The 53,207-nt window shown below is 67.9% G+C and carries 61 protein-coding genes and 1 riboswitch (2 of these 62 only partly in view); of the genes, 36 read left to right on the forward strand and 25 right to left on the reverse strand.

Features of this window, described 5'->3' with window-relative positions:
* Positions 1 to 275, reverse strand: partial view of a glutathione S-transferase family protein gene (locus tag Q7J39_RS15190; protein WP_304826816.1) — the 5' end (the start) only. The gene continues 346 nt to the left of window position 1, outside the view; the window shows 275 of its 621 coding nt (coding positions 1–275); it begins with the start codon at positions 273 to 275; its stop codon lies off the left edge, out of view.
* Between the two features lie 101 nt (positions 276 to 376).
* Here Q7J39_RS15190 and Q7J39_RS15195 point away from each other — a divergent pair, with 101 nt between their 5' ends.
* From Q7J39_RS15195 to trxC, 6 genes are all read left to right on the forward strand, one after another.
* Positions 377 to 1,750 carry an MFS transporter gene (locus Q7J39_RS15195; protein ID WP_304826819.1) on the forward strand — a complete coding sequence of 458 codons (1,374 nt, stop codon included), beginning with the start codon at positions 377 to 379 and terminating at the stop codon, positions 1,748 to 1,750.
* Positions 1,751 to 1,833: 83 nt separating this feature from the next.
* The gene (locus tag Q7J39_RS15200; RefSeq protein ID WP_304826822.1) at positions 1,834 to 2,607 is read left to right on the forward strand and encodes a RimK family alpha-L-glutamate ligase; all 774 of its coding nucleotides are present in this window, start codon (positions 1,834 to 1,836) and stop codon (positions 2,605 to 2,607) included.
* A gap of 25 nt (positions 2,608 to 2,632) precedes the next feature.
* Entirely contained in the window at positions 2,633 to 2,989 is a 357-nt protein-coding gene (locus Q7J39_RS15205) for a hypothetical protein (RefSeq protein WP_304826825.1), read from the forward strand.
* Positions 2,989 to 3,615 (forward strand): SOS response-associated peptidase family protein, encoded by a 627-nt coding sequence (locus Q7J39_RS15210; RefSeq protein WP_304826827.1) that lies wholly within the window; start codon positions 2,989 to 2,991, stop codon positions 3,613 to 3,615. Before Q7J39_RS15205 ends, Q7J39_RS15210 begins: the two co-directional genes overlap by 1 nt.
* 49 nt (positions 3,616 to 3,664) lie before the next feature.
* Positions 3,665 to 3,931 carry a DUF1778 domain-containing protein gene (locus tag Q7J39_RS15215; RefSeq protein ID WP_304826829.1) on the forward strand — a complete coding sequence of 89 codons (267 nt, stop codon included), beginning with the start codon at positions 3,665 to 3,667 and terminating at the stop codon, positions 3,929 to 3,931.
* 131 nt (positions 3,932 to 4,062) lie between these two features.
* Positions 4,063 to 4,506, forward strand: coding sequence for a thioredoxin TrxC (trxC, locus tag Q7J39_RS15220; RefSeq protein WP_304826832.1), 444 nt, complete (start codon positions 4,063 to 4,065; stop codon positions 4,504 to 4,506).
* 118 nt (positions 4,507 to 4,624) lie between these two features.
* Here trxC and Q7J39_RS15225 read toward each other — a convergent pair whose 3' ends face one another.
* The 3 genes from Q7J39_RS15225 to Q7J39_RS15235 all read right to left on the reverse strand — a co-directional run bounded on the left by Q7J39_RS15225 (position 4,625) and on the right by Q7J39_RS15235 (position 6,047).
* Entirely contained in the window at positions 4,625 to 5,074 is a 450-nt protein-coding gene (locus tag Q7J39_RS15225; protein ID WP_304826835.1) for an Hpt domain-containing protein, read from the reverse strand.
* A gap of 69 nt (positions 5,075 to 5,143) precedes the next feature.
* Positions 5,144 to 5,503, reverse strand: coding sequence for a cytochrome c (locus Q7J39_RS15230; protein WP_304826838.1), 360 nt, complete (start codon positions 5,501 to 5,503; stop codon positions 5,144 to 5,146).
* Between the two features lie 22 nt (positions 5,504 to 5,525).
* Positions 5,526 to 6,047 (reverse strand): DUF983 domain-containing protein, encoded by a 522-nt coding sequence (locus tag Q7J39_RS15235; protein ID WP_370690077.1) that lies wholly within the window; start codon positions 6,045 to 6,047, stop codon positions 5,526 to 5,528.
* A 27-nt stretch (positions 6,048 to 6,074) separates the two neighbouring features.
* Here Q7J39_RS15235 and Q7J39_RS15240 point away from each other — a divergent pair, with 27 nt between their 5' ends.
* A complete protein-coding gene (locus tag Q7J39_RS15240) occupies positions 6,075 to 7,448 on the forward strand; it encodes a PLP-dependent aminotransferase family protein (RefSeq protein ID WP_304826844.1) in 1,374 nt (457 codons plus the stop codon).
* Here Q7J39_RS15240 and Q7J39_RS15245 read toward each other — a convergent pair.
* Entirely contained in the window at positions 7,445 to 8,356 is a 912-nt protein-coding gene (locus tag Q7J39_RS15245) for a hypothetical protein (protein ID WP_304826847.1), read from the reverse strand. The two genes, Q7J39_RS15240 and Q7J39_RS15245, sit on opposite strands and share 4 nt — an antisense overlap.
* Positions 8,357 to 8,458: 102 nt before the next feature.
* Here Q7J39_RS15245 and Q7J39_RS15250 point away from each other — a divergent pair, with 102 nt between their 5' ends.
* The gene (locus tag Q7J39_RS15250) at positions 8,459 to 8,707 is read left to right on the forward strand and encodes a GlsB/YeaQ/YmgE family stress response membrane protein (protein ID WP_304826850.1); all 249 of its coding nucleotides are present in this window, start codon (positions 8,459 to 8,461) and stop codon (positions 8,705 to 8,707) included.
* A 44-nt stretch (positions 8,708 to 8,751) separates the two neighbouring features.
* Here Q7J39_RS15250 and Q7J39_RS15255 read toward each other — a convergent pair whose 3' ends face one another.
* Both Q7J39_RS15255 and Q7J39_RS15260 read right to left on the reverse strand, forming a co-directional pair.
* On the reverse strand, positions 8,752 to 9,036 hold the full coding sequence (locus Q7J39_RS15255; RefSeq protein WP_304826852.1) for a hypothetical protein: 285 nt from the start codon (positions 9,034 to 9,036) through the stop codon (positions 8,752 to 8,754).
* Between the two features lie 156 nt (positions 9,037 to 9,192).
* Entirely contained in the window at positions 9,193 to 9,804 is a 612-nt protein-coding gene (locus tag Q7J39_RS15260; protein ID WP_304826855.1) for a hypothetical protein, read from the reverse strand.
* A gap of 157 nt (positions 9,805 to 9,961) precedes the next feature.
* Here Q7J39_RS15260 and Q7J39_RS15265 point away from each other — a divergent pair, with 157 nt between their 5' ends.
* The 9 genes from Q7J39_RS15265 (at position 9,962) to Q7J39_RS15305 (ending at position 18,914) form a co-directional block, all read left to right on the forward strand.
* On the forward strand, positions 9,962 to 11,308 hold the full coding sequence (locus Q7J39_RS15265) for an MFS transporter (RefSeq protein WP_304826858.1): 1,347 nt from the start codon (positions 9,962 to 9,964) through the stop codon (positions 11,306 to 11,308).
* A 128-nt stretch (positions 11,309 to 11,436) separates the two neighbouring features.
* Positions 11,437 to 13,860, forward strand: coding sequence for a hypothetical protein (locus tag Q7J39_RS15270; protein WP_304826860.1), 2,424 nt, complete (start codon positions 11,437 to 11,439; stop codon positions 13,858 to 13,860).
* A gap of 82 nt (positions 13,861 to 13,942) precedes the next feature.
* Entirely contained in the window at positions 13,943 to 14,578 is a 636-nt protein-coding gene (locus Q7J39_RS15275; protein ID WP_304826863.1) for a TetR/AcrR family transcriptional regulator, read from the forward strand.
* Entirely contained in the window at positions 14,562 to 15,089 is a 528-nt protein-coding gene (gene fabA / locus Q7J39_RS15280) for a bifunctional 3-hydroxydecanoyl-ACP dehydratase/trans-2-decenoyl-ACP isomerase (protein ID WP_304826866.1), read from the forward strand. Before Q7J39_RS15275 ends, fabA begins: the two co-directional genes overlap by 17 nt.
* Before the next feature lie 108 nt (positions 15,090 to 15,197).
* Positions 15,198 to 15,935, forward strand: coding sequence for an SDR family NAD(P)-dependent oxidoreductase (locus Q7J39_RS15285; RefSeq protein ID WP_304826869.1), 738 nt, complete (start codon positions 15,198 to 15,200; stop codon positions 15,933 to 15,935).
* An 11-nt stretch (positions 15,936 to 15,946) separates the two neighbouring features.
* Positions 15,947 to 16,714 (forward strand): SDR family NAD(P)-dependent oxidoreductase, encoded by a 768-nt coding sequence (locus Q7J39_RS15290; protein ID WP_304826872.1) that lies wholly within the window; start codon positions 15,947 to 15,949, stop codon positions 16,712 to 16,714.
* Positions 16,715 to 16,813: 99 nt separating this feature from the next.
* Entirely contained in the window at positions 16,814 to 17,107 is a 294-nt protein-coding gene (locus tag Q7J39_RS15295; protein WP_304826875.1) for a hypothetical protein, read from the forward strand.
* A 148-nt stretch (positions 17,108 to 17,255) separates the two neighbouring features.
* Positions 17,256 to 17,801, forward strand: coding sequence for a hemerythrin domain-containing protein (locus Q7J39_RS15300; protein ID WP_304826878.1), 546 nt, complete (start codon positions 17,256 to 17,258; stop codon positions 17,799 to 17,801).
* 459 nt (positions 17,802 to 18,260) lie between these two features.
* Entirely contained in the window at positions 18,261 to 18,914 is a 654-nt protein-coding gene (locus Q7J39_RS15305; protein WP_304826881.1) for a Crp/Fnr family transcriptional regulator, read from the forward strand.
* A 9-nt stretch (positions 18,915 to 18,923) separates the two neighbouring features.
* Here the strand turns inward: Q7J39_RS15305 and Q7J39_RS15310 are convergent, their stop codons facing one another.
* The gene (locus Q7J39_RS15310) at positions 18,924 to 19,133 is read right to left on the reverse strand and encodes a hypothetical protein (protein WP_304826884.1); all 210 of its coding nucleotides are present in this window, start codon (positions 19,131 to 19,133) and stop codon (positions 18,924 to 18,926) included.
* Positions 19,134 to 19,300: 167 nt separating this feature from the next.
* On the opposite strand from Q7J39_RS15310, the gene Q7J39_RS15315 reads away from it, so the two are divergent.
* Positions 19,301 to 20,809, forward strand: coding sequence for an MFS transporter (locus tag Q7J39_RS15315; protein ID WP_304826887.1), 1,509 nt, complete (start codon positions 19,301 to 19,303; stop codon positions 20,807 to 20,809).
* 66 nt (positions 20,810 to 20,875) lie between these two features.
* Positions 20,876 to 22,198 (forward strand): adenylosuccinate lyase, encoded by a 1,323-nt coding sequence (purB, locus tag Q7J39_RS15320; protein WP_304826890.1) that lies wholly within the window; start codon positions 20,876 to 20,878, stop codon positions 22,196 to 22,198.
* A 1-nt stretch (position 22,199) separates the two neighbouring features.
* Here the strand turns inward: purB and Q7J39_RS15325 are convergent, their stop codons facing one another.
* The 6 genes from Q7J39_RS15325 to Q7J39_RS15350 form a co-directional block, all read right to left on the reverse strand.
* A complete protein-coding gene (locus tag Q7J39_RS15325) occupies positions 22,200 to 22,940 on the reverse strand; it encodes an ABC transporter ATP-binding protein (RefSeq protein ID WP_304826893.1) in 741 nt (246 codons plus the stop codon).
* Positions 22,937 to 23,728 (reverse strand): ABC transporter permease, encoded by a 792-nt coding sequence (locus Q7J39_RS15330; protein ID WP_304826896.1) that lies wholly within the window; start codon positions 23,726 to 23,728, stop codon positions 22,937 to 22,939. The genes Q7J39_RS15325 and Q7J39_RS15330 overlap by 4 nt, the downstream gene beginning before the upstream one ends.
* Position 23,729: 1 nt before the next feature.
* Complete coding sequence (gene mlaD, locus Q7J39_RS15335) at positions 23,730 to 24,191, reverse strand: outer membrane lipid asymmetry maintenance protein MlaD (RefSeq protein ID WP_304826899.1); 462 nt, start codon at positions 24,189 to 24,191, stop codon at positions 23,730 to 23,732.
* An 8-nt stretch (positions 24,192 to 24,199) separates the two neighbouring features.
* Positions 24,200 to 24,838: a phospholipid-binding protein MlaC gene (locus Q7J39_RS15340; protein ID WP_304826902.1), complete on the reverse strand. Its 639-nt coding sequence runs from the start codon at positions 24,836 to 24,838 to the stop codon at positions 24,200 to 24,202.
* A gap of 35 nt (positions 24,839 to 24,873) precedes the next feature.
* Entirely contained in the window at positions 24,874 to 25,821 is a 948-nt protein-coding gene (locus Q7J39_RS15345) for a VacJ family lipoprotein (RefSeq protein ID WP_304826905.1), read from the reverse strand.
* 134 nt (positions 25,822 to 25,955) lie between these two features.
* The gene (locus Q7J39_RS15350; RefSeq protein WP_304826908.1) at positions 25,956 to 26,732 is read right to left on the reverse strand and encodes a hypothetical protein; all 777 of its coding nucleotides are present in this window, start codon (positions 26,730 to 26,732) and stop codon (positions 25,956 to 25,958) included.
* Positions 26,733 to 26,917: 185 nt separating this feature from the next.
* Here Q7J39_RS15350 and Q7J39_RS15355 point away from each other — a divergent pair, with 185 nt between their 5' ends.
* A complete protein-coding gene (locus Q7J39_RS15355; protein WP_304826911.1) occupies positions 26,918 to 27,859 on the forward strand; it encodes an IS1595 family transposase in 942 nt (313 codons plus the stop codon).
* 488 nt (positions 27,860 to 28,347) lie between these two features.
* Here Q7J39_RS15355 and Q7J39_RS15360 read toward each other — a convergent pair whose 3' ends face one another.
* On the reverse strand, positions 28,348 to 28,491 hold the full coding sequence (locus Q7J39_RS15360; protein ID WP_304826914.1) for a hypothetical protein: 144 nt from the start codon (positions 28,489 to 28,491) through the stop codon (positions 28,348 to 28,350).
* Between the two features lie 43 nt (positions 28,492 to 28,534).
* Positions 28,535 to 28,735, reverse strand: a complete 201-nt coding sequence (locus Q7J39_RS15365; RefSeq protein ID WP_304826918.1) for a hypothetical protein — start codon at positions 28,733 to 28,735, stop codon at positions 28,535 to 28,537.
* Between the two features lie 753 nt (positions 28,736 to 29,488).
* Between Q7J39_RS15365 and Q7J39_RS15370 the strand changes: the two genes are divergently transcribed.
* From Q7J39_RS15370 to Q7J39_RS15395, 6 genes are all read left to right on the forward strand, one after another.
* On the forward strand, positions 29,489 to 29,845 hold the full coding sequence (locus Q7J39_RS15370; RefSeq protein ID WP_304826921.1) for a type IIL restriction-modification enzyme MmeI: 357 nt from the start codon (positions 29,489 to 29,491) through the stop codon (positions 29,843 to 29,845).
* Between the two features lie 217 nt (positions 29,846 to 30,062).
* Positions 30,063 to 31,175 (forward strand): DNA cytosine methyltransferase, encoded by a 1,113-nt coding sequence (locus Q7J39_RS15375; protein ID WP_304826925.1) that lies wholly within the window; start codon positions 30,063 to 30,065, stop codon positions 31,173 to 31,175.
* Complete coding sequence (locus Q7J39_RS15380; RefSeq protein ID WP_304826929.1) at positions 31,172 to 32,245, forward strand: DNA cytosine methyltransferase; 1,074 nt, start codon at positions 31,172 to 31,174, stop codon at positions 32,243 to 32,245. The genes Q7J39_RS15375 and Q7J39_RS15380 overlap by 4 nt, the downstream gene beginning before the upstream one ends.
* Positions 32,242 to 33,624 (forward strand): restriction endonuclease, encoded by a 1,383-nt coding sequence (locus Q7J39_RS15385; RefSeq protein ID WP_304826932.1) that lies wholly within the window; start codon positions 32,242 to 32,244, stop codon positions 33,622 to 33,624. Before Q7J39_RS15380 ends, Q7J39_RS15385 begins: the two co-directional genes overlap by 4 nt.
* A gap of 118 nt (positions 33,625 to 33,742) precedes the next feature.
* Positions 33,743 to 33,982: a hypothetical protein gene (locus tag Q7J39_RS15390; RefSeq protein WP_304826935.1), complete on the forward strand. Its 240-nt coding sequence runs from the start codon at positions 33,743 to 33,745 to the stop codon at positions 33,980 to 33,982.
* A gap of 280 nt (positions 33,983 to 34,262) precedes the next feature.
* Entirely contained in the window at positions 34,263 to 34,754 is a 492-nt protein-coding gene (locus Q7J39_RS15395; protein WP_304826939.1) for a hypothetical protein, read from the forward strand.
* On the opposite strand, the gene Q7J39_RS15400 is transcribed toward Q7J39_RS15395, so the two are convergent.
* The gene (locus Q7J39_RS15400; RefSeq protein ID WP_304826942.1) at positions 34,751 to 35,191 is read right to left on the reverse strand and encodes a cupin domain-containing protein; all 441 of its coding nucleotides are present in this window, start codon (positions 35,189 to 35,191) and stop codon (positions 34,751 to 34,753) included. The genes Q7J39_RS15395 and Q7J39_RS15400 overlap by 4 nt on opposite strands.
* 74 nt (positions 35,192 to 35,265) lie before the next feature.
* Positions 35,266 to 35,589 carry a DUF1476 domain-containing protein gene (locus Q7J39_RS15405; RefSeq protein ID WP_304826945.1) on the reverse strand — a complete coding sequence of 108 codons (324 nt, stop codon included), beginning with the start codon at positions 35,587 to 35,589 and terminating at the stop codon, positions 35,266 to 35,268.
* Positions 35,590 to 35,826: 237 nt separating this feature from the next.
* Between Q7J39_RS15405 and purC the strand changes: the two genes are divergently transcribed.
* The 4 genes from purC to purQ are packed head-to-tail and all read left to right on the forward strand — an operon-like array spanning position 35,827 to position 37,895.
* Positions 35,827 to 36,585 carry a phosphoribosylaminoimidazolesuccinocarboxamide synthase gene (purC, locus tag Q7J39_RS15410; protein ID WP_304782251.1) on the forward strand — a complete coding sequence of 253 codons (759 nt, stop codon included), beginning with the start codon at positions 35,827 to 35,829 and terminating at the stop codon, positions 36,583 to 36,585.
* Positions 36,585 to 36,824, forward strand: a complete 240-nt coding sequence (purS, locus tag Q7J39_RS15415; RefSeq protein ID WP_215339286.1) for a phosphoribosylformylglycinamidine synthase subunit PurS — start codon at positions 36,585 to 36,587, stop codon at positions 36,822 to 36,824. Before purC ends, purS begins: the two co-directional genes overlap by 1 nt.
* Complete coding sequence (locus tag Q7J39_RS15420; protein ID WP_304826948.1) at positions 36,821 to 37,183, forward strand: hypothetical protein; 363 nt, start codon at positions 36,821 to 36,823, stop codon at positions 37,181 to 37,183. The genes purS and Q7J39_RS15420 overlap by 4 nt, the downstream gene beginning before the upstream one ends.
* Positions 37,184 to 37,232: 49 nt before the next feature.
* Positions 37,233 to 37,895 (forward strand): phosphoribosylformylglycinamidine synthase subunit PurQ, encoded by a 663-nt coding sequence (gene purQ, locus Q7J39_RS15425; RefSeq protein WP_304826950.1) that lies wholly within the window; start codon positions 37,233 to 37,235, stop codon positions 37,893 to 37,895.
* On the opposite strand, the gene Q7J39_RS15430 is transcribed toward purQ, so the two are convergent.
* On the reverse strand, positions 37,892 to 38,437 hold the full coding sequence (locus Q7J39_RS15430) for a methylated-DNA--[protein]-cysteine S-methyltransferase (protein WP_304826953.1): 546 nt from the start codon (positions 38,435 to 38,437) through the stop codon (positions 37,892 to 37,894). The genes purQ and Q7J39_RS15430 overlap by 4 nt on opposite strands.
* A gap of 104 nt (positions 38,438 to 38,541) precedes the next feature.
* Here Q7J39_RS15430 and Q7J39_RS15435 point away from each other — a divergent pair, with 104 nt between their 5' ends.
* Both Q7J39_RS15435 and Q7J39_RS15440 read left to right on the forward strand, forming a co-directional pair.
* Complete coding sequence (locus Q7J39_RS15435; protein ID WP_304826956.1) at positions 38,542 to 38,910, forward strand: BlaI/MecI/CopY family transcriptional regulator; 369 nt, start codon at positions 38,542 to 38,544, stop codon at positions 38,908 to 38,910.
* Complete coding sequence (locus Q7J39_RS15440; protein ID WP_304826959.1) at positions 38,903 to 39,853, forward strand: M56 family metallopeptidase; 951 nt, start codon at positions 38,903 to 38,905, stop codon at positions 39,851 to 39,853. Before Q7J39_RS15435 ends, Q7J39_RS15440 begins: the two co-directional genes overlap by 8 nt.
* Positions 39,854 to 39,856: 3 nt before the next feature.
* On the opposite strand, the gene Q7J39_RS15445 is transcribed toward Q7J39_RS15440, so the two are convergent.
* Entirely contained in the window at positions 39,857 to 42,175 is a 2,319-nt protein-coding gene (locus Q7J39_RS15445; protein ID WP_304826962.1) for an acylase, read from the reverse strand.
* 101 nt (positions 42,176 to 42,276) lie between these two features.
* On the reverse strand, positions 42,277 to 43,779 hold the full coding sequence (locus Q7J39_RS15450) for a globin-coupled sensor protein (protein ID WP_304826966.1): 1,503 nt from the start codon (positions 43,777 to 43,779) through the stop codon (positions 42,277 to 42,279).
* A gap of 192 nt (positions 43,780 to 43,971) precedes the next feature.
* On the opposite strand from Q7J39_RS15450, the gene purL reads away from it, so the two are divergent.
* On the forward strand, positions 43,972 to 46,170 hold the full coding sequence (gene purL, locus Q7J39_RS15455) for a phosphoribosylformylglycinamidine synthase subunit PurL (RefSeq protein ID WP_304826968.1): 2,199 nt from the start codon (positions 43,972 to 43,974) through the stop codon (positions 46,168 to 46,170).
* A 65-nt stretch (positions 46,171 to 46,235) separates the two neighbouring features.
* On the opposite strand, the gene Q7J39_RS15460 is transcribed toward purL, so the two are convergent.
* The 3 genes from Q7J39_RS15460 to metE all read right to left on the reverse strand — a co-directional run bounded on the left by Q7J39_RS15460 (position 46,236) and on the right by metE (position 50,022).
* Positions 46,236 to 46,973 (reverse strand): GSU2403 family nucleotidyltransferase fold protein, encoded by a 738-nt coding sequence (locus tag Q7J39_RS15460; RefSeq protein WP_304826971.1) that lies wholly within the window; start codon positions 46,971 to 46,973, stop codon positions 46,236 to 46,238.
* A 181-nt stretch (positions 46,974 to 47,154) separates the two neighbouring features.
* Positions 47,155 to 47,637, reverse strand: coding sequence for a CinA family protein (locus tag Q7J39_RS15465; protein ID WP_304826974.1), 483 nt, complete (start codon positions 47,635 to 47,637; stop codon positions 47,155 to 47,157).
* Positions 47,638 to 47,703: 66 nt separating this feature from the next.
* Positions 47,704 to 50,022, reverse strand: a complete 2,319-nt coding sequence (gene metE / locus Q7J39_RS15470) for a 5-methyltetrahydropteroyltriglutamate--homocysteine S-methyltransferase (RefSeq protein ID WP_304826977.1) — start codon at positions 50,020 to 50,022, stop codon at positions 47,704 to 47,706.
* A gap of 107 nt (positions 50,023 to 50,129) precedes the next feature.
* Positions 50,130 to 50,347: riboswitch (cobalamin riboswitch) on the reverse strand.
* A gap of 150 nt (positions 50,348 to 50,497) precedes the next feature.
* On the opposite strand from metE, the gene Q7J39_RS15475 reads away from it, so the two are divergent.
* A complete protein-coding gene (locus tag Q7J39_RS15475) occupies positions 50,498 to 51,730 on the forward strand; it encodes a serine hydrolase (RefSeq protein WP_304826980.1) in 1,233 nt (410 codons plus the stop codon).
* 28 nt (positions 51,731 to 51,758) lie between these two features.
* On the opposite strand, the gene Q7J39_RS15480 is transcribed toward Q7J39_RS15475, so the two are convergent.
* Positions 51,759 to 52,394, reverse strand: a complete 636-nt coding sequence (locus Q7J39_RS15480) for a hypothetical protein (RefSeq protein ID WP_304826983.1) — start codon at positions 52,392 to 52,394, stop codon at positions 51,759 to 51,761.
* A gap of 72 nt (positions 52,395 to 52,466) precedes the next feature.
* Here Q7J39_RS15480 and Q7J39_RS15485 point away from each other — a divergent pair, with 72 nt between their 5' ends.
* Together Q7J39_RS15485 and Q7J39_RS15490 are read left to right on the forward strand one after the other, a co-directional pair.
* Positions 52,467 to 52,700 (forward strand): BolA family protein, encoded by a 234-nt coding sequence (locus Q7J39_RS15485; protein ID WP_304699239.1) that lies wholly within the window; start codon positions 52,467 to 52,469, stop codon positions 52,698 to 52,700.
* 5 nt (positions 52,701 to 52,705) lie between these two features.
* On the forward strand, positions 52,706 to 53,207 hold the 5' portion of the coding sequence (locus Q7J39_RS15490; protein ID WP_304826987.1) for an aldo/keto reductase. The gene runs 386 nt beyond the window's last position; the window shows 502 of its 888 coding nt (coding positions 1–502); the start codon lies at positions 52,706 to 52,708; the stop codon falls past the right edge of the window.

Genomic DNA, 53,207 nt, shown 5'->3' on the forward strand with positions numbered 1-53,207 from the left:
CGGGCGATCGCGTCGTCGGGCCACAGCTTGGCGGCGGGGAATTTCTCGGCCAGGTACTCGCAGATGGCCAGCGAGTCCCAGACCACCAGGTCGCCGTCCTTCAGGGCCGGCACCAGGCCTGACCTGGAGACCGGGCGGATCGCCTCATAGGTCGCGTTGTTTTCCTGGCGCAGCGGAATCAGGGTCTCGGTGAAGGGGGCGCCGGTGCGCTTGATCGCCAGCCAGGGCCGCAGCGACCAGCTTGACCAATTCCGCGTTCCAATCAGCAGTTCCATCGCTCAAAATCCTTCGCCCAAATCGCGCAGCAGCTATTGGCTTGGGAGGGCGGGCGCCGTCTAGTGTCTCCAAACTTTAGAAAATTTGAGGAAACCCCATCATGACCGAGGCATCCGCCCCGGCCCCCCTCGGCGCCAGCATTTCCGACGGCACGAGCCCCGCCGTCCCCCTGGTCTCCGACGCCTACCGCCGCTACGCCCTGGTGATCCTGCTGGCGGTCTACACCCTGAATTTCCTGGACCGGCAGATCGTCACGATCCTCGCCGAGCCGATCAAGAACGACCTGGGGCTCGCCGACTGGCAGCTGGGCCTGATGACCGGCCTGGCCTTCGCGCTGTTCTATACGGTGCTCGGTCTGCCCATCGCCCGCCTGGCGGAAAGCTTCAACCGGGTCTGGATCATCGGCGGCTCGTTGGCCGTCTGGTCGGGCTTCACCGTGCTGTGCGGCCAGGCGTCAAGCTTCGGCCAACTGATCGGCGCCCGCATCGGGGTCGGGATCGGCGAGGCGGGCTGCACGCCGACCGCCCACTCCCTGATCGCCGACTACGCGCCCAAGGAAAAGCGCGCCTCGGCCCTGGCCTTCTTCTCCATCGGCACGCCGCTGGGGGGCCTGCTGGGCCTGGCCATGGGCGGGCTGATCGCCGACGCCTACGGCTGGCGCACCGCCTTCCTGCTGGCCGGCGTTCCCGGCCTGCTGTTCACCGTGGTGGTCTTCCTGACCCTCAAGGAGCCCCGCAAGGCCATGAGCGCGGCCGCCGCCGCGGCCCACGCGCCGGGCAAGGGCCACTTCGCCGCCACCCTGAAGTACCTGCGCGGCAAGCCGGTCTTCTGGTTCATCGCCTTCGGCGCCGCCGTGAAGGCCTTCATCGGCTACGGCCACGCCCCCTTCACCGCCTCCTTCTTCCTGCGCAACCACGCTGAGGAAGTGGCCCAGATGGCCGACCGGTTCGGCCTGGGTTCGGTGGGCTTCCTGGGCCTGGCGCTGGGCCTGATGGGCGGCACGGCGGGGATCATCTCCTCCTGGGCCGGCGGCGCGATCGCCGACTGGGCCGCCAAGCGTGACATCCGCGCCTATATGAGCGTCCCGGCCGTCGCCTCACTGATCTCGCCCTTCATCTACGCCACCGCCATCCTGCTGCCCTCGGCCTTCTGGGCCCTCTGGCTGCTGATCCTGCCGGGCCTGCTGGGCTCGCTCTGGTACGGGCCGGTCTATTCCAGCGCCCAGAGCCTGGTGCCGCCGCAGATGCGCGCCACCTCGGCCTCGATCCTGCTGTTCATCATCAACCTGGTGGGCCTGGGCCTGGGACCGCTGTTCGTCGGCATCCTCTCCGACGTCCTGGCCAACGGGCCGATGCAGCTCGGCTCGGCCGAGGGCGTGCGTTGGGCGCTGATCTTCTCGGCCTTCCTCGGCGTCGTGGCCACGGCCCTGTTCTGGATCGCGCGCCGCACCATCCGCGAGGAAATCGTTTCCTGAAGCGGATCGCCTATCTGGCCTGCGCCGAGTGCCTCACCACGGCGCAGACGCGCAGGCCGGACGCCTATGAGCACGACCGCGAGTTGGCCGCCCTGACGCCGGCCTTCCAGGCGCGGGGCTGGTCGCTGTCGGAGGCCGACTGGCGGGTCTGTGATCCCGCCCAGTTCGACCTGCTGCTGATCCGCACCACCTGGGACTATGTGGATCACCAGGCGGAGTTCCTGGCCTTCCTGGACCGGGCCAGCCGCCTCGCGCCCGTGGCCAACGATCCGGCCCTGGTCCGCTGGAACCTGTCGAAGAGGTACCTGGAGGAGCTCGGGTTCAAAGGCCTGCGAGTGATCCCGAGCCTGTTCGTGGAGTCACCGGTCTCCGCAGCCGACGCCTTCACCGCGCTCGCCGCCGATGAGATCGTCGTAAAGCCCGTGGTGGGCGGCGGCGGGTTTGGCCAGACGCGCCTGACCCGCGCGCAGGCCGCTGACGTCGTCCTCCAGCCCGGCCAGTTCGTCCAGCCGTTGATCCCTGAGATCATGACCGAGGGCGAGATCTCCCTCATCTTCGTGGACGGCGAATTCTCGCACGCGGTGCGCAAGCTGCCCCGGGGCGGCGAGTATCGCATCCAGGTCATCCATGGCGGCAGTGAGCACGCCTATGCGCCAAGCTCCGCCGAGATTGAGGTGGCCCAGGCCTTCGTGGCCGCCCTGCCCGTTCCGGCCCTGGCCTGCCGCGTCGACCTCCTGACAACCGCCCATGGCCCGCTGCTGATGGAGCTGGAAGCCATCGAGCCGCACCTGTTCCCGACCTATGGCGCGCAGCTGGGTGAGCGGATGGCGGAGGCTTGCGGGCGCCTGTTGGCCTAGGTCCCGGCGCGTGGTCTAGTCGGGCATGTTCAAATCCATCCTCGCCGCCGCCCTCGCCCTGGTCATGGTCTCCTGCGCGCCCACGCCGCCGCCGCCGGTGACCGCCGCCGCAGGCCCCGATGTCGCGCGATGCACGGCCAAGGGCGGCACGGTGCGCCCCGTCTGCCGCATGCAGAAGCCCGCCTGCGTCATCGCCTATGCCGACGCCGGCAAGACCTGCTCCGATAAGTCCGACTGCCAGGGCCGCTGCCTTTATCAGGGCGAGCCGCCCGCCGATCCGGCCGCCGCCGTCACCGGCCAGTGCCAGGCCACCTCAGACCCCTGCGGCTGTTTCACCACCGTGGTGAAGGGTCAGGTCGGCCCCGGAATGTGCGTCGACTGATGTGCAACGAGTACGCGCGCAAGACGTCCCTGGACGAACTGCTCGCCACGTTCGCGAACGTCTTCGACGACCCGCCGCTGTTTGCCTGGGAGAACGACCACACCCCCAACGACCTGTCGGGCAAGGCCAGCGTGAAGATCCGCGACACCGCCCCGATCTTCCGGCTGACCGACGGCAAGCTGACAGCCTCGATGACCCCCTGGGCGTGGCCCGGACCGGGCGGCAAGCCGGTGTTCAACTTCAAGTCCGAGGGCCGCGACTTTTCCCACAACGACCGGGTGCTGATCTTCGCCGACGCCTTCTTCGAGTACACCGCGCCGCAAGCTCCGAAGGTGAAGCTGAAGGACAAGCACCAGTTCACGATGGCCGGGCAGGACTGGTTCTGGATCGCCGGGATCGTCAAGGAGGGCTGCTTCTCGATGCTGACCGCCCGCCCGGGCCCCGACGTCGCCCCCTATCATGATCGCGGGATCATCCCGCTGGCCCCCCAGGCCGGCCTCGACTGGCTGACCCTGGCCCACCCGCAGATGGAGATCCTCGCGCCGCCCCCCGCCGGGGCGCTCAAGGTCGAGACCCTGCGCAAGGACGGGATCGAACGCGGCGGCGGGGACCTGTTCGCGCCGTAGGGGCAATCCTGAACTCGCGCCCCACGGCGCTTCGCTGTACATTTTTGGAATGACCGCGCGCGAGCTCAAGAAGGAGAGTATCCAATTGCGGGTCACCGAATCCGCCAAGGATTTGATCCAGCGCGCCATGGCCGTGAGTGGTCTGACGGCCGGGGACCTGACCTATGAGGGCGCACGCAGGGTGTTAGACGAGCATGAACGGATGGTGCTGACCGGCGCCGATCGGAATGCTTTCCTCGACGCTGTGATGAGTCCGGCGCCGCCGACTGAGGAGCTGGTGGTGGCGCTCAAGCGCCATCGTGATCAATTGGGCTGACGCTTTGCGTTTGCGATCCAGCCTCTCGGTCTGATGTACAATCGAGCAGACTTCCCAGGCGCTCAACTGTAGCGACCCGCTCAACAACGCCTATCTAAGGCCTTGCGTGTTTCGCACCGAAGGAGACCGCCATGTCCGTTCAGATCGTCTGTCCCCAATGCGACGCCACCAACCGCCTGCCGGCGGGGCGCGATCCCAGGGCCGGCAAGTGCGGGAAGTGTCATCAGGCCCTGTTCGACGGCCATCCCGTGGCCCTGACCACCGCGCGCTTCAAGAAGCATGTGGCGGGCAGCGGCATCCCGATCATCGTGGATTTCTGGGCGGCCTGGTGCGGCCCCTGCAAGGCCATGGCCCCCATCTTCGAGCGCGCCGCGGCCGAACTGGAGCCTCGCGCCCGTTTCGTGAAGATCGACGTGGACGCCGAACCGCAGCTCTCGGCGCAGTATGGCATCAAGGGCATCCCGGCCCTGTTCGTCTTCCAGGACGGCAAGATCGTCGCCAACCAGGCGGGTCCCGCCGACATCAACCTGCTGCGCCGCTGGGTGGAAACCTACGGGGCGAAGGCGGCGGCCTAGAGCATGTCAGGCGCAAGTGGGAAGCGGTTCGCCGCCCGGACATGCTCTAGATTCAAGAAGATAGACCCATTTTATCCGATCAGGTTGTTTCAACCTGATCCGGAAAGGGTCTAGGGCGTCAGGCCCTTTCCATCAACTGCCGGAGATCGCCCTCCAGCTGGGCCACCAGCTTGCGGCCGAACGCGTCCGCCTGACTTCTGACCTTCTTGCTGGCCAGGGTGCGGATCGCGTCGATGTGGTCGTCGATCAGCGGCAGGCGCGATTCGAAGGGCAGGTTGTCGTCGTCGATCAGCACGCAGAGGCCTGCGGCCAGCTGGTGGATCAGGGGATAGCCAAAGGTGGGGGCCAGGCCCTTCATGTCGTGGGCGCGCATATAGAGGACGCTGACGGCCTCGATGCCGTAGCCGTCGCGGGGCAAGGCTTCACGGGCGGCGTCCAGCTTGACCACTTCCTCGTGCATCCAGCCGTCGAAATTGTCGGACAGCGCCTGAACGGCCGCCTGCGCCTTGGCCACGCTTCCCAGGGCCAGGGACAGTGATTTCCGTGATGAGGCCGCGTTTCCCGCCATTATTTCCTCCGCTGCGTGATCACCTTGTAACCAGCGAGAGACGAACAAACGGTTATGCACATTCTGGGTTTAGGGGCTCGGCGTCGCGGTCCCCGACTGGATGCGGCTGAGATAGTCGATCACGGCGGTGACGTCGTCGGTATCGAACCTGAACTCCGGCATCTGGGGGTGCCCCACCATGATGCCTTCGGCCAAGGCCTCTCCCAGGCTCTCGACGGGATACCTCTTGTGCAGCTCGCGGAACGGCGGCGCGGCGGGCTCGGAACTGGCGCCGACCGGCTCCAGCGAGTGGCACCGGCTGCAATGCTTCAGCGCCAGGTCCCGCCCCCGGTCGGCCGAGGCGTCGGTGGCCGCGTCCTGCGCCGAGGCCTGGGCGGCGATCAGGCCACCGCCCAGCAGGGCTGCGAAGATCAGGAGGGTTCGGGCCATGTGGTCTCCAGCCCGGCGGTGGCTATTGGGTGGCGGTCGCCCGGGCGCTCCACTGTACCCCGATGAAGGCGCCTTTCACCACCGGCAGCAGCGCCAGCGTCGCGGCGGTCACCAGGGACAGGGTGAAGGGCAGGACGAAGGCCAGGGGCGCCTGCCAGATGAACGGGAAGCAGAGCAGCGGGGCGACCACCAGGTGCCCCACCAGGACGATGGTGAGATAGGCCGGCCCGTCGTCGGCCCGGTAGGTTCCGTTGTCGTGACCGCAGGCCTCGCAGGTCGACTGCACCTTCAGATATCCTTGGAAGAGCGCGCCCTCCCCACAGTTGGGACAACGGCGTCGCAGGCCCCGCTTGAAGCCTTCGCTGGCGGACCGCTTGGCGTCCATGTCGCTTGATCCCTCAAACCTCGCGTCCGTTCGGGGCGCATGAGGGATATAGGGCGCCAGCAATCTACACTCAATGACAATTGCATGCATGATTAGCGACGCTCGGTCACAGAGGAGATCGACAAGATCCTTCTCTTGCGAGCCCCCTCGATGACCCATACAATATTCAAATGTATGGAGATGAACATGAGCGATGATTGGCGCCCCGGCCTGGCGCGCGCCACGGGTCCGGTCTACCTGGCCATCGCCGACGCCATCGCCGCCGATCTCGACTCGGGACGGTTGGCGGCCGGCGCCCGGCTGCCGCCGCAGCGCACCCTGGCCCAGCGCCTGGGCATCGACTTCACCACCGTCAGCCGCGCCTATGCCGAGGCGCGGCGCCGGGGCCTGGTGGAGGGCCGGGTCGGCCAGGGCACCTATGTGCGGTCCGCCGAGCCCCCGGCCCCGCGCGCCGGTCCCGTCGACCTCAGCATGAACCTGCCCCCGCACTTCGAGGACGCCGCCCTCACCGCGCGCCTGTGGCGCGAGGCGGGCGAACTCCAGGCCACGGGTCTGGACCTGCTGCTGCGCTATCAGGAGGCGGGCGGCGCCCTGGCCGACCGGGAGGCCGGCGCCCTGTGGCTGAAGGACCGGCTACCGGACCTCGACCCCGAGCGCGTCACTGTCTGCCCCGGCGCCCAGAGCGCCCTGCTGGCGGTGATCGGAACCCTGGCGGCGCCGGGCGACGTCATCTGCGCCGAAACCCTGACCTATCCCGGCTTGAAGGCCCTGGCCGCCCAGCTTCGTGTGACCCTCATCGGTCTGGCCATGGACGCCGAGGGCATCCTGCCCGAGGCCTTCGATGCCGCCTGCCGCGAGCACCCGGTCAAGGCGCTGTGCTGCACGCCGACCCTGCAGAACCCCACCACCGCCACCATGTCCCTGGCCCGCCGCCAGGCCCTGGCGGCCATCGCCCGCGCCCACGCCGTCCCGATTGTCGAGGACGACGCCTATGGCCTGCTGCCTCAGGACTCTCCGCCGCCCCTGGCCGCGCTCGCTCCCGATCTCACCTTCCACATCGCGGGCCTGGCCAAGCACGTCTCCCCGGCCCTGCGGATCGCCTACCTCGTGGCGCCCGACAGCCGGTCCGGGGGTAAGGTCCGCGCCGCGATCCGGGCGACCGCGGCCATGGCCTCGCCGCTCACCGCCGCCGTCGCCACGCGCTGGATCACCGGCGGGGCCGCCCATCAGGTCCGCGACGCCATCCGCGCCGAGGCCCGCGCCCGCCAGCGCCTGGCCGCCCGCCTTCTCCCGGCCCGGAGCTTCGCGGCCCATCCCGACGGCTTCCATCTGTGGCTGACCCTGCCCGCCGGCTGGACCCGGGGGGAGTTTGCGCTCCAGCTGCGCGCCAGCGGCCTGGGGGTGGTGGTCTCCGACGCCTTCGCCACCGCGCCCGGCCCGCCGGAAGCCGTCCGCGTCGGTCTCGGCGGCCCGGCCTCGCGGGCCCAGATCGAACGCGCGCTCACCGCCATCGCCGACACCCTGGACGGCGCCCCGCTGATGACCTCGGCGGCGGTTTAGACCAGCCGCGTCACCACGGTGGAACTCTCGATGGGCAGGCCGCCGCCATAGGAGGCCAGACTGCGGCGTTCGACGCCGTAGCCCGCCCCCAGCACATCCTCCACGAAGGGCAGGGCCGGGGCATAGGCGAAGCGGCCGCCCACCTTCAGCGAGGCCAGGATGCGCCGGTAGGCCCGCGCATAGTCGTAGGCCAGGTCGTGGCCCGACAGGTGGTGGTGCAGGAAGTGCAGCGAGAACCCCAGGTGCGAGGTCACGGTCCCCCAGACGCTCCGCCCGAAGTCCTGGATGAGCCAGTCCCCCATCACCGTTCCCGGCGCCTGGGCGTCACGGTCCAGGCCCATGGCCTCGATGCCGGCGGCGCGCAGGTGCGCCACCAGGGCGCCGGTGGCGCCGCAGCCGACGTCCAGCACGGGGGTCTCGACCCGGTCCAGGCCCAGCATGGCCAGTTGCAGGCCCGGCGAATACTCCGACTGCACCGTGTCGCGCAGGCGCGTCCCGAAGGCCACCCGCAGGGCCAGGGCGAGCCGCTTGTGATGCTCGGCGAACAGGTGCGGCATGCCGGCCTCGACCTCCGGCAGGGTGCGCGCCTCCGCCAGCAGCTCGGCGGTGTCGGCCATGGCCTGCACATAGACCTGCGCCAGCTCCGCCCGGGTCTGGGCGGTGGCATAGAGGAACTGGTTGTGGCGATGCAGCCAGCGCACCAGCTGGTCGGCCAGGTCGCCCGCCGCCGCGGCCTCCGCGAGCCAGGGCCCCAGCACCTCGCGGTACGCCCAGAGATAGGCCGGCAGATCGGCCTCGAGGGCGGTCAGCTGCGCCTCGGCGTCGGCCACCGTGTCGAGGCTGAGCCCCGTGCCGGCGATCCGCCGCCGGATGCGCCGCCACAGGCCAAGGGCTGGGTTGAAGATCATGCCGCTCGCCTCTCACCTCCAGGGGGGCGATGCAAGCCCAACTGAACCTTGGCCGCCTATCCGCGTTTCCACCCCGTCAGGAAATCAGAGAGGGCTAACAACATGAGCGGCGTAGGAATTATCGGCGCGATCATCATCGGCATCTTGGCCGGCTGGATCGCGGAAAAGGTCATGGGCCGCAGCCACGGCCTGCTGACCAACCTCATAGTCGGCGTGGTCGGCGCCCTGCTGGGCGGCTTCCTCGCCGGCGTCCTGGGCATCAGCTTCGGCGGCCTCATCGGCAGCCTGGTGATCGCCACCCTCGGCGCGATCCTGCTGCTCTTCCTGCTGGGCCTCGTCCGGAAGCGCTAAGTCGGACCGGGGCTTCCTCCGTCTGGAAGGAAGCCCCGACCGTTCTAAACCTTCGACAGCCGACGCCGGTTGGCCCGCACCTTGCGGCGATAGTGCGCCACCGTCCTGGAAGCCGCCCCGTGCGGCGTCATTCCCAGCCCGCCCGTCATGGCCCGCATCTGCAGGTCCAGGGTCGAGGCGATCTTCTCATTGATCATCAGCGCCGCCTCGGTCTGGGCGCCCGGTCCGCCAGCCGCCATCTTCAGGGTGCGCAGGCCGATCACCGAGGACGCCTCCACGCCTAACGACCAGGCGTCCATCGTCAGCTTCATCCAGGGGTTCGCACGCATGGCGTTCAGTCCTTCTTCAGGACGGCGGGCCGCGCCGTGCGGTCTTCGATGTCAAAGGGCATCGTAGCGGCGCCGGCGGGTTTGCCCATGGCTCGCGGTCCGGCGTCGCGCCGATCCGCGACGGATGACCAATCCCAACGCAGGTCTTCCGGCGGGTCAGGGCGCCACCGGCTTCAGACCGCTGGTCTGGATATGCCACCTGCGCTGCTCGGGCGTGGAGCCCGGCACATCGTTGACGCGCTTGAGGGTGATCGGGCCCTTCAGGTTGAACGCAGCGCCGGTCTTCAGCCGCCCGAAGGCGATCGCCGGAACCTCGACATAGGACGAACCCGCCGCCCCCTCCATCTGCCCCGGCGCGCCGACATTGCCGTGGTACTGGGAATACTGGTCGAAGCTGGCGGCGAACTGCTCGGCCGTCATGCCGCTGGCCTTGCCGCCGTCGCCCCAGAGCGCCCAGGCCTGGGCGTACTTCTTCTCGCCGATCAGGGCGAAATAGGTCTGCACCACATCGGCCGCGCCCTGGGCGCTCTGCGGCGTGAAGGGCGCCTCGGAGATCGGGGTCCGGTCATCAGGCAAGCCCGCCGGCGAGCCCGGCGCGGGCGCCTCCACCGGCGCATTGGGGTCTTCGGTGGGAACCGGGACCGGCGCGGGCGCCTCGGGGACGCTGGCCGGGAACTGGGCCGGGGGCGTCGAGGCGGTTTGCGGGTTGCACGCGGCCAGCGCCAGGGCGCTGGCGCCGGCGGCGAGCAGGAGACGGGAAGCGGCCATGGGAGTCCTTGTGATCAGTCACAGGCTCAACGCGCAAGGCGGCGAAGAGGTGCGTCACGTTGAGGCGGCCCGCGCCGGCGTGCAAGCGGCGGTGGCGCCCCGCCCCCAACTGAGCCAATCTGACGCCAACGATAAAAAAGTCAGGGAGTTCGAGACCATGGTCGACGCCGTCGCGCCCGCCGCGCTTGCCGACGAGGAACCAACCCCCTTCAACGCCCGCTACCGGGCCTTCGCGCTCTCCATCCTGCTGGGGGCCTACATCCTGTCCTTCCTGGACCGGCAGGTGGTCTCGATCCTGGCCGAGCCGATCAAGCAGGACCTGGGCCTCGCCGACTGGCAGCTGGGCATGCTGACGGGCCTGGCCTTCGCGCTCTTCTACACGACGCTGGGCATCCCCATCGCCCGGCTGGCCGAGCGGTTCTCCCGGCCCTGGATCATCGCGGCCTCCATGGCCCTGTGGAGCGGCTTCACCGTGCTCAGCGGCCGGGCCCAGACCTTTCCGCAGATGCTGATCGCCCGCATGGGGGTCGGTTTCGGCGAAGCCGGCTGCAACCCCTGCGCCCACTCGCTGATCGCCGACTATACCCCCAAGGAGAAGCGCGCCTCGGCGCTGGCCACCTACTCCCTCGGCATCCCCATCGGCACCCTGCTGGGGCTGGTCATGGGCGGGCTGATCGCCGACGCCTATGGCTGGCGCACCGCCTTCTTCGTGGCCGGCGCGCCGGGCCTGGTCCTGGCCCTGGTGGCCGGCCTCTGCCTCAAGGAGCCGCGCAAATACATGTCGGCGCTGGCCACCAGCCAGGCCGAGGCCGCCCCGCCGCTGTCGGCCGCCTTCAAGGTCCTCGGGAGCAAGCCCACCTTCTGGCTGATGGCGGTGGCCGCCGGGCTGATGGCCTTCGTCGGCTATGGCCAGGGCGCCTTCAACGCCGCCTTCTTCATGCGCCTGCACGGCGACCAGCTGGCCCTGCTGGCCGCGCCCTACGGCCTGAAGTCGGCCGGGTTCCTGGGCCTGGCCCTGGGTCTGATCGGCGGAGCCGCCGGCATCGTCGGCACCCTGCTGGGGGGATGGTTCGCCGATATCGCCGCCCGCAAGGACGCCCGTGGCTACGCCGTGGTTCCGGCGGCGGCCGCGGTCCTGGCCCTGCCCTCCTATTACTTCATCTACACCGTCGCCAACCCGATGACGGCCCTGTGGCTGACCATCATCCCCAGCATCCTGGGCTCGCTCTGGTACGGTCCGGTCTTCGCCACCGCCCAGAGCGTGGTGCCCGCCCACACCCGGGCCACGGCGGCGGCCCTTCTGCTGCTGGTGCTGAACCTCATCGGCCTGGGTCTCGGCCCGCTGTTCGTCGGCCTGCTCAGCGACGCCCTGGCCACCGCGGGCGGGCTCGGCGCCGCCGAGGGCCTGCGCTGGTCCATGGTCCTGACCTCGTTCTTCACCCTCATCGCCGCCGCCATCTTCTGGATGGCCCGCAAGTCCATGGTGCGCGACCTGGTGAGCTGAAGCCTGGTCTTTTCCTCCCCCGTTCCGCTCCGCTTCACAGGGGAGGAAAACCACCCCACATCGCCCCCCCGCGAAAAATCGCCCGGCGGTTGATCATCGCTTAAGCGTGACCGGCTAAGGCTGGCGTCATGCCGATCTCGTATCTCTCGGCTGCGCAGATCTCCGCCCTCTCGGCGACGGTCTTGCAGTCGCTCTCGACCACGAAGACGCAGCAGCTCACCTCGACCCAGGTGGGCGCGCTCAGCGTGACGGGAATCGAGTCCCTGTCGGTGACCCAGGTCGCCGCCCTGTCGGCCAGCCAGGTTAAGGGCCTGAAGGCCACCCAGATCGCCCACTTCTCCAGTGCGGTGGTGTTCAACACCGCCCAGCTCACGGCGCTGAACGCCTCCCAGCTCGGGGGCCTCAGTTCCAGCCAGCTCGGCGCCCTGGACACCACCCGCCTCGCCGCCCTGGCCGGAACCCAGCTGGCGGGGCTGTCGGCGACGAACCTCTCAGGGCTCAACGCCACCCAGATCGGCGCCCTGTCGGCCACCCAGGTGAAGGGCCTGACCACCAGCCAGATCAAGGGCCTCACCACCGGCGACATCGACGAGTTCAACCTCACCCAGATCGGCGGCTTCACCGCCAGCCAGATCGGCGCCCTGGCCACCACCCACCTGGCCCAGTTCGACGCCACCGAGGTGGCCGCGCTCACCACCACCCAGGTCAAGGGCCTCAGCACCCTGCAGCTGCGCGACCTGGACTCCGCGACCCTGGGCCGGCTGACCGCCACCCAGGTCGGCGCCCTGTCGGCCAGCCAGGTCGGCGCCATCGCCGCCACCAATTTCGCCGCCCTCGCGCCGGGCGCCATCGCGGCCCTGTCGGCGACCCAGATCTCGGGCCTGAGTTCGACAGGCCTCTCGGCCCTGGACGCCACCCAGGTGGCCGCGCTGACCACCACCCAGGTCAAGGGCCTCACCGCCACCCAGGTGCGCGGCCTGGAGAGCGCCGACTTCGACAAATTCACCTCTGGCCAGATCGGCGCCCTGAGCGGCGGCCAACTCGGCGCGCTGTCGGCCACCAACCTGGCCAGCCTGGACGAGACCGAGGTCCGCGGCCTGACCACCACCCAGACGGCCGGCTTCACCGCCACCCAGATGGCCAGCCTGTCGGAAACCGACTTCGCCGAACTGGCCACGACCCAGATCGCCGCCCTGACCGCCAGCCAGCTTGGCGGCCTGTCGCTGACCAATCTGCGATCGCTGTCGGACACCCAGTTCCAGGCGCTCGATCCCGACCGGATCAAGGGCCTCGCCGCCAGCCAGCTCAGCGCCCTGGACGCCACCGACTTCGCACGCTTCACCCCCACCCAGGTCGTGTCCCTCTCCGCGACCCAGATCGGCGCCCTGTCGGCCAGCCATATCGGCTCGCTGAACGCCACGGTGATCCAGCAGCTCAGCAACACCCAGCTCAAGGGCCTCACCGCCTTCCAGGTCCGCGCGCTCACCGCCACCGACGTGCGCGAGTTCACCGCCACCCAGATCCAGGGCTTCACGGCGGGCCAGTTCGGCGCCCTCTCAGCCAGCGCCCTGCCGGCCCTGTTCGACACCCAGTTCGACGGGCTCAGCGCTCTGCAGTTCGGCGGTCTGTCGGCCTCGGGCGTCGCGGCGCTCAACGACACCCAGTTCGGCTGGCTCACCCCCACCCAGCTTCGCGGCATCAGCGCCACGGCGCTGGGCGAGCTGTCGGCCACCGATTTCGGCCGCTTCCGCCCCGATCAGATCGGCAGCCTGACCGCCGCCCAGTTCGCCGGCCTGTCCTCGACCAACCTGGCGTCCCTCGACGCCACCCAGGTGACGGGCCTCACCACCAGCCAGGTCCGGGCGATCACCGCCACCCAGCTGGCGGCCTTGTCGGCCACCGACCTGGGCGAGTTCGACCTCACCCAGCTCTCCGCCATGACGGCGGCCCAGATCAACGCCTTCGGGACCGACAACCTGGCCGCCCTGGACGAGACCCGGCTGTCGGCCCTGGCCGCCAGCCAGATCGCCGGCCTGACCGCCACCAACTTCTCGGCCCTGACGGAGACCCAGGTGGCCGGCCTGTCGGCCACCCAGATTCAGGGCGTCAGCGCCGCCAATATCCGTAGCCTCAGCGCCACCGACTTCGGCGAGCTGACCGCCACCCAGCTCGTGCGCCTGACCGCCGGCCAGGTGGGGGCGCTCTCCACCACCAACCTGTTCGGGCTTTCGGCCACCCAGTTCGCGACCCTGGCGGCGACCCAGATCACCGGCCTCACCGCCACCCAGGTCTCGGCCATCGACACCCCCCAACTGGAGCGCTTCACGGCCAGCCAGATCGGCGCCCTGCCCGGCGCCCAGATCGGCGCGCTCACCACCACCCTGATCGGCGCCCTGACCACCACCCAGGTGACCGCCTTCACCGCCACCCAGATCCCCAAGCTGACCGTGACCCAGGTGCGCCAGCTCACCTCGACCCTGGTGGCCGCCATGACCCCGGCCCAGGTGAACGCCTTCACCACCCTGCAAATCCAGAACCTGCCGCCGGCCTAACTGCGGGGATGGCCGTGATTGAGGCTTGTGGATCGCCCGCTCCTATGTCTGAATTGAATTCAGTTCACTCCAAGGTCCAGCCATGACCATCCCGAAGATCGGTGCCCCCGAACGTCTGATCCGCGCCGCGCAGGAGGAGCTGATCGCCAGCCATGGCCTGTTGGAGATGCAGGCGGTGGCCAAGCGGGCCAAGGTCTCGGTGGGGCTGGCCTATCACCACTTCGGCTCCAAGGCGGGCCTGATCGCCGCGGTCGTGGAGGCCTTCTACAACCGGCTCGAGGCGGCCGCCTTCAGCCCCTCCAAGCTGGTGTCGCCGGACTGGGCGGGCCGCGAGAAGGAGCGGATCGCCGCCTATATCGCCTTCCACTACGACCATCCCTTCGCACCGCTGGTGGTCGGACCCCTGAGCCGCGCCGCAGAGGTTCTCGACGTCGAGCAGGCCTTCACGCGGCGCCAGTTGACGGCCGGCGCCTACAATCTGCGCGCCGGCCAGCGGGACGGCATGATCCCCGCCGACCTCGATCCGCGTCTGACGATCGCCCTGCTGATCGGCGGCATCCGCCAGGCGCTGATCGGCGCGCTGACCGGCGGCCATCGGCCCGACCGCGCCGAGCTGACCGAGAAGATCTGGGTCTTCGTCTCCGGCGGCCTGCGGCTGCCGATCTCCAATCGCAGCACGATCCAGAAAGGAACCGCACGCCATGGCCAGTCCGCATGACTTCCACCAGCCGAAATCCAGCTACAGCAAGGCCGACCTGATCGCGTCGGGCCAGGGCGGCTATTTCGGGCCTGGCAATGCGCAGTTGCCCGCGCCGCCCATGCTGATGATGGACCGGATCACCGAGCTCAGCCTCGACGGTGGCGAGTTCGGCAAGGGCCACATCGTCGCCGAGCTGGATATTACCCCCGACCTCTGGTTCTTCGCGTGTCACTTTCCCGGCGACCCGGTGATGCCAGGCTGCCTGGGGCTGGACGCCATGTGGCAACTGGTGGGCTACTGGCTGGGCTGGTCGGGATCGCCGGGCAAGGGCCGCGCGCTGGGCGGCGAGGTCAGGTTCAAGGGTGACGTCACCCCCCAGACTCTGCTGGTGCGCTATGAGGTGAGCATACGCCAGGCCCGCCGCGGTCAACTGGGGCTCGCGGTGGCCCACGGCCGGTTGTTCGCCGACGATGCACTGGCCTATGTCGCCACCGACCTGCGGGTGGGCATGATCCAGCCGGCGGCCTGAAGATAAGCACCGCCTGTTCCTCCCCCGTTCCGCTGCGCTCCACAGGGGAGGAAAACCATTGCTTGCCCCAACGACAGACGGATCTGATCTGCGCAAAGGGAGCCCGCCATGTCCGACCTCGACTTCACTGGCCAGACCGTCCTCGTGGTGGGCGGGTCCAGCGGGATCGGCAACGGGATCGCTCACGGTTTCAGGACGCGCGGCGCGGCGGTCCATGTCTGGGGGACGCGGGCGAAGGCGGCCGACTATGACGGCGTCGAAGGCTCCGATCTCGCCGGCCTGACCTATGCGAGCGTGGACGTCTCCGACCGCGCCGCCATCGCAGCCGAGGCCCCCAGGCTCCCGGCCCTCGACGTTCTGGTGCTGTGCCAGGGCACGGTGATCTACAGGCGTGGGGAGTTCGCGCCCGCCGGCTGGGACCATGTCATGGCCGTCAATCTCGACAGCCTGATGGACTGCTCCAACGCCTTCCACGACCGGCTGGCCGCCGCCAAGGGCTCGATCATCATCGTCAGCTCCGTCTCGGGCTTCCAGTCCAACCGCGGCAACCCCGCCTACGCCGCCTCAAAGGCCGGCGCCATCAGCCTGACCAAGACGCTCGGCGAAGCCTGGGCCCGGGACGGCATCCGTGTGAACGGCCTGGCGCCGGGCCTGGTGGCCACCAAGCTCACCGCCGTCACCACCGAAAACCCCGACCGCCTGGCCGGCGCCCTGCGGGCCATCCCCGCCGGCCGCATGGGCACGCCCGACGACATGGCCGGCGCGGCCCTGTTCCTGGCCTCGCCCCTGGCCTCCTATGTTAACGGCCAGACCCTGATCGTCGACGGCGGCCTGTCGCTCTCCTGAAGGATCACTCCATGTCGCTCAGCCGCTCGGTCCAGGGTTCCGTCGTCCTCGTCACCGGGGCGGGCGGCGGCATGGGGGCGGCCACCGCCCGGGTCTTCGCCGGCGAGGGCGCTCATGTCGCCGTCACCGACCGCGATACCGAGGCCGCCATGGCCGTGGCCGAGACCATCGTGGCCGCTGGCGGCTCGGCCCATCCCTGGTCTTTGGACGTCGCCGACCCCGATCAGATCATCGCCGTGGTGGGTGAGGTCGCCGTCCGCTTCGGCGGCCTGGACTGCGTGATCAACAACGCCGGGATTTCCGGCTTCGCGGCCATCGACGATGAGGGCTACGAGGCGGTCTGGGACCGTTCGATCGCCGTCCTGCTGACCTCGCACCACCGGGTGATCCGCGCGGCCCTGCCCCATCTGCGCAAGTCCGCCGCCCCGCGCATCGTCAACATCGCCTCCACCGAGGCCCTGGGCGCCACGGCCCGCGACAGCGCCTATGCCGCCGCCAAGGCCGGGGTCACCGGCCTGACCCGCGCCCTGGCCGTCGAACTCGGCCGCGAGGGGATCACCGTCAACTGCATCTGCCCGGGGCCGATCCTCACCGGCATGACCGACGCCATCCCCGACGAGGCCCGCCAGACCTATGCCAAACGCCGCACGGCGCTCGGCCGCTACGGCGCCCCCGAAGAAGTCGCCCACATCACGCTGAGCCTCTGCCTGCCCGCCGCCAGCTACCTGACCGGCGTCACCATCCCGGTCGACGGCGGGCTGATGGCGCGGAACGCCTGAGCCGCTCGGAACCCGATTCAAAGCTGCGTGATTGTGTCGGCCTGCAACTGACAGCGCCACGCTTTGGGCGCTTGATGGGGGCAGAGGAGAGACATGCCCATGCAATCGACTCCCGGCGCTCCGGCGCCCCGCGACCCCATCGCCGATGACGATATCTCCGTGGTCCCGGTTTCCGGCGGCTGGCGTGTGCTGTCGCCCCTCGACGACACCCCCCTGATGTTCCTCTCCGGCGCCAAGGCCGAGGAGAAGGCCAAGGCTCTGGCCGCGCGGCTCGCCGCCGCCGGTCGCGACGCCCGCGTGCTGATCCATGACCGCACAAGGGCCCTGATCGGGACCTGGCGGTTTTTCGCCGCCGACGCCCCACTGTCGGAACTGCCGGTGCGCAAGGACTAGCGCCACAGGCCCCCGGGGTTTTTGCGACCGTCTCGCAAGCGCTGCAATTCTCGCACTTCTGTCGGATATCCGCCGGAACTGGCGGCGAAAAAGCGTGTTTCCGGAGTCTGGGCGACCCCGCCCGCAGATTCAGGAACTGAGGGACCTCATGGCGACCACCGCGAAAGCCGACACGAGCAAAAAAACCACGTCGAAGAAGACCGCGCCGCGCCGCACGCGCCGCACCAACCGCCGCGACCCGCTGGCCATCAGCCTGCTGAAGAAGGATCACCGCGAGGTCGACGCCATGTTCGACGAGTACGAACAGCTGGAGAAGGACGCCGAGAAGCTGGCCCTCTTCAACAAGATCGCCCTGGCGCTCAAGGTCCACATCCAGATCGAGGAAGAGATCTTCTATCCGGAGGAGCGCGGCGACGTTGAAGACGACCTCATGGACGAGGCCTATGTCGAGCACGACAGCGCCAAGAAGATGATCGCCGAGATCGAGGCGATGAAGCCGTCCGACCAGTTCTATGACGCCAAGGTCAAGGTGCTGGGCGAATACATCAAACACCATGTCAAGGAAGAGGAAGAGCCCGGCGGCATGTTCTCGCAAGCCAAGAAGGGCGACGAAGACCTCGACGCCATGGGCGAGCGCATGGCCGCCCGCAAGGAAGAACTGATGGCTGAGCTGGCTCCGGCCCAAGCCAACTGATCAGGTCGCCGCGCGCGCTTTCCTGCGCGCGGCGCGCCTGCCCTTCACAAGACTGACGAGATCGCGCCGCCCCAGCATCGTCTGGGGCGGTTTGCTGTGTGACGCGCCACAGTCGCCGGGCCGCCCCCCATAGGCGCCACGTTCCTTCACAGATGGATCGACCGCCCCCGCGTAACTTCGACGGACGCCACAAAACAGGCGTCTAGACTCAAAGTCGGCAATCTATCATTTAGTGTATCTCACAACACATAGGCCGTATTCGACAATACTTACCGCCAACCTCATCGCAGATTTCTGTTTTTTGAAATACACCTCATAAATACGATCAAACAATTATATGACCACTTGCGACGATATCTGTGACATACTCGACTTGTTGCATCGCAGTTATTTGACCGATTGGTCTGGACCTCAGTGAATTTTAGAAATTATCTGCTGTCGGCCCTAGAGCCCGACGACATGGCCTCGCTCGGCCCCTTTCTGACTGAAACCGCCCTGTCCGCGGGCGACGTGCTGCACGAGGTCGATCAGCCCATCGAGGCGATTTTCTTTCCCTCCAGCGCCGTGGTCTCGGTGGTCACCCCCACCCGGGACGGACGCAGCGTGGAGAGCGCCACCATCGGGTTTGAGAGCGTCAGCGGCCTGCCCTCGGCCCTCAGCGGCGAGCCCAGCTCGAGCCGCGTCTTCGCCCAGGTCGCCGGCGGCGCCATCCGCCTGCCGGTCGCCCAACTGCGCGACCGGGCGTTCAAGAGCACGCCGCTCCTGCACCTGCTGCTGCGGCACATCGAGGCCAATATCAGCCAGGCCCAGCAGTCGGTGGCCTGCAACGCCCTGCATGAGGCCGGTCAACGCCTGGCGCGCTGGCTGTTGATGACCCAGGACCGGGTGTCGGGCCCCGTCGTGCCCCTGACCCAGGAATATCTGGCGATCATGCTCGGCGTGCAGCGCACCACCGTCACCCTGGTGGCCAGCGCCTTCAAGCGCGCGGGCCTCATCGACTACCGGCGCGGCGCCATCACCATCCTCGACCGGGCCGGGCTCGAGCGGGAGGCCTGCGAATGCTACGGCCTGGGCAAGATGCGCTTCGACCGCCTGCTGAAAGTCGCGGCCTGAGGCCTGGGCTCAGGTCGCCAGGGACCCGCAGCCGGCATCGCGCCGTTCGCGATGAATCAACTCATCGTCGCGCCAGATCTCGACCTCGGCGGCGCTGCCGTGCTCGGCCAGGACCTTCAACGCCTGCGCCATCGCCGCCTCGTCGTCCGTGAGCTCAACGGCTTCGAACGTCAGGCCGGAGCCTCCGGCGAGATAGGGATAGAAGATGTAGGCGGGCACGGGGGTATGTCTCTGCGGGAAGCGACACCACACCACCAACCTTGACCGCCCGTCTGTCCAGTAGTCGACTTATCGCCATGCGGAGCATCAGCCGCCGCGCGCCCCTTCCCCTCGACCACCGGCTCCGCCTAAAGTCCCGCCAAGAAAGTGCATAGGGGGATGTGCGTATGACTGCGGCGGCGGACGCCGGCGGCAAGCCGGTCTATTCAGACAGCTACAAGGGCGTGGTGCTGGGCCTGCTGGTCACCGCCTACACGCTCAACTTCATCGACCGGACGATCATCTCCACCATCGGCCAGGCCATCAAGGATGACCTGAAGATCACCGACACCCAGCTTGGCCTGCTGGGCGGGCTGTATTTCGCCCTGCTCTACACCCTGCTGGGCATCCCGATCGCCCGCATGGCCGAGCGGTTCAACCGCGTCTCCATCATCTCCGCCGCCATCCTGATCTGGTCAGGTTTCACCGCGCTGTGCGGGACGGCCACCAGCTTCGCCCAGCTGGCCGCCTACCGCTTCGGCGTCGGGTTCGGCGAGGCGGGCCTCTCCCCGCCCGCCCACTCCCTGATCAGCGACTATTACGAACCCAAGCGTCGGGCCAGCGCGCTGTCGATCTATTCCTTCGGCATCCCGCTGGGCACCATGCTGGGGGCCGTGGCCGGCGGCTGGCTGGCCCAGAACTTCTCCTGGCGCGTCGCCTTCCTGATCGTCGGCGCGCCTGGCATCCTCATCGCCATCGTCATGAAGCTGGTGATCAAGGAGCCGCCGCGCGGCCATTCCGAGCCCGACCAGGCGCCCGCCTCGCCTGAGGACATCGCCCCCCCGGCCCCCAAGTTCTCCCTGGCCGGCGAGTTCAAGGAGCTGGCCGCCGTCGCCGGCACCCTGTTTGGCAAGTGGCCGGTCCTGCACATGGTGCTGGGCGTCACCATCGCCTCCTTCGGCTCCTATGGCTCAGGCCAGTTCGTGCCGCCCTACTTCACCCGCGCCTTTGGCCTGGACTACGCCCAGGTCGGCCTGATCACCGGCCTGGTGGGGGGCTTCTCGGCCGGCATCGGAACCCTGCTGGGGGGCTTCATCACCGACCGGCTCAGCAAGCGCTCGCCGCGCTGGTACGCCCTGACGCCGGCCATCGGCCTGGCCATCGCCACGCCGATCTACATCGCCGCCTATCTGCAGCCCTCATGGCAGACCGCGGCCCTGATCCTGCTGATCCCGGGCATCTTCCACTACACCTATCTGGGCCCCACCTTCGGGGTGGTGCAGAACATGGTGCCGACCCACCGCCGCGCCACCGCCACGGCCCTGCTGTTCTTCTTCCTGAACCTGCTGGCGCTCGGCGGCGGCCCGCCCTTCACCGGCTGGATCATCGACCAGTTCGCCCAGTTCAACTTCAACCACGTCGGCGCAGGCGGCACCCTGGCGGGCCTCGGCGGCCTGTTCGGCGGCGACCTGGGCGCCGCCAGCTTCGCCACCGCCTGCCCGGGCGGCAAGGCGCCGGAGGGGGCCAGCCTCGCCCTCGTCGGACAGTGCAAGGCCAGCCTGGTGGAGGCGACGCGCTCGGGCGTCATCGTCTCCATCTGCTTCTACCTGTGGGCCGCCTTCCACTACCTGCTGGGCTCCATCGGCCTCACCAAGGCCCTCTCCAAGGCCCGCACCGACCGCGGCGAAGCGGCGTAGGGCTACATCCGGGGTGGCGAAATCGGCCCGGTGGAGCTATCCACCGGGCCGTAAGGAGCCCTCGACATGATCCCCCGCTACGCCCGCAAGGAAGCCGCCGACATCTGGTCGCCCCAGACCCGCTTCAAGATCATGTTCGAGATCGAGGCCCACGCCGCCGACAAGATGGCCGAGCTGGGGGTCATCCCCAAGCTGGCCGCCCAGACCATCTGGGAAAAGGGCCGCGACGCGGTCTGGGACGCTGACCGCATCGACGAGATCGAGCGCGAGGTGAAGCACGACGTCATCGCCTTCCTCACCCACGTCACCGAGATCGTCGGCCCCGAGGCCCGCTTCCTGCACCAGGGCATGACCTCCTCCGACGTCAACGACACCGCGCTCGCCGTCCAGCTCAGCCGCGCCACCGACCTCTTGATCGAGGACGTCGACATGGTGCTGGCCGCGCTCAAGCGCCGCGCCTTCGAGCACCGCCTGACGCCCACCGTCGGCCGCAGCCACGCCATCCACGCCGAGCCCACCACCTTCGGCCTCAAGCTGGCCGGCCACTACGCTGAGTTCCAGAGGGCGAAAGAACGCCTGGCGATGGCCAAGTTCGAGATCGCCACCTGCGCCATCTCCGGCGCCGTCGGCACCTTCGCCAATGTGGCCCCCGAGGTTGAGGCCTATGTCGCCGAGCAGCTGGGCCTGGCCGTCGAACCCGTCTCCACCCAGGTGATCCCCCGCGACCGCCACGCCGCCTATTTCGCGGCGCTCGGCGTCGTGGCCTCCTCCATCGAGCGCCTGGCCACCGAGATCCGCCATCTGCAGCGCACCGAGGTGCTGGAGGCCGAGGAGCCCTTCGAGGTCGGCCAGAAGGGGTCCAGCGCCATGCCGCACAAGCGCAACCCGATCCTCACCGAGAACCTCACCGGCCTGGCCCGCCTGATCCGTTCGGCCGTGGTGCCGGCCATGGAGAACGTCACCCTCTGGCACGAGCGCGACATCAGCCACTCGTCCGTCGAGCGCGGCATCGCGCCCGACGCCACCGTCCACCTGGACTTCGCCCTGCGCCGCCTGGCCGGCGTCGTCGAGCGGCTGGTGATCTATCCGGAGAACATGCTCAAGAACATGGACCGCCTGGGCGGCCTGGTTCACTCCCAGCGCGTCATGCTGGCCCTCACCCAGAAGGGCGTGGCCCGCGAGACCGCCTACGCCTCGGTCCAGGGCGCGGCCATGAAGGTCTGGCGCGGCGAGGGCCTGTTCATCGACCTGCTGCTGGCCGATCCCACCGTCACCCTCTCCGAAGCCGAGATCCGCGACCTCTTCGACCTCGGCTACCACTTCAAAAACGTCGACGTGATCTTCGCCCGGGTGTTCGGCCAGGACGCGATGGCCAAGGCCGCGGAATAGGCTACCGGCCCACAAAGGACCGGACATGGGGGTTGCTCGTCTGGTCGAGCTCGCCTGGCGCGCCCTGCCAGACGATCTGGCCCTCGTGCAGCATGGCGATCTGATCGCCGATCCTGCGGGCCGAGGCGAGATCATGGGTGATCGAGATCGCCGTGCCCCCCAGCCGCCTCACCTGGTCGACGATCAGCTCGTTGATCACCGCGGCGGTGACCGGGTCCAGGCCGGTGGTCGGCTCATCGAAGAACAGCACCTGCGGATCGGCGGCGATGGCGCGCGCCAGCCCGACCCGCTTCTGCATCCCCCCCGACAGGGCCGAGGGGAAGACATCGGCGACCGCCTCATCGAGGCGCACCCTGGCCAGGGCGTCGAGCGCCCGGCGCCGGGCGGCCTTGCGCGGCACGCCGTCGGCGTTGATCAGCCGGAAGGCGACATTCTCCCAGACCGTCAGGCTGTCGAACAGCGCCGCGCTCTGGAACAGCACGCCTGAGCGGGCCAGCAGCCGCCGCTGCACGTGGCCGCCAAACCCCGGAAGCCCCCGGCCGTCCAGGAGCACCTTGCCCCTGTCGGGGGCCACGAGGCCGAGCGCCAGCTTGATCATCACCGACTTGCCCTGCCCCGATCCGCCGATGATCACCATCGAGCGCCCGGTCTCGACGCTCAGGTTCAGCCGGTCCAGGACGGTGACGTCGCCGAACCGCTTGGTGACGTCGCGCCACTCCAGCTTGGGCCGCGAACGGGTCATCGCTGGGTGAACAGGGTGGTGAGCAGGTAGTCGGAGGCGAAGATCAGGATGGCGGCCGAGACCACAGCGTTGGTGGTGGCCCGCCCGACGCCGCGCGCGCCGCCGGTGGCGCGGTAGCCGTGATAACAGCCCATCAGGGCGACGATGAGCCCGAACACCATGGCCTTCAGCAGGCCGGTCCCGACGTCCCCGGCCTGCACGAAGTCGACGGTGGCGCGGATATAGACGGTGGGATTGAAGTCCAGGAACCCGACAGCGACCGCCCATCCGCCGGCGATCCCGATGATGTCGGCCACCACGGTGAGGATCGGCAGGGCGATCACCGCGGCCACCAGCCTTGGCGCCACCAGGTAGCCGAAGGGGTCGGTGGACAGGGTCTTCATCGCGTCGATCTGCTCGGTGGCGCGCATGGCGCCGATCTCCGCGGCGATGGTGGCCGAGACCCGGCCGGCCAGCATCAGGGCGGCCAGCACCGGGCCAAGTTCGCGGGTGATCCCCAGGGCGACGATCTGCGGCATGATCTGCTCGGCGTTGAACCGTCCGCCGCCGGTATAGATGTTCAGCGCCAGGGCCGCGCCGGTGAACACCGCCGTCAGGCCGACCACCGGCAGGGAGAAGAAGCCGATCGCCGCCAGCTGACGCAGGATCTGGCCGGGAAACCACGGCCCCAGCACGATGGCCTGCAGGCTGCGCAGGGTGAACAGGCTCACCGCCCCCACCGTCTGCAGCGACAGCAGCGCCAGGCGTCCGACGGCCCGGACGGGGGTCAAGGCCGCGGCCGGCGCCATGTCACTCGGGCTCCGGCGCCGGGGCGGGGGGCCGCACCACCTGACCGATCAGGCCAAACAGGTCCACCGCCCCCTGGGTGTTCTCGATCTCCCCGCCCGGCTTGAGGTCCTCGGCCGCGCCGCCGGCCCCGATGGCGACATGCACGCCCCCCAGCAGGCTGTCGCTGGTGATCTTGGCGGTGGAATCGGCCGGCAGCCGCACCTCCGGGTCAATGGCCAGGCCGACCTTGGCCAGGTAGGTGTCGGGCTCCAGGGTGACCCTCGAGACCGTGCCGATCTTGACCCCGGCCACGCTGACCGCGGCGCCCGGCGTCAGGGACCCGACCTCACCGAACTTGGCGGTGACCTCGTATCCCCGCTGGCTCAGGCCGCCGCCGCCGGTCCACAGGCCATAGACCAGGAAGGCGGCGGCCAGGCCCAGCACCAGGACGCCCATGATGGTCTCTGCCCATTGTCCCCGCACGGTGGCCTTCAAGTCCTGGAGTTGCGCTGAAGCTGGGCGATGAGCACGCCGATGTCGCCGCCGGCGTTGTCGATGGTGGAGACGAAGTCCTGCTGCTGGGTGATGGCCAGCCAGACCCCGCGGATCTGGACGTCCACCACCTTCCAGGCCGCGCCGGCCCCCAGCACCCGCCAGGACACCGGGATCGGGTCGCGCCCGCCCCCCAGGACCAGGCTGGCCACCACCACATCCCCCGGCGTCCGGGCCACCGAGCCCGTGACCTTCAGGGTCTCGCCCCGGAATTCGGAGATCCGGGTCTGATAGACGGTCTCGGCATAGGTCCGGAACACCGTGTTGAACCGCGCCCGCTGCGTGGGCTCGATGCTGCGCGCGTACTTGCCCAGCACGAAATTGGTGATCTTCGGCACGTCGGCGATCTGGTCGATCAGCCGCCGGAAGGCCTGCTGCTTCTGCCCCAGGCTCAGGCTGCGGTCGGCCAGCACCGACAGCACCTTCTGGGCCTGGACCGCGACGAAGGCCTCGGCTTCCGGACTGCGGGCGCTGCGCCGGGCGGCCGGCTGGGCCCTGGCGGCGGCGGCCAGCCCGGCGAGCGCCAGGACGCCCCCCAGGCGGGTGAGGAGGTGGCGGCGGGCTGGAGCGGGCGGCATCGTGGCTTTCCTCGCGGGGCGGACGGGCGCCATGGCTAGTAGATGGGCTCTGAGAGGGCCGCCAGGGCCACCGTCTCGGCGGGCGCCGGGAGCTCCGGCGGATCCTCGAAGTCAGGCAGGACCTCCGGCGCGCCGGTGGCCTCGCGCACCACCGATTCCCGGTTCTGAAGATAGGCCGACTGGATCGTCGCATAGGGGTCGGTGGCCTCCTGGGCGATCGCCTCCAGGGTGGCGTCGGCGCTCGCCCGGTAGTCCAGGGCGGTGACCCCCAGCCGGCCGGCCCCGAAGTCGCTGCCCAGTCCGCCCGTCGCCAGGGATATGGGATCGGTCAGGGCGTCCACCACCTGCCCCACCCCGTCGCGCAGGTTCAGCGGCCCGACCAGCGGCAGATAGAGATAGGGTCCGGTGTCCACGCCGTAGCGGCCCAGGGTCTGACCAAAGTCGGCGCGGCTGCGCTCCAGCCCCGCCCGGCTGGCGACGTCGAACACCCCCAGGACGCCGACCGTGGAATTGATGACGAAGCGGGCGCCGGCCCGCACCGCCTGCTTGGGGCGGCCCTGCAGGCTCGAATTGAGCACCGTCGAGGGTTCCCGCAGGTTGTCGACCACCCGCCCCAGGCCCCTGCGGATCGGCGAGGGTGTGATCTTCATATAGGCCCGCGCGATCGGCCGCACGAGCGCCCGGTCCAGGAACCCGTTGAAGGCGTAGGAACCGCGGTTGAACCCCCGCCAGGGGTCCTTCTGCGCCGCCGTCGGCGGGGTCGGCATGGTCGGCGGGATCGCCGCCGCCGCCGCCAGGGGCGCGGGCGCGGCCTGGAGCGCCGGGCTGGCCTCCGGGGCGGGGCTCGGCTCCACCGCGTCGGTCCAGGCCGCTCCGCCCAGGGCCACCGAAAGCGTCAGGCCGAGCGCCACGATCAGCGGCGTCCCCGCCCGTGGACGGTCCGCGCCGGGTCTTGTCTCGACGATGTCGCGTCTGGTGATCATGGAGGTGGTCCCCCCAGACCACGGCGAAGCTTAGGTCGCCCGCCCCGCGCCTGGAAACCTCCTTCGCGTGAAGGAAGAAGTCACTCAACCCAGGACCTGATCTCCGCAATCCTGAGGGTGTCCCGGCGCCTCCCTCAATCCTTTCCCCGCGGGATCCGCACCAGCTTGTTGGGCACGCCGGGGGTGTAGCTGACGAGGGTGATATTCATCATCTCCTCTTCCTCCGGCGGCGGCTCGGGCGGGGTCGGCTCGACCGCCCGCTCATAGGCCTCGGCCAGCTCGGCCTTCAGCCCATAGCGCTTGGGCGCCAGGCGCGAGGCCTGCCAGCGGGCCGCGTCGATCCGCACCTTGGCCAGGAAGGCGCCCTCCTTGTCGGCGGCCTCGGCGATCTCCCACACCTGGTCGAACCGCCGGTGGGCCTGCAGAACCCGCGCCCGCGCATAGGCGTCCAGGAAGTCCTGATGGCGCCGCAGCCAGCCATAGACCGTGGTCTCGCCCGGCATCCCCTCCAGGGCGCAGGCCTGGCGCAGGCTCATCCCCAGGGCCAGGCGGTCGCAGATCAGCCCGGCCACGTGGGGACAGTAACCGCCCCCCCGCCCGGCCAGGTGGCGCCCGTCGAACTGGGCCTGGGTCAGCCGCGCCGCGAACCCCGCCCGGTCGCGCCGCCAGATCCGCACCGTGTCGCGGGTGGGCATGCCCGGGTCCCGGCAGATCGCCGACAGGCTCTCCCCGGCCGCCACCCGCTGACAGATCACCGTCGCCAGCACCTCGGTGTACCGCCGCCACGGCCGCGCTGTCCGCGCCGCCGCCGGAGCCTGCGCCGCGTCCGCCGCGTCCGGCTCATCACCCGGCATGTTCCAGCTGGAATGATGCCGCCTCAGGATCGGCGGTGCCTTCTCCTCATCACCCATGCCAAATTCCCCGCGCGCTCCCGCGCCCGAGCCTCTGATTATGAAGGAAAACACCGGCCCCCGCGCCTCAGGGCGCAGACGTGACCAATGCCGGGAATATGCCAAAACCGCGCGAGGTTGGGCAATTATATACGTGACAAAGCAGGCTTGAATCTGTAGGGTTTTGCTACTGAAGGACGCCCGCCATGAACCTCACCGATCCGATCTTCCAAGACGCCGACAAGGCCCGCGCCCATCTTGAGGCGACCCGTTGGCCGCAAGGTCCGATCTGCCCGAAGTGCGGGGTCGTGAACGAAGCCACCTACGTCGGCGGCAAGGCCGCTCGCGCGGGCTGCTACCAGTGCAACGCCTGCCGCTCGCAGTTCACCGTCACTGTCGGGACCGTGTTCGAGCGCTCCAAGGTCGAGCTGAACAAGTGGCTGCTCGCCACCTACCTGCTCTCGTCCTCCAAGAAGGGGATGAGCGCCCTGCAACTGAGCCGCACCATCGGCGTCACCTACAAGACGGCCTGGTTCATGTTCCATCGCATCCGCGAAGCGATGCGCGTTGATGCGCCCGCGCCGCTGGGTGGGTCGGGCAAGGTCGTGGAGGTCGATGAGACCTACGTCGGCGGCAAGGAGGCCAACAAGCACAAGTCCAAGCGCGCCGCGAAGGGCGACGTTTTCGGCGCCAAGCAAGCCGTCGTCACCCTCGTTGAGCGCAATGGTGAGGCCCGTTCCTTCCACGTCGCCAACGTAACCGCCAAGACCCTGCGCCCGGTGATCGTGAAGAACGCCAGCCGCAAGTCGCACCTGATGACCGATGGCGCTCGCATGTACCCCGCCGTGGGTCGCGAGTTCGACCGTCACAGCGCCGTGGATCACTCCGCTGGCGAGTACGTTCGCGAGGGCTTCCACCATTCCAACACGGTCGAGAACTACTTCTCGATCCTCAAGCGCGGCGTGATCGGCACCTATCACCACATCAGCGAAGCGCACCTCTCGCGCTACCTCGCGGAGTTCGATTTCCGCTACTCCAACCGCTCAGGTCTGGGCGTGGAAGACACCGAGCGCACCAACCGCGCCTTGGTCGGCATCGGCGGCAAGCGCCTCACCTATCGGCGGCCTAGTGAAGGCGCGAACGCGTAAGCAGAAGGCGCGGAAGCTCCAAGCGAAGCGTCGCCTTAAGACTCGGAACGGATCGTGAATCACCCTAAACGGGTAGTGCCCGGCGACGCGCCAACGTCGTCCGGGCTTTTCCGAAACCGCCGGGACGGGCGGGCCAGAGCAAAGAAGTAGTCCCCCGAATCAGGGGCTGCGGTCAACCCGTTCCGGCGCCCGACATAAGGGTTCCGTTATATGGCGTTGTACCTAATCTCCTACGACCTGCACAAACGACGGGTCTACACCAAACTCTACGAGCTACTCGCGACCTGGAGGGCTCAGCGCCTCCTGGACTCCCTCTGGCTCGCACAGCTGACTGGCCCATCGGGCACGATCCGACAGATGATCATCGGCACTCTCGACGCAGACGACGCCGTTGCCGTGATAGAACTCAAGCCCGGCAGCCAGTGGTCCACCGCCCACGGTCAAGACGGTGGGGTCGCGTGGCTCAAGCGACATATCCCGTAGGTCGGTCATTTTGACTTCGGCGCGGGCTTCGGCTCGCGCCCCTTCTTCAAAGGCTCATGCGGCGTCGGTGGCGTGCTCACCAGATTGCGGAGCGTCCGCTCAAAGGCTGCGTCGTCGGGCTTGTCGTCTTCAAGGGACTTATCGGTCATGTCAGCAAACATAACCTCAATCGTGACCGCCTTCGAGGTGCCACTAACCGAGAAGCAGTTGATTGCGCTCGGCAGGATCTCGGCGATATGGGCTCAGGTCGATTTCTTCGCCGACCAACTCCTGATGCGGGTTCACGATCTCGCCCCCCACCAAATGGACCTCTTGCTGGGCGACAAAATGGTCGGGTCTAAACTCGCACTTCTCGAACAGTCGCTGGACTTCATCTCCGACGATACGCGCCATTCTACCGTCCGCGACTTCATCGCGAGCGCCAACGCAGCGAAGGTCCAGCGGAATCACGCGGCCCACGGCGTCTGGGGGCGGCGCGTGTCTGAAAAAGGAGAATTCATCGCCGCCCGACACGCCCGAACTCCGGGGGTGCCGCTAAGGGCGGAACGCTTGAAGCGTCTTGAGCGCGATGTGGCCGAAGCGTCGCTCGCCGGGCAGCGCGCGTTCAACGCGTGGACAGGCGCAAACGTCTCTACGAACGCCAGCTTCCTATGGGGGACTACGCCCGAGCCCCCAAAGCGGCTCGGACGAGCTGGGCTACCACTTCCCTCGGGTCGTCCGCCTCAACGTCGAAGCGCAGCAACCAAGGCACGCCCGCGTCAATCATAGCGGGGGTTAGCTCAATCGAAGCGCCGGCCTGTCGGTTCGAATCATCGTCGGTGGGCATTGCTTTGTCACGTATATAATTGCCCGAGGTTGTCAAGAACAAAGAGGGAACATTATCGCGACCCTCCTACAACCCCCTCCCCCGTCATCCTAGGCCTTGTGCCCGTCATCCTAGGCCTTGTGCCTAGGACCCCTCTCTCGGCGCGCACTGACAGGCCGGTCGAGGCGCCAACCGCCCCGCCTCACCCGGCGGCGCTCGCGCATCGGAAACAGGGGTCCTAGGCACAAGGCCTAGGATGACGAGGGAGCGGCATCTTGCCACCCCGCCCACAACGTCTAGGTTGAACCGCGCTCCAGTTCAGCGTGCGGGGGAAGATCAGCTTGGACGTCGAGGCCTTCATTCGGCGCTGGTCGAACCTTGAGGGCGGCGCGGAGCGCGCCAACCACGGCATGTTCCTCACCGAGCTCTGCGCGGTGCTGGGTGTCGATCAGCCGAACCCAGCCGGCAGCGACCGCGCCGCCAACGGCTACGTCTTCGAACGCGCTGTGAAGCCGCGCCTGAGCGAGGCCTCCACCGCCCCCAAGCGCATCGACCTCTACAAGAGGAACGCCTTCATCCTGGAGGCCAAGCAGTCGCGCCTGCCCGGCAAGAAAAACGCCATCGCCGGCCAGGCCAGCCTGTTCGCGGAAGCCGAGGGAGAATTTAGATGCCAATGCAATAATATCATCGGAAACTGAAAGCTAGCACATCAATTGAAAGCACTGTCACCGGAATACTGGCACCGGAATACCCATTCGAGGGAATGGCGCTCCTGGCCCCGTACTCAGTCCCTTTTCGACTCCACCCGACAACCCATAGCGGCACTTTGCATCTAGCCCCTTGCAAAATCCGGACGGTCCAGTGAATCGTGCTAAGCAAGAATGTTCCCCCTACGTTCCGCGAGTTTGACCCGCCATGAATCGCAAATCTGGCCTCCCCATTGTGGATTTGTTTGCTGGCGCTGGGGGTCTCAGCATCGGCGCGACCGCAGCGGGATGCGACGTGCGCGCTGCTTTTGAACTTGATGCGTTCGCCTGCGAAACTATGCGCCTCAATGAAGGGTATCATGGGGAGGTTGTGCGCGCCGATGTGGCCAGACTGACCGGTGACGATTTGCGTAAAGTTGCTAGGCTCAACGCAAGAGATCCGCTGATTGTCGTGGGTGGCGCGCCCTGTCAGCCGTTTTCCAAGGCGGCCTACTGGACCGAGGAAGGCGATGAATCACGCTATCGTCGCGCGAGAGCCGCCGGAGAGATGGTAACTCGTCCTGCTGCGCCAACGGAGGCCCGGCCTGATGAACGGCGCACGCTAGTGGAAGAGTTCTGGCGATTGATCTTTGAATCGAATGCCGACGGCTTCGTTTTCGAGAATGTGCCGTCGATCAGACATCCGCGCAATCGACCGGTACTTGAGGGATTTCGCACGGCCGCGCTTGCCGCCGGCTACGAAGTCACCGAGACAACCGGCAATGCTGCCCAGTTCGGCGTTGCCCAGACGCGAGAACGCGTATTCCTCCTAGGCGCACGTAAGCGTAAGCCTTTAGCCCCTTTGCCAACCCACGCGATGGGCGCAGAGATTGCGCCGCATCTTGATCAAGCAGCGACTGCGGGCGACGCACTCGATGGCTTGGGGGGGGCTGACTATTTCGAACCAGAAGAGGTTGTTACGGGGCGCTGGGCTGAGCATCTAAGAACCGTGCCGCCCGGGTCGAATTATAAGGCCCACACCTCTTGGGCAGGACATCCCAACCCGAGCTTTGTTACCGAAACACGGTTTTGGAACTTCCTCCTGAAGCTTGCTCCCGAACGGCCGTCTTGGACCATTGCCGCGTCGCCGGGGCCTTGGACCGGCCCATTCCATTGGGACACCCGGCGGCTGCGCACCGTTGAGATGGCGGCGCTACAAGGGTTTCCGCGCGGCTATCAGATGGCCGGATCACGCCGGGAGCGTGTTCGGCAGATCGGTAATGCGGTACCGCCACCGATGGCGGCGGCGATGGCGAGAGCCGTCGCCGAAGCAGTAGCATGAGCGGTCCCGGCCAAGCGCTGCGCAGCATAAGCCTGTTCAGCGGCTGCGGCGGCCTTGATCTTGGTCTGCACGCCGCAGGCTTTCAGACAGTCTTAGCAACCGACAACGAACCGCTGTGCGCCAATTCCTTTGAGCGCAACTTTCCGAGCACGCCGTTCCTCACGGGGCGCATCGGCAGCTTCACGCGCAAAGACTTCATCGAAGCTCTGGGGTCACGAGTCGGCGAGATTGATCTTGTCGCTGGAGGCCCGCCCTGCCCGCCCTTTTCCAAGAGCCGGTTTTACCGCCAAGACATGCCTAGAGCCCTTGACGACCCAAACGGTTGGGAGACCGTGGACGGGTTTTTGAAGGTCTTGGATTGGTTTCGGCCGCGAACTTTCTTGATGGAGAACGTCAAGGGCCTTGCTTACACTGTCCACCGCGACGCCTTGGAGACGATCATCTCCCGCGCGGAAGCGCTGGGTTACACGGTCACTTGGGGGGTCTTGAACGCGGCTGACTTTGGCGTTCCGCAAATCCGCGAGCGGTGCTTCGTCTTGGGATCTCTGGACGGCGTTCTGAACCTCCCCGCTACGACCCACTCAAAAGACCCGACCGCGACCGGGCTGCTTCCTTGGGTTCCGGCCGGCAAGGTGATGGCCGACTTGGACACCGAGGAAGCCGCGTCCGACAAGGGGCACTACGCAGGTGGACAGCACAATGACTTGCTGAAGCTTGTTCCCCCAGGCGACAATTACCTTTATTTTACTGAGAAGAGGGGTCACCCGGAGCCTCGATTCAAGTGGCGAGGCCGGTACTGGTCCTTCCTGTTGAAACTGAGCCCAGACATGCCCTCCTGGACGATCCAAGCCCGACGTTCGAACAACATGGGCCCATTCCATTGGCGGAGCCGTATTCTACGGATCGAAGAGATCAAGCGGCTGCAGACCTTCCCAGATCACTTCGATTTGGCCGGCACCGTTGAGCAACAATGGCGTCAGATCGGGAACGCCGTGCCACCGGTGTTGGCTGAGGCCGTCGGTCGGCAGCTTTCCGCTCACCTCCAAGGGCGTTTCGAGGCAGCCGCTTGAGGCTGCCGTCCTTCAATGATTTCTCGCCCGGGATTATCGGCGATGTCCGCCAACCTCTGTTGACGCTCAAGCGGCTGACACCGGATTTCGACGCCGTAGTCGCCGCTTGGGCAAGCGACTTCTTCAACGGCGCCGACAACAAGCGGGCCAGTACGAATATCCCCGCCAGTCTCACAAGCCTTGGGCTGTTTGACCGTAAGACTAGGCGACTGACGCCCGAGGGCGAACTGATTGCATCGGCCGGAACGCCGCTCGCGGGCGCTGAAGCGTTGAGCGCCCATGTTGTCGCGACGCGTAACGGCATGATGATCATCGAAGCGGTTCGGGCTCTAAACAGACGGGCCGAGCCGGTCAGCAAAGTCAGCTTGAAACGCGAACTGCAGTTGCTCGGTGTCGAAGGTCTGTCGGCAGCCACCACCGATCACACGACACTCTTGAACTGGATGGCGGCTGCCGGGCTCCTGGACAAGTCCGCGAACTACATGCCGATCGACAGCGCCCTGAAGCGGGTCTTGGGTGTGTCATCAGAAGAGCGCGCCGAGATAGCAGCCCTGCCCCTGGAGCAGCAGATCTTCCTGAAGATCCTGCGCCGCCTTGCAGAGGCGGAAACAACTCACACCGTGCCGGCCAAGTTCGTGACTGACGAGTGCCTGCGGGACTATTCAGTGCATTTCGACGAAGACCAGCTGAGCAAGAAGGTACTCCGGCCGCTCGAAATGGCCGGCTGGATTGCGCTCACGGCGCGGACCGAGGGCCGCGGAGCCAAAAGCGGTATGGTGACGGCAACCGCCAAACTCCTAGAGGTGCCGTTCAGCGCGGTCGTTCCCGACTTTGACGAGGTGGTGCCTGCGGATTTGCGCGACAAGATCGACCTGCCACGTTCGGAAATTCAGCGGCTTTTGACGAGCGAAGCCACTTACGATCGGGGCCTCGGGCTCGAACTACTTGCGCTGCGAATGCTGATCGATTTGGGGCTTCAGCCGCGCTCGTTCCGGCAGCGCAGCAAAGACACCGCGTACGCCGAAGTGGACCTCACGGCTGAAGGCACTCAACTTCTGTTTTCGAGATGGAACGTCCAATGCAAATGCGTAAAGACCAACGTCGGCCTTGGGGACGTGGCTAAGGAAGTCGGCTTGGCGATCTATGGAAGATCTCATGTCGTCGCCGTAGTCACCACATCTGATTTTTCGCGCGAAGCAATCAACTATGCGCGCGAGATTACCGTGTCCACACATCTCCAATTCTTGTTGATCAATGGCGCTGTCGTCAAAGCTTACCTCGAGAACGGGCCCGCAAGCCTCCACGCTTTCGTCGCCCGCAACGCTGGGCGTGTAATGACCGAAAAGCGTCAACAGCCCATCAATCCGACCGAACGCTGACCGCGCCAAGGAAGAAGCCGCCGGCCAGGTTCGCTGGCTGCGCCCCGACTACCAGATCCCCCGCTTCGCCAAGGGCGCGGGCGCCAAGACCGGCGAACTGGACCTGGGCGAGACCGTAGTGACGCTCGACAAGGGCCTGCCCCCCTGGCCCAAGGACCGCTACGAACAGCTGCTGGCCATCGAGGCGATCCTCATCGCCGCCGCCCACCCCATGGACCCCGCCGCACTCTCCCGCGCCTTCAAGGCCGGCGGCAAGAAGATCGAGCAGCGCGTCCTCCAGGCCCTCACCACCCTCGCCCGCTATGGCCGCGTCACCGCCCTCCCCGACGGCCGCTACGCGGCGCGACGGGCGGCGTGAGCGACGCGGCCGCCCCCCACCCCCGTCATCCTAGGCCTTGTGCCTGGGACCCCTGTTTCCGATCCAGGAGAGCCGCCGGGCGGAGCGGCGCGGTTGAAGCTTTGACCGGTATCGCGATGCGCGCCGACAGAGGGGTCCTAGGCACAAGGCCTAGGATGACGGGCGCTGGGGATGACGCGCGTGGGGTCGGCGGGTCGCGCCGCGGGACCTGCCGAGGTGACGCGGTTGGACTCGGCGGTTCCCAGGGCCTAAGCCTAAGCCTCACCTTAGGAAAACGCCGATGCGCATGATCGTTCTGGCCGGGGCGATCGCCCTGGCGATGGCAGGCTCCCTTCCCGCCAACGCCCAGCAAAAGGCGCCGTTGACGCCCCCGATGTCGGCGAAAAGCGCGGCGATGACGCCCGCGCCCTCGCCGGCGCCGCCGGAGCTTTGCCCGGTCCTGAGCTTCAGCGTGCACAACCGAACCAACAGCGCCAAGGTCAACGTGCTGTTCAACCTGACCAATCAGGGGCCCATAACCGCCAGCAACATGAAGCTGACCGGCATCACCTGCACCAACGGCTTTGTCTATTCGCCGATGCCCGGCCTGCTCGCCCTGCCCTTCACCATCCCCACCGTCCCCACCCTGGGCGCGGGCGCCACGGTGGGCGGTTTCAACGGCTTCTTCTCCCGGACGGGCGGGCCCCTCAGCAGCGCCTTTTCCTGCACCATCACCTCCACCAACGGGCCCAAGAATCGGTGCGCCGGCAGCAAGGTCGTGCAGATCCCCTAAGCGCCCGGCGCCCACCCCGCCGCCGCCAGCTCGAAGCCGGCGAACTCGAAGCCCGGCACGACGACACAGGCCACCAGGGCCCAGCCGTCGGCGCTGGCCTGCGCCGCCTGCCATTCGCGCGGGGCCACCACGCCCTGCGGCGCATCACCCGCCAGGATGTCGGCGCCGAGGCGCACCGCGGTGATGGGACCGGTGTCAGAGGCCGCCGTCTTCAGGGTCAGGGCGGTCCCGGCCTGGAACAGCCATAGCTCGGTGGCGTCGATGCGGTGCCAGTGGGAGGTCTGGCCGGCCTCCAGCAGGAACAGGATCGCCGTGCCGGGGCCGCGGGCGGCGCCGGGTTCAGCCGGCGCGCGCCAGGTCTCGCGGTACCAGCCGCCCTCCGGGTGGGGGGCCAGGTCCAGGCGGGCGATCAGGGCGGCGGCGGATTCGGCGGTCATCGGGGGATGAGACACAAAAAACGCCGCCCTTGCGAGGCGGCGTTGTTGTCGGCGGGGCCGAGGTGTGGGCGCGGTTAGGTCCCGGCCTTGATGGCCTCGCGGGCCTGGGCCAGCAGTTCGTCCATCTTCATGCGGACGTCGCCCTCGCTGGTGTTGACGCCCGAGCCCTTGAGGTCCTCGAACACCTTGCGCAGCACGTCGTCGTCGCCCGGCAGCTCGAAGTCGGACTTGATCACGGCCTTGGCGTATTCGCCGACGCGGTCGCCCTCCAGGCCCATCAGGCCCGCGGCCCATTCGCCCAGCATCCGGTTGCGACGCGCCCCGGCCTTGAACTCCTGGTCCTGGTCCAGGGCGAACTTGTTCTCAAAACCGCGTTCGCGGTCGTTGAAGGTGGTCATGCGGTCTCCGGTGTGCGGCCTTAACGGGGCTGCATATCCCCTGGCGGGCGCGCTCGCAACGCAAAGGCGCGTGTGTCGGGCGATGGCCGTTTGCGAAGCGGGGTCTGATCGTCTATTTTTCGCCAGCCTCAGATCGGCGAGAGGCTTGGAGTCGGGATCGCGCGCGTTGGGACCAACGGCGCGCGTTTTTCGTTTCGGCTCCCGGCCAGAACCCTCGCCACGTGGAGAAGGCTGCGTATGACCACCCGCCGCAAGAAGATCTTCGAAGGCAAGGGCAAGATTCTCTACGAGGGGCCTGAGCCCGGGACCCTCATCCAGTACTTCAAAGACGACGCTACCGCCTTCAATTCACAGAAGAAAGCGGTTCTGGAGGGGAAGGGCGTCATCAACAATCGCATCAGCGAATATGTGATGACCCGGCTCAATTCCATCGGGGTGCAGAACCACTTCATCCGGCGCCTGAACCTGCGCGAGCAGCTGATCCGCGAGCTGGAGATCATCCCGCTGGAGGTGGTGTGCCGCAATGTGGCGGCCGGCTCCCTGTCGCAGCGCTTCGGCCTGCCCGAGGGCCAGGCCCTGCCGCGCTCGATCATCGAGTTCTATCTGAAGGACGACAAGCTGGGCGACCCGATGGTCACCGAGGAGCACATCACCGCCTTCAACTGGGCCTCGACCCAGGAGATCGACGACATGATGGCCCTGACCCTGCGGGTGAACGACTTCCTCACCGGCACCTTCGGGGCGGTCGGCATCACCCTGGTGGACTTCAAGGTGGAGTTCGGCCGGCTGTGGGAGAACGACTTCGCCCGCGTCATCCTGGCCGACGAGATCAGCCCCGACTCCTGCCGGCTCTGGGACGCCCAGACCAACGAGAAGCTGGACAAGGACCGATTCCGCCGCGATCTGGGCGACGTCATCGAGAGCTATACCGAAGTCGCCCGGCGGCTGGGGATCATGAAAGAGATGCCCACCGTGATCCAAGGAGGCCTGCACTAGTGCGCGCGAAAGTTCATGTGTTCCTGAAACCCGGCGTGCTGGACGTCCAGGGCAAGGCGGTCGAGGCCGCCCTGCATGGCCTGGGCTGGGGCCACGTCGAAGGCGTCCGGGTCGGCAAGACCATCGAGTTCGACCTCAAGGGCAAGGACGCCGCCGAGACCGAGAGCGAGGTCAAGGACATGTGCGAGAAGCTGCTCGCCAACACGGTCATCGAAAGCTACCGGGTCGAGGTGGCGTGAGGCCCTGGGCGCTCCCGCTGATGGGGGCGCTCGCCGCCTGCACGCCCACCCAACCGCCTCCCCGGCCGCCGCTCAAGCTGGACTGCGCCCTGGGCTTCGAAGCTCTCAGCGCCCGGATCGTGGCCGAGACCCGGCCGGCGGTGAAGGAGCGGGGCGAACCGTTCCGCTACTACAACGCGCAGGGCGGCCAGAGCTCGTACATGGTCACCGAGCCCGGCGCGCCGGGCCATCCGGCGATCCTCAAGCAGCAGGTGACGCCCGCCGGCGTCAGCAATTCCGGCTGCGCTTACGGCGACGAGACGGGCTATGCCGAGCTGGTCGCCTATCTCGAGGCCCTGGCCAGGGCGCGGGCGAAATGAGCCCGCCCGCCCTGGAAATCCCCGTCAAATCGGCCTAGGAACCCCGCCCATGAAAGCCGCCGTCATCGTCTTCCCGGGGTCCAACTGCGACCGCGACTGCAAGGTCGCCATCGAGCGCTCCACCGGCGCCACCGTCGACATGGTCTGGCACGGCGACACCGCCCTGCCGCACGGGATCGACCTCATCGTCCTGCCCGGCGGCTTCTCCTACGGCGACTACCTGCGCTGCGGGGCCATGGCCGCTCTGTCGCCGATCATGAACGAGGTCAAGCTGGCCGCCGAGCGCGGCGTCGCCACCGTCGGGATCTGCAACGGCTTCCAGGTGCTGTGCGAGGCCGGCATGCTGCCCGGCGCCCTGCTGCGCAACGAGGCCCTGAAATACGTCTGCAAGCCGGTGGATCTCGAGGTCACCAATGCCCAGACCCGCTTCACCGCCGGCTATGCCGGCCGCCGCGAGGTGACCATGACGGTGGGCAATGGCGAGGGGAATTTCTTCGCCGACGCCGACACCCTGGCCCGTATCGAGGGTGAGGGGCAGGTGGTGTTCCGCTACCTGGACAATCCCAACGGCTCCACCAACGCCATCGCCGGCGTCGTCAATGCCCGGGGCAATGTCCTGGGCCTGATGCCCCACCCCGACCGCGCCTTCGAGGCCGAGCTGGGCTCCGCCGACGGCGCCATCCTGTTCCAGAGCGCCCTGGCTTCGGCCTAGCGGGCGAAGAGCGGCAGACTGTCCACCGACGTCGCCCCCTCGATCTCCAGCAGCTTCAGCTTCGTCACGCCGCCGCCGGGCGCGGAGAAGCCCCCCAGCTTGCCGTCGGCGCCCTGGACGCGGTGGCAGGGCATGATGATCGGGAACGGGTTCTTGCCCATGGCCTCGCCGACCGCGCGGCTGGCGGTGGGATCGCCGAGGCGTTTGGCCACCTCGCCATAGGTCAGGGTCTGGCCCGGCGGGATGGCGCGGCCGATGGCGTAGACCGCCCGCTGGAAGTCGCTCAGCGATCCCATGTCCAGCACAATGTCGGCCAGGTCGTCCTTGGCGCCGGTGAGCAGGCCCTGGATGCGGGCGATGGCGGCGGCGATCTCCGGGGGCGGCTCGGATTCCACAATGCCGGGGAAGCGCGGCTCGAGCCTAGCCTGCGCCCGCTCGTCCGACGCGTCGGGCAGGCGGACGGCGACTATCCCGGCCTCGCCCCAGGCCAGGCTGCAGCGGCCGATGGCGGTGTCGAAGAGGGCGTATCCGAGCTTTGACATAACCCCAGTCTACCAGACGCAGAGAGTCGCGCTGGCGGGAATCGGCCCTGTTGACTTGTAGCTGAAGGCGCGTAGCCTCGACCCAAATTACAAGCGTAGTCCCAATGAACATCACCGAGGCCGAAAGTCAGATCATGCAGGCGCTGTGGCGGAAGACGCCGCTGACCGCCGACGAGATCGTGGCCGATGTCCGCGCTCGCCAGCCCTGGGCCGAGGCGACGGTGAAGACCCTGATCAACCGCCTGCTGAAGAAGAAGGCCATCCGGTCCGAGCGGATCGAGGGCCGCCACCAGTATGTCGCCCTGGTGGACCGCGCCAACTATGTCCAGGACGAGAGCCAGGGCCTGCTGGACCGGCTGTTCGAGGGCCAGCTCGCGCCGCTGGTGGCGCACTTCGCCCAGAACCGGAAGCTGAAACCCGACGAGATCGCGCGCCTCAAGAAGCTGATCGCGGAGCTGGACGACGATGACTGACCTGATCGCCGACCTGCTGCGGGCCAATCTCGCGGCCAGCCTGGCCATCGTCCTGGTGCTGGCCTTCCGCCTGCCCGCGCGGCGAATGTTCGGCGCCGAGATCGCCTACCGGCTGTGGCTGATCGTGCCGCTCGCCTTCGCCGCCAGCCTGATCCCGGCGGCCGAGGCGCCGACCGGGACGTCCGCCCCCTCCCCGTCCCTGTCGATCCCGTTGATGCAGCCGCATGCGGTCTCCTTCGCAGCGCAGGCCTGGGTGACCGGTATCATCGCGCTCCTGGCCCTGATGGCCTTCGGACAGTGGCGGTTCCTGCGGCGGGCCAGGGCCGGGGCGGCGGGGCCGGCGGTGGTGGGCGTGATTGCGCCGCGGATCGTCACGCCCGCCGACCATGAGGCGCGTTTCACGCCTGAAGAACGCGCCCTGGTCCGCGCCCATGAGCGGGCCCACATCGACCGGGGCGATCCCAAGGCCAACGCCTGGGTCGCCCTGTTCCAGGCCGTGAATTGGTTCAACCCACTGGTCCACATCGCCGGCTACCACCTGCGCTTGGACCAGGAGCTGGCCTGCGACGCCACCGTGATGGCGCGACGGCCCAGCGAACGCCGGCTCTACGCCCAGACCATGCTGAAGACCCAGCTGGCGGCCACGCCCCTGCCCTTCGGCTGCTACTGGCCCGCCCCATCGCGGCATCCGCTGGAGGCCCGCGTCGCCATGCTGAAGCAGGCGCGTCCGTCGCACGCCCGCGCCCAGGCCGGCTTCTGGATCGTCATGGCCCTGTCCGGCGCGGCGGGCCTTTCCGCCTGGGCAGCCCAGCCGCCCTCCCCGCCCCACGTCCGCTGGCTGGACCTGCCCAACCAGGTGGCCGAGCGGCATGCGCCGGCCACCGTCGTGGTGATCTCCATGACGTCCGAACAGGTGAAGGCGCTGACGGCGGCGGCGCGTTAGGCCCTACTCGGAAATCGTCGTCACTCTCAGCCCCTTGTCCGCCGCGATCTCGGCGGCGGAGAACGGCAGGCGGACCCAACCCTTCTTCGAATGCAGGCGCGACTGGTCGGCATAGTGGGGTGAGGCCGGGTCCGTGGACTGGTCGTAGGTGAGAATGGCGTCCGCCACCGGCCCCTTGGCGTCGAAGGTCACCACCTGGATGTAGCTGGAGCCGTGGAAGGGCACGAGGCCCGACCCGACCCAGGCCGACTGCTGGGCGTTCAGCACGCCGTCACCGCCCTCGCCGCCATGGACCGGAATCTTCTGGTCGCCGCGCACCGCGTACTGCACCTCGCCCCAGGGGGCGTCGAGGGCCACACCCTTGGCGGCCAGCAGTTCGACGGCGTCGGCGAGCGCCGTCTTGAGCTTGGGCGCAGCAATGCCGTTCAGGCCGCGCGGCGTGTGGACCGGATCGGTGGCGTCGAAGGACGTCGCCCAGAGGTCCGGGATGCGCTCGGCCTTGCGCCAGAATTCCACGAACAGATGGGCGCCGCGGCTGTCGACGTTCATCCGCCGGTCCCATTGAGAGAGCACCGTGCAGGCGTCAACGAGACTGACATCCTTGCCCGCCGTGCTGGTCCCGCTCGGCGCCTCAGCACACATCTTCAGCAGGTCGGGGATGGCCAGGTCGGCGGCCAGGTTGCGGTTGGCGTAGAGCATGGCCCAGACCGCCGCCGGATCGACGGACTTGCCCGGCAGGCCGTCGGTCCCGGCCAGGCGGGCCTCGATCTCCATCAGCCCTGAGCGGGTGCGCAGGTTCTGGACATTGGCCGTGGGGCCGACGATCGGCGGGAAGGCGGCCATCGGCGCGCGGCCATTGGCTAGCCAGTAGCTGTCATTGCTGTTGGCGACATAGTCGGTGCGGATCATGGCGGGCATGGCCTCGCCCGGCATCAGCCCCGGCGCGGGGGTTCCGGCCGCGACCTGCCAATTGCAGGCCCCGCGCGCGCCATCCAGCACATAGATCCGCGCCCTGGCGGCCATCGGCCCCACGCCGGACGGCGGGGCGCAGGTCTTGGCGAGGTCGGCGATGACATTGGGGGTGGCGGTGATGTCGGCATAGAGCACGTCGCCCTTGCGGTCGCTGGCGATGGTGTTCACCCACGGAATGCCCAGCGTCTTGCTGATCCCAGCCTTGATCTCCTCGACCGAGCCGGCGCGCGCGATCCCCAGCCAGGTGTCGCCGGAGCGGACATTGTTCTTGTTGGCGTCGCGCAGGGCGTAGGCGGTCTTGGCGGTCCAGGCCATGCCCACCTGGGGCATGACCACCATGGGCCCGTAGATCGACGCATAGGCCATCCGGGTCTGCGGAGCCCCGTCCTTGACCTCGACGGTCACCGCCTTGGTGGCCAGGGTCAGGCGCTTGCCGTCGACGAAATAGGCGGTGGGATCGGCGGGATCGAGGCTGAGCTCGAAGACCGTGAAGTGGCGGTCGGTGGAGACGGTATGGGTCCAGGCCACGTCCTTGTTGAAGCCGATGGACATGCCCGGCGCGCCACCGATGGTCACCCCCATGGTGTCCAGCTTGCCCGGGATGGTCAGGTGGACCTGGTAGAAGCGGTTGGTGGTCTCCCAGGGGAAGTGAGGATTGCCCAGCAGCACGCCGGATCCGTTGGCCGTCACGTCGCGGCCGAAGGCCCAGCCGTTGCTGCCCAGGCCGAATTGCTCGGGCTCGATGGGCAGGCCCGGCGCATCGAGCGAAGCCTGGGCCTTCAGGGTCGGCGGGGCCGCAGCGTTGATCTGGCGCAGCCACGCCCCGCCGCTGGCCTGGATCATCCGCTCCTCATTGAGGCGCAGCATGTCGTCGAGGGTGATGGGACGCAGCCAGGGGGCGTCCCGGCAGGCGGCGGGCAGGCTGGCCTTGGGCGTCTCGCGCAGGAAGCGGTTGTAACCGGCGACATAGCCCAGGACGAGGTTGCGGTAGTCGGCCGAGAGCTTGCCGAAATTCGTCTTCAGGGCCGCAACGTCGAGGTTGGCGCGGAAGAAGAAGTCGGCCTCCAGGTTCTTGGTCTCGGCGAAGGCGACGGTGGTGACGCCGTCCGGGCCAAAGTACTTCGAGCGCTCGCCGTTCACGGTGACGACCTTGTCGGCCAGCAGACACAGATTGTCCTGGGCGAAGGCGTAGGCCTGGCCATAGCCGATCCCGCCATAGTCAGCGGCGCTGATGTGCGGGATGCCATAGGCGGTGCGGGAGATCTGGGCCTTGTAATGCGGCGCCGCCTGAGCGGCCCCGGCCAGAAACACGACCGCAGCGCTCAAGAGCGCCGAAAGCTTAGCCGACATCACGCGTCCCTCCCGGGCGCGTTCGCCGCGCCACGTCACGGGCGCAGAAGACGGCGGTTACGATGGGTCAGTCAACGCCGAGGCGCGACCGACCCCACGGTCTAGGCGGCCCGGCGGCGTTGCACGGCGCTGGCCACTGGCGCTGAACGGGCGCCCGTATGGAATCCGCTGATCAGCCGGGTGAGCTCGCCGGCTTCGTTCTTCAGGCTGCTGGCGGCGGCGGTGGTCTCCTCCACCATGGCCGCGTTCTGCTGGGTGACCTGGTCCATCTGGTTCACCGCGGTGTTGACCTGGGCCAGGCCCACCGCCTGCTCCTGGGCGGTGGCGGCGATCTCGCCCACCATGCCGTCGATCTCGGCGACCCGGTCGACGATACGCTGCAGGGCGTCGCCGGTCTGGCCCACCAGCTGGACGCCGGTGCTAACCTGCTGACTGGAGGCGCCGATCAGGGTCTTGATCTCCTTGGCCGCTTCTGCCGAGCGCTGGGCGAGCGCCCGGACTTCCGACGCGACCACCGCGAAGCCCCGCCCGGCCTCGCCCGCCCGGGCGGCTTCAACGCCCGCATTCAAGGCCAGCAGGTTGGTCTGGAAGGCGATCTCGTCGATCACCCCGATGATCTGGCTGATCTCCTGGGCCGACTTCTCGATCTCGCTCATGGCCGCGACCGCCTGTTGTACGACATCGCCGCTGGCCTGGGCGTCGCCGCGGGCGGCGAGCACCACAGCGGCGGCGGCCTTGGCCCCCGTCGCGGTCTGACGGATGGTGGCGGTGATCTCATCCAGCGCCGCGGCGGTCTCTTCCAGGCTCGCGGCCTGGTGCTCGGTCCGGCGCGACAGGTCGTCGGCGGCCGAGGCAATTTCGTCGGCGCCGCCATGCACCGAGGTGGTGGAATTGGCGATCGACCCCATTGTCGCGCAGATGCCTGAGATGGCGTTGTTGAAGTCGTCCTTCAGCGTCTGGAAGCTGGGGTCGACCTCAACCTTGATCGCCGCCGTGAGATCGCCGCCCGCCAGCTGGCTGACGGCCGCGGCTAGGGCGCCCACCAGGGTCGACTGCTCCTCCTCGCTGCGGCGGCGCTCCTCGTCGGCCTGCCGGCGCGCGGTCTCCAGCGCATCGAGATAGACCGAGATAGCGATGTCCATGTCCAGGAAGGTGGCCTTGGCCAGGGCGCCGATCTCGGCGCCGACGGTCTTGGCGCTAGTCTTCTTGGCCCCGAACCCGCCCTTGGGCCATCGGGCCTCGATCACCTTGGCCAGCAGGGTTTCCAGCACCAGGCCATACCCGCCGATGTACCAGCTAGGCTCCAGGCCGATACGGGCGTGAACCTCACCGACCGACTCGACGGCCTTGGCATAGTCATTGTCGAACTGGCCGCTGGAGATCTTGTCCCAATGCGTGAACTGCCGCTTTTGAGCCGATGAGATGTGTTCGTCGCTCTTGAAGAAGGCGCGGGTCTCGGGCGTCGCGCGCACCTGATCGTAGAAGCCGTCCAGCGCCCCCGCCACTTCCTGCATGATCACCGGCTTGAGGCCGGCGATGTGCGCCCTGGCCTGCTGGTCAAGCTTCATGAAGCGAAGGCGATCGTCGAGGGTGCGCTGGGCCATAGTCGGTCTCGTGTGACACGGCGCCGTTTGGCCCGCTTGCCGGACCGTTGCGCCGTCAAGGTTAAGGGCGTCTTTAGGTCTTAGAGGCCTGCGGCTACACGTCATGCGACAATTGGTCTGGTGGCCCGCCGACGAGCCGGCGCGGTGTCGCGCCTCTCGCAACCGCGCGCGAGTCCGGCTAGAAGGCGCGCCATGAGCGCCCAGCCTGCGAAGACCCTGGCCGAGACGGCCGCCGAATACGGCCTGAAGCCCGAGGAATACGACCTCATCCTCCTGCGCCTGAACCGCGAGCCGACCCCGGTCGAGCTGGGGGTGTTCTCGGTGATGTGGAGCGAGCACTGCTCCTACAAGTCCAGCAAGATCCACCTCGGCAAGTTCCCCACCAAGGGGCCCCGGGTGATCTGCGGGCCGGGCGAGAACGCCGGCGTCATCGACATCGGCGACGGCCAAGCCTGCATCTTCAAGATGGAGAGCCACAACCACCCCTCCTATATCGAGCCCTATCAGGGGGCGGCGACCGGGGTCGGCGGCATCATGCGCGACGTCTTCACCATGGGCGCGCGGCCCATCGCCCTGCTGAACGCCCTGCGGTTCGGCGATCCCAGCCATCCCAAGACCAAGCGCCTGGTGGCCGGCGTGGTCAGCGGCATCGGCGGCTATGGCAACTGCGTCGGCGTGCCCACCGTGGCCGGCGAGACCAATTTCCATAAGGGCTACGACGGCAACATCCTGGTCAACGCCATGTGCGTGGGCCTGGCCGACGCCGACAAGATCTTCTACTCGGCCGCCCCCTCGGCGGGCCTGGCGGTGGTCTATTTCGGCTCCAAGACCGGCCGCGACGGCATCCACGGCGCCACCATGGCCAGCCAGGAATTCGACGACGCGTCGGACGAGAAGCGCCCCACGGTCCAGGTCGGCGACCCCTTCGCCGAGAAGCTGCTGATCGAGGCGACCCTGGAGCTGATGGCCTCGGGCGCCGTGGCCGCCATCCAGGACATGGGCGCGGCGGGCCTGACCTCGTCTTCCGTCGAGATGGCCGGCAAGGGCGAGGTCGGCATCGAGCTCGACCTGGACATGGTGCCCCAGCGCGAAGAGGGCATGACCGCCTACGAGATGATGCTGTCGGAGAGCCAGGAGCGCATGCTGGCGGTGCTGAAGCCCGGCCGCGAGCACGACGGCCACGCCATCTTCGAGAAGTGGGGTCTGGACGCCGCGGTCATCGGTTACACCACCGACACCGGCCACCTGGTGCTCAAGCACAAGGGCGAGACCGTCTGCGACGTACCGCTGGCCCCGCTGTTCGAGGACGCTCCGCTCTATGACCGCCCGTGGACGCCGACCGCCGCCCAACCGCGCCTGGATCCGTCCCAGGTGCCCGAGCCCGATAACTACGGCCACGCGATCCTGAAGCTGATGAGCGCCCCGGACATGGCGTCGAAGCGCTGGCTCTGGGAGCAGTACGACCGCCACGTCATGGCCGACACCCTGGAGGACAGCGCCACCGGCGCCGACGCCGGGATCGTACGCGTGCACGGGACCAAGAAGGCGCTGGCCATGACGTCGGACGTCACCCCGCGCTATGTGCAGAACGACCCCTATGAGGGCGGCAAGCAGGCCGTGGCCGAGGCCTGGCGCAACCTGACCTGCGTAGGCGCCGACCCGGTCGCCATCACCGACAACCTGAACTTTGGAAACCCTGAGCGCCCCGAGATCATGGGCCAGATCGTCCGCGCCATCGACGGCATGGCCGAGGCCTGCCGGGTGCTGGACTTCCCGGTCGTGAGCGGGAACGTGTCCCTCTACAACGAGACCAACGGCGCGGCCATTCCCCCGACCCCCACCGTGGGCGGCGTGGGCATCCTGGCCGACTCCAGCAAGCGCGCCGACTTCTCCAGCATGAAAGCCGGCGACACCCTGGTGCTGTTGGGTGAGACCAAGGGCGAGCTGGGCGCCAGCATGTACCTGCGCGAAATCCTGGGCCGCGAGGACGGCGCTCCGCCGCCGGTGGACCTGTCCATGGAACGCCAGATCGGCGACTTCGTGCGGGCAGAGATCGTGGCCGGCCGGATCACCGTGGCGCACGACCTCTCCGACGGCGGCCTGGTGGCCGCGGCCGCCGAGATGGCCCTGGCGTCGGACGTGGGCATCACCCTGGAACTGCCGTCGAAGCTGCCCGACCACGCCCTGCTCTTCGGCGAGGACCAGGGTCGCTACCTGATCGCCGTCGCCGAACCCCTGTCGCTGCTGAAGGCCGCCCACGCCGCCGGCATCGTAGCCGAGATCGTCGGCCACGCCGACGGCAAGGCCCTGGCCTGCGCCGGCATCTTCAGCGTCTCTCTGGAGGACCTGCGGGCCAGCCACGAGGGGTGGATGCCGGGCTATATGGGGTAGGGGCGCGACGCCAAGCGCGCCGCCTTAGCCTTAGGTCTTCCACCGGGCGCGCCGCGCAGCGAGCGTCACCATTTGCGTGACGGTGTTTCGGGTCGGCGAGCGTCCCAGTCGGAATAGATCTCGACCAGTTCAAGGGGCAGGCTCGCCTCAAAGTCCGCATCGAGAGGGTAGTGGGGCATGGCGACAACGACAGCGTCGAGAATTGCCAGGCCCTGCGCCTCATCTTTACGCTGCTTCAACGGGTTTCGCTTCGTCTGGCGCGACATCCATAGCTTTTGAAGGGCGAACCAGCGTGGGTCCGGCGCGACGATGCGAGCTGGCGAACCGTCCCGGCAGATCGCGACATGGTCGACGGATCGACCGTTCAACAGCCACTCCTGCTCCGGCAGCGGGACAGGACGAGGCCTGCCCTTAATCGCAAGGGTATTCGAGCGCGACGGCGCGACCAGGAGTTCAACCTCATAGGCCTTGGAATTCCTGGCCTGGAAGGCGCGCTCCATGTTGACGGTGAAGGTGGGGTCCACCGCTTTCAGCATCTCCCAAACGACCTGATGGCCCGTAGACGGTTCCGTCGACGCCCAGGCGAGGTCGAAATCCTGCGTTTCCATCGGCGCTTCTCGGATGAAGCCGGCCGCTTCGAGGCTGTAGGCCACAACCGCATTGGTGCCGACGACCAGGAGTTGGCTTCCTAGCAGACGTCGACGATCAGCCTCCCGCGCGATCTCCCCCGCTTCACTGGCCAGCAGTGGAAGGCGCAAGGCCCGGCCAACCTTGGCGGTTTCGGCGAGCAGGTCGCCGCTCATAGCTCTGCGGCGTTTAGCGGCGTCTTTGTCGCGCTTGTAGGTTTCAAATGTTTCGGCATGTTCGGCCGACCAAGGCCCTAGGCTTCGACCATTCCCGCCGCGATCATAGCGCCTATGGGGGCTGGGCCAGTCAATTGGATGACGTGTTTGCATCCGAGGCGCGACACGCCAGCCCTAAGACCTACTCCGAGAGCGACCGTTCCAGCATCCGCAGCACCGCGGCGGCAAAGGCCTCCATGTTGGCCTTGCGGTCATCGGAGCCGGTCTCGATGGTCATGGCCATCTCGATAGGCCCCGAGATGGCGATGCAGGTGTGACCCGAGGCGTCGCCATAGCCGTTGCCGTTGGGACCCGCCGCGCCAGTTTCCGAGACGCCCCACGTCGAACCGAACCGCTCGCGCACCGTGCGGGCCAGCAGCATGGCGTAGGGCTCGCTGGCCGAGCGCATGCCGGCCACGGCCTCGCGCGGCAGCTCCATCAGCACCATGCGGGCCTTGCCGGTATAGACCACCCCGCCGCCCAGATAGTAGGCCGAGGCCCCGGCGACGCTGAGCAGGGCCGCCGACACCAGGCCGCCCGACGAGCTTTCGGCGACGGCCACCGTCTGCTTGGCGGCCTTCAGCTGGGCGCCGACGGTTTCGGCCAGGTCGTAGAGCGCTTGCATCGGCGGATCCTCATTCCTTGTTTCCACCGTCATCGCGCGACTTGGCCGTTCCGGCAATCGGAAGCGCTACACGCCCCCGCGCACCTGCCGGGCGGCCTGGACCATGTTGACCAGGGCCGCGCGGGTTTCCGGCCATTTGCGGGTCTTCAGGCCGCAGTCGGGATTGACCCAGAGCTGGCCGATGGAAAGCCGCGACTGCGCCGCCCGCAGCAGGTCGGCCATCTCGGCCACCGAGGGCACGCGGGGCGAATGGATATCGTAGACCCCGGGGCCGATCTCGGCCGGATAGGCGTAGCTCGCGAAGGCGTCGAGCAGCTCCATCTTGGAGCGGGCGGTCTCGATGGAGATCACGTCGGCGTCCATCGCCCCGATCGCGGCGATGATATCGTTGAACTCCGAGTAGCACATGTGGGTGTGGATCTGGGTGTGGTCGGCCGCGCCCGACGCCGTCAGCCGGAAACCCTCGACCGCCCAGCGCAGGTAGTTGTCCCAGTCGGCCCGGCGCAGCGGCAGGCCCTCCCGCAGCGCCGCCTCATCGATCTGGATAACCGCGGCGCCGGCGGCCTCCAGGTCCGTCACCTCGTCGCGGATGGCCAACGCGATCTGGCGGCAGGCCAGCTCGCGGGAGACGTCGTCGCGGACGAAGGACCAGTTGAGGATGGTCACCGGGCCGGTGAGCATGCCCTTCATCGGTCGGCTGGTCAGGCCCTGGGCGTAGCGCCACCACGCCACGGTCATTGGCCGGGGCCGCCAGACGTCACCGTAGAGGATCGGCGGGCGGACGCAGCGAGAGCCGTAGGACTGCACCCAGGCGTATTTGGTGAAGGCGAAGCCCGAGAGCTGCTCGCCGAAGTACTGGACCATGTCGTTGCGCTCGAACTCGCCATGCACCAGGACGTCGAGGCCGATTTCCTCCTGCCAGGCCACCGCCCGCGCGGTCTGCGCCCGCAGGAAGGCTTCATAGGCGGCGTCGGTGAGGTCGCCCTTGTCGTGGGCGGCCCGGGCCTTTCGGACATATTCGGTCTGGGGGAACGAGCCGATCGTGGTGGTGGGGAAGGCCGGCAGGTTCAGGCGCGGTATCTGCACCGCGCGGCGACGGCCGAAGGTGGAGGCTCGCCTGGCCATCTCCGGCGTGACGGCGGCCATCCGCGAGGCGACCGCGAGGTCGTGGATCTTCGGCGACGTCCTGCGGGCGGTGGCCGCCGCTGTGCTGGCGGCCACCGCCCCCGCCACGGCGGCGCGGCCCTGATTCAGAGCCCCGGCCAAGATGACCAGTTCCTCGATCTTCTGCACCGCGAAGGCCAGCCAGGACACAACGTCGGGGTCGATGGCCTTTTCCTGAGCCAGGTCGATAGGGGTGTGCAGTAGGGAGCACGAGGGGGCGAGCACGATCTGGCGGTCGGTGGCCAGCAGGGGCTCAAGGCGTGTGAGCAGTTTCTCCATGTCGGCGCGCCAGACATTGCGGCCGTCCACCACGCCCAGGGACAGGACGAGGCCCGTTGGCGCGTTGGCCAGCACCCGGTCAAGCTGGTCCGGGGCGCGGACCAGGTCGATGTGCAGGCCCGCGACGGGCAGGGCCAGCGCGGTCTCCAGATTGTCCTCCAGCCCGCCGAAATAGGTGGTCAGCATCAGCTTCACGCCAGGGGCGGTGCGGGCCAGGACACGGTAGGCGGTGTGCAGGGCGGCGCGATCGACCCCGTCGAGATCCAGCACCAGGCAGGGCTCATCGATCTGCACCCAGTCGGCGCCCAGCTGCTCCAGCCGGTTCAGGACCTTGGCGTAGACCGGCAGCAGGGCGTCCAGCTTCGAACGCGGATCGAACCCCTCGTCCTTGCTCTTGGCGAGCTTCAGGAAGGTCACCGGGCCCAGCAGCACTGGGCGGGTATGGATCCCCTGCGCCTTGGCCTCGGCGAACTCGTCCAACGCCTTGGTGGAGGCGAGTTCGAAGTCCTGGTCGGCCGACACTTCGGGGACCAGGTAGTGGTAGTTGGTGTCGAACCACTTGGTCATCTCGGCGGCCGGAGCGTCGATGGCGTGGTGATGATGGCCGCAGTCGGCGCCGTCGGCCTCGCTCTGGGCGCCGCGGGCCATGGCGAAATAGGTGTCCAGCGCCACAGGGCCGCCCGTCCAGCCATAGGTCACCGGCACGGCGCCCACCATGGCGCTGGTGTCCAGCACGTGATCGTAGAGCGAGAAGTCATTGCTGGGGATGTGGTCGACTCCGAGATCCCGCTGCCGCGCCCAGGTCCTGGCGCGCAGGTCGGCGGCGACGGCCAGCAGCGCGGCCGGGTCGGACTTGCCCGACCAGTAGCGCTCAAGGGCGGTCTTCAGTTCGCGGCGCGGGCCGATGCGGGGAAAGCCGAGAGTGGCGACGGTGATGGTCATGATGCCTTGCCAATTCTGATGATGGCGAGGCGATCAGACGCGAGCCGGCGCGCGCCGACGGCGGGGCCGGTCGCGACGGACTTGCGACCTGACCGGACACCCCGCCGGAGGACGTTATCTGTCGCGGCAGGTCTCCTGGCTCACGGGTCGACGCGGGCTGTCCTGGCCTTCCCGGCCGCAAGGCCAGTGACGCAGATCGGACAGCGGGCTCGCCGCTTACAGTTGCGGGGACAGCTCCGGCATGGGCGGCCAAGGCCACCGCACCGGATTCCCTCTTAGCTCCCGACCCCGAAAGACCGGGAGAACCTCGACGCTGGCATTCAAGACCGGGAGGCGAGTCTCGTCAAGATAGACATAAAGATATCCTTATATCGTTATGTCCAAACAGGCGTTCGAAGGATTTCCTTGGCGGCCCCGACGTCACGGCTCATGATGCCGGCAATTAGAACAACCGCGATTTCCGGAGGATCATTTCATGGACGCCCAATCCCAGTGGACCGGGCTCGACGCCGGTCGGCTCGAACGCATCACCGACCACATCGAGCGCAACTATATCGGCCCGCAGAAGATCGCCGGCGCCCAGATCGCCGTCTCGCGGCACGGCCACCAGGCCTATCTGAAGTCCTTCGGGTCCATGGACCTGGAGCGCAACAAGCCGATGATGGATGACGCCATCTTCCGCATCTACTCCATGACCAAGCCGATCACCTCGATCGCCCTGATGACCCTGTACGAAAAGGGCTATTTCCAGCTCAACGACCCCGTCAGCCGCTATGTCCCGTCCTGGAAGACCCACCGCGTCTGGGTCTCGGGCGAGGGCGAGGCCATGGTCACTGAGGCGCCCAAGCGGGCGGTGACCTTCAAGGACGTGCTGTCCCACACCGGCGGCTTCACCTACGGCGGCGGCCTGCCCGGCGTCGGCGACCAGCATCCGGTGGACAAGATCTATCGCGGCCTGAAGGTGCGCAGCGCCGGAAGCAACGACACCATGATGGAGTTCCTGGACAAGCTCGGCCAAGTGCCGCTGCTCTATCACCCCGGCGAACGCTGGATGTACTCCCTGGCCACCGACATCTGCGGCGCCCTGGTGGAGGTGATCTCCGGCAAGCCCTTCGCCCAGTACCTGCAGGAAGAGATCTTCGGCCCGCTGGGGATGAAGGACACCTCGTTCTTCGTGGCCGCCGACAAGATCGACCGCTTCTGCGCCAACTATCAGCGTGGCCCGGACAAGAAGCTGAAGGTGATCGACGATCCGGTCACCAGCGCCTTCGCGGCCGAGCCCGGCTTCAAGTCCGGCGGCGGCGGCCTGACCGGCACCACGGCCGACTACATGCGCTTCTGCGAGATGCTGCGCCGGGGCGGCGAGCTGGACGGTCACCGTGTGATCGGCCCGCGCACCCTTGAGATGATGCACATGAACCACCTGGCGGGCGGCAAGGACCTGACCCAGATGGCCATCGGCGGCTTCTCCGAGACCGCCAACGAAGGCGTGGGCTTCGGCCTGGGCTTCGCCTCGACCATGAGTCAGACCCAGACCGCCTCCCTCGGGACCGGCGACTACTATTGGGGCGGGGCTGCCTCCACCATCTTCTGGGTGGATCCCAAGGAAGACCTATCGGTGGTCTTCATGACCCAGCTGATGCCCTCGGGAACCTTCAACTTCCGCGGCCAGCTGAAGAGCCTGATCTACTCGGCCATCATCGACTGAGCCTCACGGCCCCTCCTTCTGGAGGGGCCTACCGGTCCCCATCGCGGATCCAGCGGGCGACCACGCCGGAGCCATCGTCATTGCCGCTGAACGCCCAGGCCTCGCTCTGGCGCGCGGCGTTGCGCACGGCGACGGCGCTTGCGGCCCGACATTCCTCGCGCCCCTTGATCGGGGTCAGGCCGGGCGCCAGCTTCGTCGGTTTGCCAGAGCCCCCGTCGATCGGCGGCGGCTGGGCGCACAGCGCCAGCCAGACCCGCGCGCTGGTGATCAACCCCTGCCCATCGGAGGCCAGGGGCCGTAAGCCGAGATAGATCACCTTGGGGTCGCCAGGCCCGCGGTCGGCGGGCGCCTCCACCTGCAGGATCACCGGCTCGCCACTCGCCAGGCGGTAGATCATGGCCTGCGGGAAGACGCCGGCCGCGTCCCGCTTACCGCCGAACAGGCTGGCGCCGGTCACCAGGGTGGCGTTGGCGCAGTCGGGCCACTTCAGCGCCGAGACCCGCAGGCTGAACTTGCAGTCGCCCACCGGGAGGGCCCAGAGGCCCGGCTTCAGGATGGGCGCGCCCTCGCTGTCGGCGATCGAAAACAGCGGCCGTTCGGAACTCACAACGGCACAGGCCGAGAGGCTCAGGGCCGCGCAGAGAACCGCGACCATCCGCAGCATGAAACTGACCCCCGATCCAAGGCTTGTTAAGCTTTCTAGCGCAGAAACGACGTTCTGAGAGGCGCGATTCCCATGCCCATGCCCATCGCTGATCTGGAGGCCTCGCTGCGCGAGGGCTTCCCCGACGCCGAGATCCAGGTCGAGGACCTGGCGGGCGACGGCGACCACTATCGCGCACGCATCGTATCAAAGGCCTTTGCGGGCCTTTCGCGGGTCAAGCAGCACCAGCTCGTCTACGCCGCCCTGAAGGGCAAGATGGGCGGAGAACTGCACGCGCTCGCGCTTGAGACCCAGGCGCCGGGTTAGCCGCAATGCGCTACCGTCCCTTCGGCCCGAGCGGCAAGGCGGTTTCGGCCATCAGCCTGCTGCTGCGCGAAGCCCCCAACATGACCACCCCGCATGCGTGGCGGACCCTGGTGTTCGGCGCCATGGAGAGCGGGGTCAACTGCTTCGAGATCACCGCCGGCTCTGAGGTCATGGCGCTGGGCTTCGGCGAGGCGCTGCGCGCGGTGGAGCGGCGACTGATCGCCATCGGCTGGCGCATCCACGGTGACCCCCGCAAGGCGCTCTCGGCGGAAGCCATCTCCAACAGCGTGCGCGGCGGCCTGGCCCGGACCGGGGCCGGCTATTTCGACGTCCTGATGCTGGACGAGGCGGCCTTCGACACCTTGGCCCCCGACGCCCACGGCTATCTGGCGGATCTGAGAGCCGCCGGCCTTGTCCTTCAAATGGGCGTGGTGGGGGACGGCGACAGCATCGACGCCTGCCTCGCAAGCGGCCTCTTCGACGTCCTGGCCACCCCCTTCAGCCTGG

The organism is Phenylobacterium sp. (assembly GCF_030651185.1).
GTDB lineage: Bacteria > Pseudomonadota > Alphaproteobacteria > Caulobacterales > Caulobacteraceae > Phenylobacterium.

Excerpts from the sequence above, each read along its gene's own strand:
- Q7J39_RS15195 (WP_304826819.1), top strand. The coding sequence starts at position 377 with ATGACCGAGGCATCCGCCCCGGCCCCCCTCGGCGCCAGCATTTCCGAC.
- Q7J39_RS15205 (WP_304826825.1), top strand. The coding sequence starts at position 2,633 with ATGTTCAAATCCATCCTCGCCGCCGCCCTCGCCCTGGTCATGGTCTCC.
- Q7J39_RS15210 (WP_304826827.1), top strand. The coding sequence starts at position 2,989 with ATGTGCAACGAGTACGCGCGCAAGACGTCCCTGGACGAACTGCTCGCC.
- Q7J39_RS15215 (WP_304826829.1), top strand. The coding sequence starts at position 3,665 with ATGACCGCGCGCGAGCTCAAGAAGGAGAGTATCCAATTGCGGGTCACC.
- trxC (WP_304826832.1), top strand. The coding sequence starts at position 4,063 with ATGTCCGTTCAGATCGTCTGTCCCCAATGCGACGCCACCAACCGCCTG.
- Q7J39_RS15225 (WP_304826835.1), bottom strand. The coding sequence starts at position 5,074 with ATGGCGGGAAACGCGGCCTCATCACGGAAATCACTGTCCCTGGCCCTG.
- Q7J39_RS15230 (WP_304826838.1), bottom strand. The coding sequence starts at position 5,503 with ATGGCCCGAACCCTCCTGATCTTCGCAGCCCTGCTGGGCGGTGGCCTG.
- Q7J39_RS15235 (WP_370690077.1), bottom strand. The coding sequence starts at position 6,047 with ATGGGTCATCGAGGGGGCTCGCAAGAGAAGGATCTTGTCGATCTCCTC.
- Q7J39_RS15240 (WP_304826844.1), top strand. The coding sequence starts at position 6,075 with ATGAGCGATGATTGGCGCCCCGGCCTGGCGCGCGCCACGGGTCCGGTC.
- Q7J39_RS15245 (WP_304826847.1), bottom strand. The coding sequence starts at position 8,356 with ATGATCTTCAACCCAGCCCTTGGCCTGTGGCGGCGCATCCGGCGGCGG.
- Q7J39_RS15250 (WP_304826850.1), top strand. The coding sequence starts at position 8,459 with ATGAGCGGCGTAGGAATTATCGGCGCGATCATCATCGGCATCTTGGCC.
- Q7J39_RS15255 (WP_304826852.1), bottom strand. The coding sequence starts at position 9,036 with ATGCGTGCGAACCCCTGGATGAAGCTGACGATGGACGCCTGGTCGTTA.
- Q7J39_RS15260 (WP_304826855.1), bottom strand. The coding sequence starts at position 9,804 with ATGGCCGCTTCCCGTCTCCTGCTCGCCGCCGGCGCCAGCGCCCTGGCG.
- Q7J39_RS15265 (WP_304826858.1), top strand. The coding sequence starts at position 9,962 with ATGGTCGACGCCGTCGCGCCCGCCGCGCTTGCCGACGAGGAACCAACC.
- Q7J39_RS15270 (WP_304826860.1), top strand. The coding sequence starts at position 11,437 with ATGCCGATCTCGTATCTCTCGGCTGCGCAGATCTCCGCCCTCTCGGCG.
- Q7J39_RS15275 (WP_304826863.1), top strand. The coding sequence starts at position 13,943 with ATGACCATCCCGAAGATCGGTGCCCCCGAACGTCTGATCCGCGCCGCG.
- fabA (WP_304826866.1), top strand. The coding sequence starts at position 14,562 with ATGGCCAGTCCGCATGACTTCCACCAGCCGAAATCCAGCTACAGCAAG.
- Q7J39_RS15285 (WP_304826869.1), top strand. The coding sequence starts at position 15,198 with ATGTCCGACCTCGACTTCACTGGCCAGACCGTCCTCGTGGTGGGCGGG.
- Q7J39_RS15290 (WP_304826872.1), top strand. The coding sequence starts at position 15,947 with ATGTCGCTCAGCCGCTCGGTCCAGGGTTCCGTCGTCCTCGTCACCGGG.
- Q7J39_RS15295 (WP_304826875.1), top strand. The coding sequence starts at position 16,814 with ATGCAATCGACTCCCGGCGCTCCGGCGCCCCGCGACCCCATCGCCGAT.
- Q7J39_RS15300 (WP_304826878.1), top strand. The coding sequence starts at position 17,256 with ATGGCGACCACCGCGAAAGCCGACACGAGCAAAAAAACCACGTCGAAG.
- Q7J39_RS15305 (WP_304826881.1), top strand. The coding sequence starts at position 18,261 with ATGGCCTCGCTCGGCCCCTTTCTGACTGAAACCGCCCTGTCCGCGGGC.
- Q7J39_RS15315 (WP_304826887.1), top strand. The coding sequence starts at position 19,301 with ATGACTGCGGCGGCGGACGCCGGCGGCAAGCCGGTCTATTCAGACAGC.
- purB (WP_304826890.1), top strand. The coding sequence starts at position 20,876 with ATGATCCCCCGCTACGCCCGCAAGGAAGCCGCCGACATCTGGTCGCCC.
- Q7J39_RS15325 (WP_304826893.1), bottom strand. The coding sequence starts at position 22,940 with ATGACCCGTTCGCGGCCCAAGCTGGAGTGGCGCGACGTCACCAAGCGG.
- Q7J39_RS15330 (WP_304826896.1), bottom strand. The coding sequence starts at position 23,728 with ATGGCGCCGGCCGCGGCCTTGACCCCCGTCCGGGCCGTCGGACGCCTG.
- Q7J39_RS15340 (WP_304826902.1), bottom strand. The coding sequence starts at position 24,838 with ATGCCGCCCGCTCCAGCCCGCCGCCACCTCCTCACCCGCCTGGGGGGC.
- Q7J39_RS15345 (WP_304826905.1), bottom strand. The coding sequence starts at position 25,821 with ATGATCACCAGACGCGACATCGTCGAGACAAGACCCGGCGCGGACCGT.
- Q7J39_RS15350 (WP_304826908.1), bottom strand. The coding sequence starts at position 26,732 with ATGGGTGATGAGGAGAAGGCACCGCCGATCCTGAGGCGGCATCATTCC.
- Q7J39_RS15355 (WP_304826911.1), top strand. The coding sequence starts at position 26,918 with ATGAACCTCACCGATCCGATCTTCCAAGACGCCGACAAGGCCCGCGCC.
- Q7J39_RS15360 (WP_304826914.1), bottom strand. The coding sequence starts at position 28,491 with ATGACCGATAAGTCCCTTGAAGACGACAAGCCCGACGACGCAGCCTTT.
- Q7J39_RS15365 (WP_304826918.1), bottom strand. The coding sequence starts at position 28,735 with ATGGCGCGTATCGTCGGAGATGAAGTCCAGCGACTGTTCGAGAAGTGC.
- Q7J39_RS15375 (WP_304826925.1), top strand. The coding sequence starts at position 30,063 with ATGAATCGCAAATCTGGCCTCCCCATTGTGGATTTGTTTGCTGGCGCT.
- Q7J39_RS15380 (WP_304826929.1), top strand. The coding sequence starts at position 31,172 with ATGAGCGGTCCCGGCCAAGCGCTGCGCAGCATAAGCCTGTTCAGCGGC.
- Q7J39_RS15395 (WP_304826939.1), top strand. The coding sequence starts at position 34,263 with ATGCGCATGATCGTTCTGGCCGGGGCGATCGCCCTGGCGATGGCAGGC.
- Q7J39_RS15400 (WP_304826942.1), bottom strand. The coding sequence starts at position 35,191 with ATGACCGCCGAATCCGCCGCCGCCCTGATCGCCCGCCTGGACCTGGCC.
- Q7J39_RS15405 (WP_304826945.1), bottom strand. The coding sequence starts at position 35,589 with ATGACCACCTTCAACGACCGCGAACGCGGTTTTGAGAACAAGTTCGCC.
- purC (WP_304782251.1), top strand. The coding sequence starts at position 35,827 with ATGACCACCCGCCGCAAGAAGATCTTCGAAGGCAAGGGCAAGATTCTC.
- purQ (WP_304826950.1), top strand. The coding sequence starts at position 37,233 with ATGAAAGCCGCCGTCATCGTCTTCCCGGGGTCCAACTGCGACCGCGAC.
- Q7J39_RS15430 (WP_304826953.1), bottom strand. The coding sequence starts at position 38,437 with ATGTCAAAGCTCGGATACGCCCTCTTCGACACCGCCATCGGCCGCTGC.
- Q7J39_RS15435 (WP_304826956.1), top strand. The coding sequence starts at position 38,542 with ATGAACATCACCGAGGCCGAAAGTCAGATCATGCAGGCGCTGTGGCGG.
- Q7J39_RS15440 (WP_304826959.1), top strand. The coding sequence starts at position 38,903 with ATGACTGACCTGATCGCCGACCTGCTGCGGGCCAATCTCGCGGCCAGC.
- Q7J39_RS15445 (WP_304826962.1), bottom strand. The coding sequence starts at position 42,175 with ATGTCGGCTAAGCTTTCGGCGCTCTTGAGCGCTGCGGTCGTGTTTCTG.
- Q7J39_RS15450 (WP_304826966.1), bottom strand. The coding sequence starts at position 43,779 with ATGGCCCAGCGCACCCTCGACGATCGCCTTCGCTTCATGAAGCTTGAC.
- purL (WP_304826968.1), top strand. The coding sequence starts at position 43,972 with ATGAGCGCCCAGCCTGCGAAGACCCTGGCCGAGACGGCCGCCGAATAC.
- Q7J39_RS15460 (WP_304826971.1), bottom strand. The coding sequence starts at position 46,973 with ATGAGCGGCGACCTGCTCGCCGAAACCGCCAAGGTTGGCCGGGCCTTG.
- Q7J39_RS15465 (WP_304826974.1), bottom strand. The coding sequence starts at position 47,637 with ATGCAAGCGCTCTACGACCTGGCCGAAACCGTCGGCGCCCAGCTGAAG.
- metE (WP_304826977.1), bottom strand. The coding sequence starts at position 50,022 with ATGACCATCACCGTCGCCACTCTCGGCTTTCCCCGCATCGGCCCGCGC.
- Q7J39_RS15475 (WP_304826980.1), top strand. The coding sequence starts at position 50,498 with ATGGACGCCCAATCCCAGTGGACCGGGCTCGACGCCGGTCGGCTCGAA.
- Q7J39_RS15480 (WP_304826983.1), bottom strand. The coding sequence starts at position 52,394 with ATGCTGCGGATGGTCGCGGTTCTCTGCGCGGCCCTGAGCCTCTCGGCC.
- Q7J39_RS15485 (WP_304699239.1), top strand. The coding sequence starts at position 52,467 with ATGCCCATGCCCATCGCTGATCTGGAGGCCTCGCTGCGCGAGGGCTTC.